The sequence below is a fragment of the Leptothoe sp. PORK10 BA2 genome, from assembly GCF_034932105.1.
In the GTDB taxonomy this organism is placed as follows: domain Bacteria; phylum Cyanobacteriota; class Cyanobacteriia; order Phormidesmidales; family Phormidesmidaceae; genus Leptothoe.
Genome location: NZ_JAYGIG010000130.1, coordinates 1 through 47,403, shown reverse-complemented (window position 1 = coordinate 47,403; position 47,403 = coordinate 1). Strand labels below are relative to the sequence as shown.

Here is a 47,403-nt window from a genome sequence, read left to right as displayed (position 1 = left end):
GCAAGGACACGGATGAGAAAATAGATCCATAACACCACCCAGATTAGATCAGCTTTTGCTGAACCTATTATCGTCTATCGTATATACAACATGCCTTTACGCTGACCCACCTGGCGGAACCAGTGCCCCAATCAAATAGTGGCTAAAAAACAAGCTCCGTTGACTAAAGCAGTGATAGTTGCACCAATAATAATGCCTTTCATCATTGCAAATTGACGTCGGTGTCTGAATCGGAGGATCAGCGGTATGACATACAGCAATTGCCAAAATAGAAAGCCCATGGCACCGACTATCCAAATCCCAAGAAATGTGTAGCCTCCAGCAATCATGCCAATGCCAAAGCCAACAATAAAGATAAGCATAATGGCTATGCAATGCAGTCCCATCAGGAGTGTGAATCCACGGATAATCTGTGTTAGTTCGTCTTGCTGAGGATTGTTTGTCATGATGTTTGATGCATGGTTGTTAGCATTTCATGTCCGGCACTACCTTCTCGGTAGAACAGGTTGTAGGTGTCGAAGGGGATGATTCGTCCATCGGGGTGAACAATGTGGATGCAGGAGCGTTTGACTGAGCGGACATCGAAGTTGTAGGCATCCATAAATTGCACAATCATAATGCGAAAAATGTTCTCATAGGAAAACCCGGTGGGGACGGGTACTAGGGGGAGACAACACAACAGCTGCTGGAGGGAGGCACCGGCTGATTCTGGGGAATGGGCAGTGGAAAACAGATCAAAAATTTTCTGTTTTAGTTCTGGATGTTGCTCATAAAGAACAGAATTGGGCACCATGTCCACAAAGGTGGGGGTGTCAAATAGACCTGTGAGTGGGATTACCTTGTTCTGCACCTTGAGGGCATAGGCCATGGCAAGGGAGTCTGGATGGCAGGGGACGGGCAGAATATCTTGAGGTTTGAAGTGATGGGTTTGTTCTAGAATGGCGCGGCGGACTTCGGTGAGGGTGTAGCGATTTTGCTTGGGTTCAAACCCTCCTATTCTTCCAGCGGCCTGAATGGGCTGAAATGTGACTCCGCGCACACAGCGCTGTTGCAGAGCAAAGTCAATAATTTTGCCAATTTCATGGTCGTTGAGGCCTTTTTTAACCGTGACCACCAGGGTAGTGGAGAGATTTAACTCGTTTAGTCGAGCTAGGGCCTGCTCCCTGGTTGCCCGGAGGTCTACACCCCTCAATTCTCGCAGGGCATCGGCGTCAAAGCTATCAAACTGGAGATAGATCTCAATACCTGGCTTGTATTTGTTGAGTTGTTCACAAAATGCTCGATCTTGGGCAATCTTCATCCCGTTGGTATTGATCATCAAATGTTTGATCGGTCTAGCCTTGACCATATCCATCACGGCAAAAAAGTCTGGATGGATCGTGGGCTCGCCACCGCTGAGCTGCACCACTTGGGGCTCTCCTTCGTTGGCAACAATCACGTCTAGCATCTGTTCGATCTCGCCTAGGGTGCGATGGCGGCGACGTTGATTGCGGCCTCCCATCTCATCGACACCAGAGTCTGCATAGCAAATGGGGCAGGTGAGGTTACATCGATCGGTCAGTTCGATCAGGGTTAAGCAGCTATGTTGTTCGTGATCTGGACAGAGGCCACAGTCGTAGGGACAGCCGTATTTGATCGGGGTGTTGAACTTGAGGGGTAAATCGCCAGGTTTGATAAAGGTTTGGGTCTGGCGATAGTAGTCGATGTCGTCGGCAATTAATATCTCTTCTCGGCCATGGGTAGGACAATGTTTGGCTAAATACACGCCTCCATCTTGAAAGATGATTTTTGCTTCTACCTTAGTTAGGCATTGAGAACAGAGGCTATTGGTGAGGCCATAGAACAGGTAGGGGCGGGTGGGCATAGGATGGTGGGGTTAGGGGGTAATTAAGGACCGGCGCGATAGCTGGCGGCAGGCGTAGAGAAAGCCCAACAGACTGGCAACTTGGACTGCGCTGAGGCCCAACAGGGGGTGGAAGTCGGGTTTGAGAAAATCGATCAGAAAACGAAACCCTAAGTACCCTGCTAGGTACATCTGGAATAGGTCGCCAGCATGATGGGGATATTTTTTACGCCCAGCAAGGGCAATGCCTAAAATCACCAAAAATATAATTTCGTATAGCTGGGTGGGATGGCGTAAAATGCCGTCGCCGAAGTCCACGCCCCAGGGCAGGGTGGTCATGGTGCCGTAGGTGCGATCGCGCAGCCCGGTCAAAAAGCAGCCCATGCGCCCAATGGCAGTGCCCACCAGCAATGGATACACAAATACATCCCCGGTGGACTGGGTTACCCCAATCCAGGATTTGGTCACCTCTACCCCGATCAGGCCCCCCAACAGCGCGCCGACGATGGTTTTTCCCTGGGCGACCAGCCATAGCCACTGCCGCCAGTCGAGCCAGAGCAAATCCATATGCTGTAGTAGGACCAGGGCCTTGGCCCCTAGAACGGCCCCCACCATGCCGCCTGCCACTACAGAACTGCGTTGGGCAACCGACAGGGTATCCGAGCGGAGGTTGCGGCGCAGCAATAGGCGGAAAGCAACGACATACCCCAAAAACTCAAACAAAAAATGGGGATGAATTTTCCAAGCGCCTAACCCGATGTAAACGGGAAACTGTGGTGAAATCATAGGTCGGATCAGCAACGCCCGCATTTTAGCTAGGGGGTTTGTGCGATCGCATCCCTATTCACAGAACTTATTCCAGGAGGTTATCCGATGATCCCAGTTAATGATTGTAACGCGGCTTCAGTTCGCCATTTGGGAAACAAATTTGGCGGCTCGACTAGGGGGCGGTGAATTTGTTGTTGTGCTAGAAGAGATTACTGATTTGCCGGAGGCGGTGTATTGGGCAAGACATAACTGGCGGGGCTAGTACAAGGTCTTTGCCCCCAGTATGCAAGCTAGGCTTCCCAGCAACTGAACATTCGCAGCTGAACATTGCGGGTAAGTTGCGCCAAGACCTGGCTCATTATATGGGCGGATGCTGGGGGAAATGCCGTTGTTGATTTAGAAGATAAACTGGTCTGTCAGCAGGGACTCTACATAAAAATTTCGCTCCAGTATTTGCTGAGTATGCTAAACCTGACTAAAACGTATCAGGGGATATCGATGGGATTTGTCAAATGCTCTATGGCTGCGGTGCGGGAGTTAGGTCTGTTTAGTACCGCCAGTTTGGCCCAAGATCCGGATTTTGCCCAAATTCAGATCCAAACGATTCCGGCAGCTGACTACGATGCTGCCTGGGGGCAGGGCTTTTTAAGTCCGGAGGCCTTTCAGACCCTGGTGTACCAAAGTTTAGTGTCATCAGGAGAGGGGTCAGGGAGGTGAGCAATATTGGGCCAAATAGGGAGAGAAAATTACCCGTGAATAAACATTACATTTTGACGAGTATTTTAACCATGGTTGCCGTGGGGGGATTAGCGTATCCAGTCCATGGACTGGAGCAATCGACCCAGCTATTAGTGCAGGTTAGCGGTCTGAATGAGCTGCAGGGAAAGGTGTGTTTAAGTCTCTTTGATAGCAGTACTGGCTTCCCCAGCAATGGTGATGAAGCGGTGGGAAGCCAATGTGTGTCGGCTATTGAGCCTGTCTCGACTGCCGAGTCTGACGCGGCCACCCAGATTTCCCCTGACTCTTCATCATTGTGGGTGGCCTTTGAGAATCTTGCCCCTGGCAGTTATGCAGTTTCAGTATTCCACGATGCCAACGGCGATGGCGAATTTAATCGCCATCTTTTCGGCATGCCTGCGGAAGGGTTTGGGTTTTCTCGCAATCCTGAGGTGCGGACAGGGCCACCGCAGTTTGGCGATGCTGTGGTTTTGGTGGCTGGGACTGAAACTAAGATTGAGATTGAGCTGAATTACTTTTAAGGGCAGCAACAGCTGAGGATTTGGAATAAAAACACACCAGCAATGTCGTTTCTCAGTACTAGTTATGGGTGACGTTTACGATGCATTTATTTCCTATGGTCGGGCTGACAGTAAGATGTTTGTCGTCCAACTCTGTCGGCAGCTGACCAATGCGGGCTATCGTGTCTGGTGTGACTTTAACGATATTCCCCTGGCCGTTGACTTTCAAATCCAGATCGAGCGGGGGATTGAAAAATCCCATAATTTCCTGTTTGTTATCTCACCCCATGCCGTAAACTCCCCTTACTGCGCCAAGGAGATTGACATTGCCCTGCGCCATCAGAAGCGGATCATTCCTCTACTGCATGTGGAGGAGATTGACCGAGGGACCTGGCAGGGGCGCAATCCCGACGGCACCGATCAACAATGGCACGATTATCAGGCCCAGGGGCTGCATTCCAGCTTTCCCCATATGCACCCCCACATTAGTCAGATTAATTGGGTGTACATGCGGGAGAAACAGGACGATTTTGAGCAGTCCCTGGTGGCACTGGAGCAAATTTTTCAGCGACACCGAGACTATGTGGAACGCCACACCGAGCTATTGAATGGGGCACTGGAGTGGGAGCGAAAACAAAAACAAACTGAGTATTTATTGTTGGGAGAAGCCCGACAGCTAGCCGAGGCATGGCTGCACCAGCGATTTAGGGACGAACAGCCCTCCTGTCTGCCCACGGATTTACACTGCGAGTTCATCACTGAGAGCATCAAAAATGCTCACAACAAGATGACCCAGGTGTTTTTGGCCTATGCCCAAGCCGATACTGAGGTGATGGATCGGATGCGGCGATTGCTGCGACGGCAGGGACTGACGGTATGGAGTAATGAAACGGATATTCCCACGGGGGAAGCCTTTAATCTGGTGGTGAATCGCGGCATTGAGGAGGCCGATACCATGGTGTATCTGTTGTCTCCGGATTCTCTGCGGTCCCGGTACTGCCAGTATGAATTGAACTATGCGATGAAGCTAAAGAAACGGGTGATTCCCATTTTGGTGAAGCCTTTAACTGCAGCGGATGATGATACGCAGTTGAAGTCTCTGCAGTACATTGATTTAACCAATAATGTCCGGGCGGAGGATGGGCGGCTGGATGAAAACGAATTGATTAAGACCCTGAATCAGGATGCGGCCTACTATGCCCATCATAAGGATCTGTTGGTCAAGGCCCTGAAATGGAAACGACAGCAGAAAAATACCAGTGTGCTGTTGCGGGGATATGATTTACGTCAGGCGGAGGCATGGCTAAAAACCGCCCAGGGGCGCTTGTCTCATCCGGCCACGGACTATCACCAGGAATTTATTCAGGCCAGCTTAAGCCATCCCCCACCGGCTTCAATTGATGTGTTTATTTCCTATTCCAGTGCCGATGCGGATATTGCCCGGACATTAAATATGGCGCTGCAGAGTCAGGGAAAAACCACCTGGTTTGATCAAGAAAGTATTGCGGCGGGAACGGCTAACTTTCAGCGGGAGATTTATCAAGGTATTGAGATATCGGATAATTTTTTGTTTATTTTGTCGCCTCGCTCCGTCACTTCGCCCTATTGCAAACAAGAAGTGGACCATGGGGCGCGGTTTAATAAACGGTTTGTGACTATTTTGCATCAGCCTGTCAATACGGCTGACCTGCATCCGGAACTGGCGAAGGTGCAGTGGCTAGACTTTAGCCAGCAGCGGGGGAATTTCACTACCCATTTTAATCATCTGATTCGTATTCTAGATACGGATCGAGACCATGTGCAAAGCCATACTAAATGGCTGCAGCGAACGCTGGAATGGCAGGAGAAAGAACAGAGTCGTGATTTACTGCTGCGGGGGGCGGAAAGTGCGATCGCAACCCAATGGCTCCAGGACAGCCAAAAACATCGGAAAACCCCGATGGTCACCGAGGGGCAACGGGCCTTTATCACCGCTAGCCAGGACGCCCTCGCCGCAGAGGCTCGCCGAGAAAAGCGCCGAACTGTGGTGCTACAATCCCTGCTCGCTAGTGTCAGTGTTTTATTTCTGATGGCGATGGGGGCTGGGGCCGTTGCCCTGCGCAGGGGTAACAGTCTGGCCTTGGATGAGAACGCGGAAAAGGTTAGCCGCAGCCTGATTACTAGCCCCGTAGAGGGGCTGTTGGACTCCCTGAGACTGGTCGGCAAAAGTCGGTCCCGGCTGTGGAAACTGCGGCCTGCCGTCCGTTCCACCCTACGCAACGCCATTGGCATAACGATGGAGAAAAATCGGTTAGAAGGACATGAAGATGCTGTTTGGTCAGCGGTGTATAGCCCCAATGGGCAGATCATCGCCAGTGGAGGATTTGATCAGGTGATTCGTCTGTGGGACTCGGAGGGTAACCCCCTGGGAACGCCCTTTAAGGGCCACACCGATGAGATTTGGTCGGTGGCCTTTAGTCCCGATGGACAGACCCTGGCCAGCGCCAGTTCCGACAGCACCGTGCGGCTCTGGGATCGTCAGGGCAATCAACTGGGTGTTTACGAAGGGCACGGGGGCCATGTTAAGACGGTGACTTTTAGTCCCAATGGGACAATATTGGCCAGTGGCGATGAGGCCGGGGCGATCCGGTTATGGACCCGTGATGGCAAGGCCCGCTTGTTGCAGGCTGGGGGTAAAGCTGTGGTGTGGTCCTTGGCCTTTAGTCCTGACGGTACTCAGATAGTTAGTGGGCGAGAGGATGGGGCGATTCACCTATGGAGTCTCCAGGGGAAACTGCTCAAAACCTTATCAGGGCATAGGGGAGCGGTGATTGCGGTGGCCATCAGTCCCGATGGGCAGCTGATGGCCAGTGGTGGCAGCGATAAGATTATCCGCCTATGGGATCGTCAGGGTAATTTACTATCTGAGCTTGAGGGGCATACGGATAATGTTATGTCCTTAGCGTTTAGTCCCAATAGCCAGTGGCTGATCAGCGGTGGTGATGACAATACGGTCCGGGTGTGGAGTCGTGAGGGGCAGCCGGTGGGTCCGCCCCTGATTGGTCATGAGTACTATGTGTATTCGGTGGCGGTGAGTCCCGATGGGAAAACCATTCTGAGCGGTGGTGAGGATACCACCCTGCGACTGTGGGATATGGAGGATGTTCTGGTGCGCAATGCTTTTCGGCTGCACGATAGTGCTGTCAATAGCATGGCGATCAGTGGTGATGGAGAGATGTTAGTGACAGCCGGTGCGGACAGTACGGTACGGCTGTGGTCTGGAGCTGGAGAGGCGATGGCGGCCCCCTTTAAAGGGCACAGGGATGCGGTGTTATCGGTGGATATGAACCAGGATGGGGAGATCATCGCTAGCGGTAGTGCGGATCATACGGTTCGACTCTGGACTCGTCAGGGGTATGAGATTGAGTCTCTAGACCAGCATCAAGCGGCTGTGAATGCTGTGGCCATTCATCCGACTCAGTCGCTTATGGCCAGTGCCAGTGACGATAACACTATTCGTCTATGGGACTTAAAGGGTAACCCGATTGGATACCCCCTAGAGGGTCATGGGGAGGCGGTGAATACGGTTGTGTTTAGCCCCGATGGCCAGCTGTTGGTGAGTGGCGGTGATGACCGGAAAATTCGTCTGTGGGATTTGCAGGGAAATCCTATGGGAGAGCCCCTAGAAGGGCATACGGATGATATCAATGCCCTGGCCTTTAGCCCCGATGGGGAGATGTTTGTCAGTGCTAGTCGCGATCGCACCCTGCGGCTATGGGATCGGGATGGCAATCAGGTTGGCGATTCCTTCAAGGGACATCTGAGCGATGTGGTGGCGGTTACCTTTAGCCCGGATGGTCAATATATCGTCAGTGCTAGCCGTGATCAGACGCTACAGCTATGGGATTTACAGGGGAGACCCATCGGTAATCCGGTGACGGGTCACAATGCTACGGCCAGTACAGTTTTGTTTAGTGGCGATGGGCAATGGTTGCTCAGTGCCAATAGCGATGGTTTTTTGCGTCGTTGGGAGGGGGGCACGATTGCGGATTGGGTGAATTGGGGATGCGATCGCATCAGAACCCATTCCATTCTGCGCAAACCTGAAGCGGCTGGAGTTGAAAAAGTTTGTCAGTTTTAGGGATTAATGGCACCCTACCAATTGCATACCTGGTGGTTTCTATCCATAGAAACCATTACTCATCAAATATTTTTTATGAACCAACCAGCATCAGACTGGGCCAAAACCATGAGCTCGATGAACTCAGTGTCGTACGTATAAACGAATGCCTAGATATTTTTCCGGATGAACATCTCATCAAATTGGCGGATGTTTTTCCGTGTCAATACGAAGATTATGTAAACTGTTCCCTAAATCACTTAAGTATGTGGATCATAAGCACAATTTTAGATGGTGGCAATATAGAAGAGGCCATCATGAAAGCCATTCAAATGAACGCTCAACGTCCTAGCTACTATCCTCCCCAGGGATTTGTCCTGACCATGCTGGAGCGCATCAGCAAAGCCGTAGAGGTGCAGGGCGCAATTGAAGTACCTGTGATTGAGAGCTGCCACACCTCTTAACTTGGAACGGTCTTCGAATAACCGCAACGGCAGCTCACAGAAAACGGTGCAATCAGTAGATGGTGAACTGAGCTGTCCATTCCTCGCAACCGTAATAACGGCTTTGAGCCAATACTAGTGCCCCACCATCAACACCGATTAACGGGTCTCGATGAAAAGATACCGGCGTTGTCTGCCCGAGGGATGAGTACCGTGATATCAGGCTCAACTTGCAGACTTGTATGACGGGGCGACGATTGCGGTAGCTGTTAACTACGAGTTTATGCAAGAGATATGACCCGCTGGTTCTTTACCGTCCGTCAACGATTTACCCCATCCCAAATCGAAGACTGGCAAAGCTACATCAAGTTCTCCGGCTTCGTCCACATCACCGAAGTTGTCACCCTAGACAGTATCCTTTGCCCCGACCTGATCGATCATCTAATTGACGAAGACTGGTCCCACAATATCCAAGCAGACTACCGTACCACCTGGTTTACCGACCTTGCCTACCTTCGCCAACGGATTAGCCCTACAGACCAAAACCAGCTCCTAGCTATTCTTGAACAACCCACCCACATCCACAAGGTACTCCCCGGATTCAACTTCTGTGGTTTCGACATCCTTGATGACTACGACAGCAATAGCTTGCTAACCAACTTTGACCCATTTTCTGGCATATTCAGTCCCTCAGATGTCAATCAATTTGGACTACTCTCAGACCCGGAACATGCCAATGCTATTGCTGCGCAGCTGCGTTCATCATTGCCAGATGATCCCCATTGTTGCAACTGCCGTGTTTGGCAAATCGCCCGTAATGTAGAATTAAACGCAGGTCCCTAGGATCCTAGGCTAAGCTCTGTCCAGATATCCATCGAGGTCATGACGATGAACAGGAGCCCTATCTGCCTTACAGCTGCTCTGTTGTTTGCTGCCTTTCTCCCCCAGGCAGCCCTAGCTGATGAACAGTGGTCAACGGAGGAATATGATGTTGTCTACCAAGATGAGCGCAATAGAACCGCTATTTGGACCTATGGCGATGGCATCGGTACAATTTTTATTGATGGTTTAGCCGGAGTTTACACCGACCGAGGCTCCTATTCTGGTTACTGGGTACAAGAATCTTCCTCTTTGCCCTGCGACACGTTTAGGGAAGACACCAATGGTGAACCCACCTACTATTGGGGACGATTTGAACTTACCTTTATCGATCCAGATTTTCCCTCCCGTTGGCAAGCAATGATTGGCCTGTGTGACCTTGAACCAACCATCACCCTGACCGGTACCCCCATTACTCCACTGTTTGAGCCCTAGACTGTGGAGCCTTCGGCTTTCAACCCATAATTCCGCACGATCAGGAGGATCCATATGATATCTTCACAAATAAACTCCTGTTCTTTAGTTTGTTTAGTTGAGTAAAGAAACACTAGGGCACCTCTATTAATTGCCTTGACTTCAAAAATATTGAATTCATCGAGGTTCCCATTAGTTTCTCGCAAATTCTATTATGAAAGCCCCCGTCGTTCTTGGCTCGTTGTTAGCTCTAGCTGGAACTGCCGCTATTGCCGAAAGTGCCGATGCTGCCACTTCAGAGGCAGATATTCAAGCAGATCTAGAGCAGGCTGTTTGCGCTAGGGATTGGTACCGTGCCATTGAAGTCTCTGGAACATTAATCACGTCGCCCAAGATTACGCCGGATTACCGTCAGCAATTGCTAGATTTGCGTCATCAGCTTTATACCCGTGCCCAAGGAAGATCCAAGGGTGATGAGATACTCAGTTGTGCAGAGTTTAAAGCTTTCCTTGCCGGTACCGCTCCAGCAACCTACCAAGGTCCAGAACCTCGATTTTCTAGTAAAACGACGGTGCATACCTCAGTCACAACGACGGCTCCATTACCATCACCCTCAGTGACATCCCTAACCAACATTTGGACGGTGGGTGTACGGGTGGAGGGAAATAATATTAAGGGAATTGTATTAAATAATGGTCTAACCCCTGCCAACAACGTTACTTTAACCATTCGTTCCCAGCAAGAGGACTTCTCAGAAGATATTCAAACGGTTGCTATCGATACTGTGCGACCATGGGATGAGGCCGAATTTGTGGCTGCGTTTAATGATGCTCCAGGAAGTTGGATGATTGAAAGTATTGAAGTGAATTAAGGCCTTGGTCGGTAGACCCCATTTATTCTTAGGATAATATGCAGGTTCCAGAAGCTTTGGAAAGTCAGGAGACAGAACGATTCTGTATGCTGTCTCTTACCTTCTGATCGTGCTATCAATGCCAATATGACCAGCACTATATATATTCAACAAATAGCCATAGCGTTCCTAGGGGTGCTCGCTATGTTGGAGGGTTTTAATTTGCCATGAATGGTTTCACATAGTTTGAGGAAATCTTGCTTTGCCATGGCTGTCACTTGTTCAACGCTCCACTCATCCTTTAGCAGTGGTTGTCCGTTGAGCCCCCACACCACACCAGACCAGTTGCCCAGTCGGGCATTGGGGTCTTTGCTGTGCACTTCGTGTTGGGCATCGATATCCAATATGACCAGCGTACCTTGCCTTTGAGGAGAGAATATCTGCTCAGTGCCGCGAATGGTATAGCTATTGCTAGGGTTATGCAACATTAAGATCGGTCTGTAACCCGCAATACCATCACTATGGGGAGGAACAATCGCTCCTTCCATTAGTCGAAAATCAGGCAACGTCTGTAGTTCATAGCTATGGGTATAGTCGCAGACAAGAGGTTTATACAACTGAATTGTGATGCTTTGTAGATGACTCAGTAGGTGATTGGCAGCTAACGGTAGTTTAAGAGTCTCTGTATAGGTAATCATGGTTACTTACTCATAATAGTTTTTGACGCTGTTAATCCGAACTATGATTTCAGCTGAAAAATACTGGTATATAGGGGCTGTAGCAGATTGACCTATCCCCTAAATCAGCAACGGTGTGCTAGCGGTTTGTGTTGCTAGTCCGGTTTTAAGCCATCGTTATAGGTCTGCAGTAATATCAGAACATGATGAGGACGCAGTCTAAATAGACCAGACCCTAAAAGGCTTCTGTTGAATTTGCGATAATGGTTCAGAGCACGTTTTTCGAACAATGTACTCTCAGTAAATCTCTTTAAGTCTTGAATTATTCGCTCTGCTTCTCAACAAAATGCGGAAGCTATAACTTGTCTGATATAGCTTTTATTGAATTCTTAGAGAATCTAAATAGGTGCTAAAAGCCCCTGTCAGCATCCTACAGGGCGTATTACTTTTATAATAAAAGGGAGTTCCTTAGGAAATCTTAAAGTTAACTGGGCAACGCCAAGATTGTCTATCGTTCATCCTAATATTTTTGCTCAAGAAGAATACTTGGTGGGATTTACTTCAGTGTTATACGTATGTCTGGCAAGGTACTTTGGGGCTTGACCTTAGGGCAGTATATTGACTGTCATATTTGTAATTCATATCTCCGTCCATATCTGGCAGCATTCTAAAGGGATTTTAGGAAAAAGCTAAAAAATCTTGTTTTTTATCCATAGCAATTAAAATATCATCCTTGATAAAAGGCACTTCCACACAAAGACTCCGACATAGAGCTATCTCAAAATACCCTTGATTGTGAATTAATAACTCTTTCATGAAGACCTATTGATTTTCTATTCAAGGTTACTGAATCCAGCTTTTTGTCGGATAGAGCCATATAGTGTTGTGCGCATCGTTGAATATACTGCCTACATTAGGTAGGCACCTTGGTAAAACTGAGAATAAAATAGCGCAGTAACCCCACCTGGCTAATCTTCTCAACTGCCGCCACATCTCGAACGGCTTTTGGATAGCCCGCTTGATCAAATAGATCACAAACTACTGGATATGTAGGGAGGGTGTGGCGGGTGATATCTTCCTGTGTTGTCAGTTGGAATCCTGTTTTCTGAGCCAATGTTCGATAGTCTGACACTGTAAAACAACTGTCTGACCGGCCAAATGTTCCAGATATCACAGGCTTTGTAAATGTATTTACGACCTGTTGTAATGTCTTGAAAATGGGTGTCGAAACAAAATCACAAATGCCTAGACGTCCTCCTGGACGTAGAACTCGCTTTGCCTCTTGTAAAAACTCTTCTCGGTTGGGAAAGTGGAAAATACACTCTAACGCCAATACCACATCCATGGACCCATCTGCAAAGGGTAACTGACAGGCATCGCCCTCAACAAATGTAATTTTGTTGTTAGCCAGGGGCTTTATCTCTTGGCGTGCTCGATCTAGCTGGCGTGGGTCAATATTAAGACCTATCATATCCAAATTTTTGAACTGTTCATTGAGGCTGGCAATGGTACCGCCAAAGCCGCAGCCTGCGTCTAGTAATTGTTCATGTTCGTTGACGCTAGCTGCTGCATAGACCCGTTGGCAAAGGTTTTCGGCTGCTACTGCAAAATCCTCCACTGACCCATCTGCCTCAGCAGGGTTGGCCCAATAGCCCCAATGTACATGCCGTCCAAAAGCCTTCTGTACCGCTGGGTTACCCATCCTAAGCTGCTCTAGCAGAATATCGAAGTAGGGCATTGAGATCTGGGCGAGGCGCATGATTCCTTTGTTTAATTTCACGGATCTACTTATCCTATGCGTTAATGGTAACTTGCTTTGCTCTAGACCCGTTCCCGTTAAAAATATGAAGCTAGTGGTAACGTGTTGTTTATGTTGTTTTCTTACAGTCCGGGTGCCATCATGGTTTCTTAATGGAAAATTTTGCCATAATTCAAGACGCCTATTTATGGAGCTAAGCTGGTGAGCCTTGAAAACTCAGACCCCATCGAGCATCAGAACGTCCCCCAAGCCCATCGCGGTCTGCATGATTTTTTGTATAGCTCCACTGATGAACATTCCGTAGAACCGACGGTGGTATCGGCTCCAGCACAAACGGTTGATACCCCTGTGGCTGTTTCAGATTGGTGTGGGCAGTCTCAGCATGCAAAAGTAGCGGGCGTTTATGCGGTGCTCAATAGCGCTCAGCAGACTCAGTTTGTCAGTTATTCCCGGAATGTGGCCCTGTCTTTACGCAGTCATCTTACCCAAAAGGGAGAAGATATCTGTGCCATGGTGACGGTGCAGCCCTTCAAATTTCCTCAGCGGGATGCGATGGAACAGCTGCGGGATGAATGGATTGCTGCATTACCGAGTCCACCCCCTGGAAATGTTGATGGTACCTGGGCCAAAACCATTAAGGATGCGGCCACCCAAGTCATGTCTGCGGCAGAGCGTGACGCCTACGAAGAGAAAAAGCTAAAACTTCGTCGGGCGATGGCCGACGGTTCATTGCAACAGGAAGAGGCAAAAGTTCAGGCAAATCAGCGTCAGGATCTAGCCGCAGCGATGGATGAGGATAACTGGAGTGCTGTGATTCGGGAACAAACCAAAGAGACCCAGGCCTGACATCGAATAACAAGCCTGAAACCGAACATACGGGCTACGTTAAATGGCGACGATCAGTTACTGGTCCGTCGCCATTTTTCCACGTTAATGGGTGACGATTAGTTACTGGTCCGTCGCCATTTTTCCATGCTGGGCCCAATGAATTGTTCGCACCCCAACGCCATGACAATACCCAAGGTATAGGCAATAAAGTCTTCCCAAACAAATGTTGTGCCAATGACCGTTCTGGCTAACTGGGAAGATCCTAGACCCAGGACTTCTACAATCTTGAAATATTGTAAAATCTCCACCAGGAAGGAGAATAGTAACACGCCAATCGCCGTGTTAATCATGGAATATTTGAAGAATGTACGGATAAAGGTATAAATCAGAATAACAACTAGAAAATCACCCATATAGGGCCGAACAAAATCGTCCTTTACAAAGACGCCAATATAAACCTCTATGAGAGACAATAGAACAGTCCAATAAAAGTAATAGGCGTTAAATCTCATGGGTATCTGGTTTGAATAACTCAATGGGTAAATACGATGGGTAGGTTGACGATTCCCGAAGCGACTCCGGTATTTTAGCCACCACTCTGTATACATTGCGTAAATTTGTATTGGGGTGCTTTATGGTCTCTTATGGTGATGGTGTCCAATTGCCATTGTCCCCCCTTACCCATGTCGGCATCTTACTATTCTCTTTGGCTAGTCCCCCAGGCCCCTGACCTCGACTATTTTCAGCATATTATTAACACCCTATCCGAGCGCTTTGGGACCGTTCCTTTTTGTCCCCATGTTACTCTTTACAGCGGTCTCTTGCCACCGACGGTAGACCTCAAGCAATTGTGTGCCATGCTGCCATCGGAGCCGGTGGAGCTGACTGTGGTCAATCTCAGGCATGAATCCCGCTTTGCTAAAACCCTATATATCCAGCTAATCCAGTCCGCTGCATTGTCCCACCTGGTTAACGGTCTAGTCACGGCGATTCCCAACGCCCAGACACCGAAGCTCGATCCCCATGTTAGCTTGCTTTACCACAGCCTGGATGTTGCCACGAAACAAACCCTCGTAGACACTATTACCCTGCCCCGTCCCACCATTCAGTTCAACCAAGTTCAAGTCATGGCCGCGCCCCAGAACTTTGAGACCCAGGAGCACGTCTCACAATTACGCTGTGTCCATTGTCAATTCTTAGCCACACCATGACCGCACCTGCTGCCAAAATCATCGGTTTGCTCCCTGCTGCTGGGTTGGGCAGTCGCATTAGCCCGTTGCCCATGAGTAAGGAGCTTTTTCCCATCGGGTTTCAAGACCTGGCGGATCAAGGTTTGCGGCCTAAGGTTGCCTGTCAGTATTTGTTGGAAGCCATGGGGGAGGCGGGGATACAAGAGACATTTCTGATTTTGCGTCCTGGCAAGTGGGATATTCCCGCCTACTTGGGGGATGGTTCCCAGTTCAATATGCGGCTGGCTTACGTCACGGTGCATGTGCCTTTTGGGGTGCCCTTTAGTTTGAACCAGGCCTATCCATTTGTGAAGGATGCCATTGTGGCCATGGGCTTTCCAGATATTTTGTTTCGTCCGAGGGATGCCTATGGTCAGTTGCTTCACCGATTGCAGACGGGGTCAGCAGATGTGGTGCTGGGGCTATTTCCCACCGATCAGCCGGAAAAGGTGGGGTTGGTGGACTTTGATCACCATGGTGTGGTGTCCGGCATCTATGAGAAGTCTCAGCTCACCCATTTGACTTATATGTGGGCGATTGCGGTGTGGCGGCCCAGTTTTACCGAATTTCTGCATCGGTTTGTTGAGGCTAAGCAGACGGCCTTAATCGGAGATCAGTCTCCTGTGCTTATGCGGGAGATGCCGACCTACCAGGAAACGCCGATTGGGGATGTGATTGGGGGTGCGATCGCAAACAACCTGCGCGTAGAAGCCATCCCCTTCGAAACTGGCCAATACCTAGATATCGGCACCCCCGAAAACCTGATCAATGCCGTCTATCATTACGGCAAGCCCATAGCCTAAACCGATGCCAACGCTCCATTCAGGGTTACACTAGGCCGCATCGCCCGACTTGTTTTCTCCCCATCCGTCAGATAGTAACCACCAATATCTACTGGTTTACCCTGGGCCCCATTCAGCTCCTCCACAATTTTGGCCTCATTGTCCTTTAGATACTGAGCTAGTTTCGCAAACTTAGCCTGCAGTGCCCCATTCTTATTCTGCTCAGCCAGGGCCTGGGCCCAATACATGGCCAAATAAAAATGACTACCGCGATTGTCCAACTCATGGACCTGGCGAGACGGGGATTTCATATTATCCAAATACTGACCATTGGCTTGGTTCAGCGCCTCCGCCAAAATCAAAGCATTCTCGTTGTTAGTCTTCCGACCCATATCTTCTAGGGTGACCGCTAACGCCAGAAACTCCCCCAGGGAATCCCACCGCAAATGTCCCTCATGGACAAACTGTTGCACATGCTTGGGAGCGGAGCCACCCGCACCCGTTTCAAACAATCCGCCACCGGCCAATAAAGGCACAATGGAGAGCATTTTCGCACTGGTACCCAGTTCCAGAATCGGGAAGAGATCCGTGAGATAATCCCGTAGCACATTACCTGTGACAGAGATAACATCTTTACCCATTTTGATCTGTTCACAGGTAAACCGCATGGCATCCCCAGGGGCCAAAATTTTGATATCCAGACCGGCGGTGTTGTGGTTGGGTAAATACTGTTTAACTTTGGCGATCAGGTTAGCATCATGGGCACGATTGGCATCCAACCAGAAAACAGCGGAGCAACCCGTTGTACTAGCGCGACTGACCGCTAGTTTCACCCAATCCTGAATGGGCAGGTCCTTGGTCTGACACATCCGCCAGATATCCCCTTGCTCCACCCGATGCTCCAGCAATATATGGCCAGCAGCATCCACCACACGCACCGTACCGTTGATGGGAATCTCAAAGGTTTTGTCATGGGAGCCATACTCTTCCGCCTTTTGAGCCATCAGCCCCACATTGGCGACATTGCCCATGGTGGTGACATCAAAGGCTCCATTTTCCTGGCAGAATTTAATACATTCCTGGTACATGGTGGCGTAGCACCGGTCGGGAATCATAGCCTTGGTGTCATGGGGCTTACCGTCGGGGCCCCACATTTGGCCAGAGGTGCGAATGGCAGCGGCCATGGAGGCATCAATAATCACATCACTGGGCACATGGAGATTGGTGATGCCTTTATCGGAATCGACCATGGCCAACTTAGGGCGTCTATCGTAGGTGGCTTGTAGATCGGCTTCAATGGCGGTGCGCTGATGGTCGGGCAGGGTTTGGATTTTGGCGTACACATCCCCCAAGCCATTGTTGGGATTCACACCTAACTCAGTAAAGAGAGCCGCATATTTTTCAAAAACGTCCTTAAAGTAAATGGTGACGGCATGGCCAAACAAGATTGGATCGGACACCTTCATCATGGTTGCCTTCACATGGAGTGAAAGCAAAATGTCTTCTTCCTGAGCTCTATTTATCTCTTTTTCGTAAAAATATCTCAGGTCCTTGACATTCATTACAGCGGCGTCAAGGACTTCCCCTGCCAGCACCGCTGTTTTCTCTTTTAACACGGTGGTCGAGCCATCTGGGGTAACTAGCTCAATTTTCACGTTGCCCGCATCCTGGATCACCACCGACTTCTCACTGCCGTAAAAATCACCCTGATCCATATGGGCCACATGGGATTTAGACTTGGCAGTCCACGCCCCCACCCGATGGGGATTCTTCTGGGCGTATTGTTTGACAGCGGCGGCCACCCGTCGGTCAGAGTTACCTTCCCGCAAAACAGGATTAACGGCGCTGCCTAGCACTTTGGCATACCTGGCTTTAATGGTGGCTTCGGCTTCAGTTTTAGGCTCGGCGGGGTAGTCAGGGATGGCATACCCTTTTCCTTGGAGTTCTTTGATGGCGGCCAGCAGCTGGGGTACGGATGCACTGATGTTGGGGAGTTTAATGATATTAGCCGCCGGCGTTTTGGCCAGGTCCCCCAGCTGGGTGAGGGCGTCGGGTACCCGCTGCTCTGCTGTCAGGGAATCTGGAAAATTGGCAATAATGCGCGCGGCTAAGGATATGTCTTGGGTTTCTACAATGACATCAGCTGCGCTGGTAAAGGCTTGAACGATGGGCAAAAAAGAATAGGTGGCTAGAGCTGGCGCTTCGTCAGTCAGCGTGTAGATGATTCTAGCTGTTGGATGGGTCATGTATTGTTTGCCTAAGTTTCAGCCATGCCTAATGCTTTGCTCCAAAAATTTGGAGCAAAGCAAACCAGATTCTACCTCGAAAGAGCAAATCCTAAAGCTCAAAATCTGTCTACATTTCTGGATAAATTCAGACATGAGTTAACCATGGCAGGCTACTCAAATGTCATGCTCCTGTTATGCCCCTATTGTGCCCTAAACTCCAGTGCCAGCGGGGACTGCCATGCGCTGTGGGTGGAGGGAACCTTCCACCTGAGTTGAGCCGTACAGTCGGTTCAGGGCCTGCATGTAGGCATGGGCTGAGGCCACAATAATGTCTGTGTTGGCCGCATGGCCAGAGTAGATGCGCTGGTCATGGCGGAGGCGAATGGTGACTTCCCCAATGGCGTCAATACCTGCGGTGACTGATTGTACGGAATACTCGATCAGGTCATTGGGAATATCAACAACGCGGTTAATAGCTTTATAGATGGCATCCACCGGACCGGTGCCAATGGCGGCATCCATGAGCTCCTCGCCGGCAGGAGTGCGGATGGTGATGGAGGCGGTGGGGCGAGCGTTGCTACCGCAGGAGACTTGGACTAGCTCTAGCCTAAAGTGCTCGACCACCTGCTGGGTCTCGTCATTGACGATGGCTTCTAGGTCGCGATCGCTAATTTCTTTTTTCTTATCCGCCAGGTCTTTGAACCGCAAAAATGCCTTATTCAAATCCTGCTCCGAGAGTTCGTAGCCTAGTTCCTGGAGACGACTGCGGAAAGCATTACGGCCCGAAAGCTTGCCTAAAACGATCAGATTGTCACTCAGACCGATGGTCCGGGCGTCCATGATCTCGTAGGTGAGCTTATTTTTTAGGACCCCGTCCTGGTGGATGCCAGACTCATGGGCAAAGGCATTGGCCCCGACGATGGCCTTGTTGGGCTGCACCAGCATGCCAGTGACGGTGGAGATCAGGCGGGAGGTTTTGTAGATTTCTGTGGTGTTGATATTGGTCAGGGGCGTTTCAGAATCCACTGACCGGCCAAAGAAGGGATTGAAGTACTGGCGGCGCACATGCATGGCCATCACCAGCTCCTCCAGGGCAGCATTCCCCGCCCGTTCACCAATGCCGTTGATGGTACATTCCAGCTGCCGGGCTCCGTTTTTCACCGCTTCGAGGAAGTTGGCAACGGCTAGACCGAGGTCATTGTGACCATGGACAGAAATGACTGTCTGGTCCACATTGGGCACGTTTTCTGAGATGCCCTTGATCAGCCCGCCAAACTCGCTGGGGGTGAGGTAGCCCACGGTGTCGGGGATATTGATGGTGGTGGCTCCGGCTGCGATCGCAACCTCCAACACCTGGTACAAAAACTCCGGCTCTGACCGTCCCGCATCCTCAGGGGAAAACTCAATATCGTCCGTAAAGCCCTTGGCAAAGCGCACCATTTCATCCGTAATGGCCAGCACCTCCTGCCGCGACTTCTTGAGCTTGTACTTCATGTGGATATCAGACGTCGCCAGAAAGGTATGGATGCGACCGTGGGCAGCGGGGGCCACCGCCCGAGCTGCCGCTTCAATATCTTTTTCAGTAGCTCGGGCCAAACCACAGATGATCGGTCCGCCCGGGCCACCAACTTCACGGGCAATGCGCTGCACCGCCTCAAAGTCACCGGGGCTGGCGTAGGGAAACCCCGCTTCAATGATGTCTACACCCAGGCGAGCCAATTGACGAGCCACCGCTAGCTTCTCTTCAACATTCATCGTCGCCCCTGGGGACTGCTCCCCATCGCGCAAAGTCGTGTCAAAAATTAAAACTCGATCAGGCTGTATACTCATCGCAGGTTATGGCTAAAGGCTGTAGTGAATCTTACCAAGTACATTTCATTGTAGTAGTTACCAAGAGAGCTACATAGAAATATTAGGGATTCCGAATATTTAGGGATCCCGGCGGCGTGAACATCTAAGCAGCATCCGATCAATCGCTTCGAGTATGGCATCGGGCTGATCCACCCAGACAAAATGGCTGCTGTTCTGAGCTGGCAAACTGAGACTTTGGGACGAGAGTCTCATCAGCGCTTGGTGCATCTTCATCCAGAGGTTATCGGCGGTTGCCAAGGGCAGGGGTTTGAGCCATGGTTTTGGGGTAAAAAAGTGTCGTGCTTTGATATTAATCACGGGCAGCGATCCTAAATCATTGGCCTGACTCAGCTGATCATGGCTGGTGTTCAGGCTGATGATTTCGCGGGCCATGGTAAACCAATGCTTGGGCCGGACAAATGACCGAAGAACAGGGGCTAACTGGGCCTGGCTGTAATGTCTGAGTTGGGGACTGATCACCTGGAACAGCCCTAACTGTTGAAGAATGCGAATAAACCCTAGGGCTGAGCCCACCACGGATAGGAAAAAGCCTGCGGTAAAGATGAGTTTCATCAGCTGCAGACTGGCCGGTAGGCGGCCCATGCTGTCTTCATGCAGACCGTCCGTGAGAATCAGACCTGCCACTTTGTCAGGGAAGGTGTGGGCATAGAGTCGCATGTTGTAGCTGCCCAGGGAATTACCCACCAAAACATAGGGGGGCTGAATTCCGGCCTGCTGCATCAATGTCTCAAATTCCTGGATCATCTCGCCGCTGTTGCGGGGACTGGGGCTATGGGAACTCCAGCCATACCCGGCTCGATCGTAGATGCAGACATCGGCAAATTCTGCAATTTCATCAATCAGCAGATAGCCTTCTACGCCCCCGAGGCTATGGTCCAAAATTACCGTCGGTTGGTTTGCTTGTGGTCGGCCCCGGCGATACAGGTGCAGTTTACAGTCCCCAATGTCGTAAATTTTCCCTGGTGGTGGGGTCTGATCTTCTTGGCGACAGCACCAAATTTGGTAAGCCGTAGTGCAGATGAGGATGAGATTACGTAGCCACATAGATTAGGGAGAACTGCTAGCATCAGACCGTCACTACTTTACCTAAGGGCTGCATGCTAACGCCAAATCTTATTTCCCGGCAGGGTGAAATTGTGGAGGTGTTTTTACGCCACGGCTGGGATTATATGCGGCGGTTGCTGGTGGGTCAGGCTCCGGAAGAACCGAATATTCCACCGCCTGCGGTGTTGCGGAATGTTTTGACGGACCTGGGGCCAGTGTATATCAAGTTTGGCCAGTTGCTCAGCACTCGACCTGACCTGTTGCCACCAGCTTATATCGAAGCCCTGAGCGCGTTGCAGTCGACGGTGCCGCCGGTGGATGCGGTGACGATCCAGCGGTTTTTGAGGCAGCATTTAGACCCGGATGAAGTGTTTGCCGAGGTGGATTATGATGCGATCGCATCTGGCTCCATCGGCCAAGTCCACCGCGCTATCCTCAAAACCGGTCAACCCGTCGCCCTCAAGATCCAGCGCCCTGGCATCGAAGTCCAGGTGCGGCGAGATATGGCCCTTATCAAAGATATCGCCAAGCTAGTCTCAAACACCCAGTTTGGCCAACGATACAACGTGGTCGCCTTGGCCGAAGAATTTAGCACTGCCCTTACCGCCGAACTGGACTTTACCACCGAGGCCACCTACACCGATCAGCTGCGGCAAAACCTGGCCAATAGCCATTGGTTTGCCACCGATCAGCTCACCATTCCCGAAATCATTTGGCCCCTGAGCACCCCTAAAGTCCTGGTGATGCAGTGGTTAGATGGCCAGCCGATTCTGTCCGCCGCCCTGGGGGACCAAGCGGCCCCCATCGAAAAACGCAATGCCCTCAGCAGTCTGCTGTTTCGCGCCTTCTTTCAGCAATATTTCATCGATGGCTTTTTTCACGCCGATCCCCATCCAGGCAATATCTTCTATCTCAAGGATGGTCGAGTGGCCCTGCTGGACTGCGGCATGATGGGGCGATTAGCCCCCCAAACCCGCACTACCCTAACGGAGATGGTCCTAGCCATCGTCAGTTCCGATGCCCAACGCTGCGCCCAGCTCACCCTGCAGCTAGCAGAACCGCTCCAAACCGTAGACCTGGCCAAACTGGAACACGACTATAGTCGTCTGCTATCCCGTTACTATGGCCTGGCCCTGAAAAATTTCAACACCGCCGCTGCCTTTGCCGAGATTTTAGAAGCCGGTACCCGTAACCATTTGCGCTGGCCCGCCAATATTGGCCTATTCGCCAAGTCCCTGGTCAACCTGGAAGGGGTGGCCCGGCAGTTTAACCCCCAAATCAATCTAATTGCCGAAATTCGTCCACTGATGGTGGACCTGTTTCGCCAGCAACTCATTGGCGATGATCCCCTCCAGACCCTGCTGCGGACGGGGCTAGAATTTCGCAATCTTTCCCTCTCAGCTCCCCGACAGTTTGGGTTTCTCCTAGATCGTCTCAGTGAGGAAACCTTAACCTGGAACGTTAACATCAAAGACCTAGGCAGCCTGCAGCAGAGTATCGAACGGGCCGCCAACCGCCGCTCCTTTAGTACTGTGGTCGCCGCCTTGATTATTGGCGCGGCGATTATTTCCAGTAACCAAACCAATGCCCAACTGCAATGGTTGAGCACCAGCCTATTTGCGGCGGCCACCCTGCTGGGCATTTGGTTGATCATCAGCATCCTCCGTTCGGGCCGCTGGCGTTAGGAGCCTTGGGAGTGCATGGGTAGATATGGAGATGACAAGATAGGGTAAACCCATTATTTTATTTACATCAAAGAAGATTGTAAAAAGATAATTTGTCACCACAAGAAAGGGTATCTCAGGCTACAGTATTGATAACGGTTCATTCACAGGGAAGTGAAAGATCCCGAATTACTTCCCACATTCAAGATTTATCTCTGACTATCTTGGCTTAAGATTTTCTTTAGACCTATTCTAAGTTTGGGAATAGATAGATATACAGCCATTTCCTTAGGGGCTGTTTTAAAAGGTTCGTTCCAGGTATCAGATGGACCTAAAGCTCTGAATCTATATCCTCCAAACCCTCATTCCATCGTTCCAACCTTGATCGGCCCGATGTGCTTGAATTCAGGCAACAAGGCTTTTTATATAACCGCTTAGCGACTTTTTCCACTTTCCTGATTGTTTTTTATCCCATCCACCCGTGACCGTTCTCATTTTTGACTTTGACGGTACGATCGCTGACACATTGGCAACGATCGTCAATATTACCAACCGCTTAGCCGCCCAATATGGCTATCCCCAGACAACGCCAGAACGGTTGAAGTACCTGCGTACCCTCAGCACTGGAGAGCTGTTGGCCCAGTCCAATGTGCCCCTATTTCAGGTGCCGTTTTTGGTGCGGCGGGTGCGGCAGGAACTGCGGCGCGACATGGATTCAATTCAGCCGTTTCAGCATTTGGCGGATGTTTTGCAAGCTTTTGCCGCTGATGGTCACAAAATTTTGATCGCCAGTTCCAATGCGCCCTCGACCATCAATCCGTTTCTCAAACGCCATGGTCTGAGTCAGGTGTTTCGCCATGTCTATGGCAATATCGGTTTGCTGGGCAAGGCCCGCAGCCTTAGGCGCATCATGCGCCACCATCGGCTACTGTCTGAGGAAATTTTGTATATTGGTGATGAAACTCGGGATATAGAAGCCGCCCGCTGTCAGGGGGTAGCGGTGGCTGCGGTGAGTTGGGGATTTAGCGATCGCACCGCCCTCGAAGCCCAGGGACCCACATTTCTAGTAGATACCCCCGAAGATCTCTATCGAGCTGTGGCAGAATTTCACCGGAGTCAGTGGCGCTCGTCGATGGTTATGGGGTCCAAGCGGGGTGAGACAGCAGAAACTCCATCATACGTACACCACGGAGCTGATTAGACAGGGGTAAATGCCCCACGGGAGCCGAGACATCCCAAACAAACTCCCCCGGATAGCGGGTCCAAATATTACCTGACTTCCAGGCCAGCTTTTCCCATAGACGGTCCCAATTTTGGTTCAGACTGAGCCACAGTTCCCGCTGTTTAGAGAACCCAAACCGATCCTCTGAATACACCCGCCAAAGTTGATCAATGGTGAGTAAATCCTTAGCTGGAAAGCTATCCACCTCAGTAAAATAAACCCACTTACGCTGCATCGCCGCCGGTCCGGCGAGTTCACACAGCTTTTGCAACGTAATGCGGTCCGCTGCTTCAAATTCTTGGGCGATCAGCAATCCCTGCAAGGGTTGGTAGTCCACACCACAATCGGAGCTGACGGGCACAATGCCGTTGGGAAACGCCTCAGCTAAGAAGGTTTGGGCGGCAACCGATTCGCTAGTGCTGAGGAGTTGGCAGGTTTTACCCGCAGCGACGGATACCTCACCATTGGCTGTGTGCTTAAGAAAATTAATCAGCACAGCAATGCCAGACTCCCCCATGCTGGCTAATTCTGTAGCAGCGTTAAGCTGACGCTTTAGGGTCTGGGAAAGCAGTTGTTCGGCCAGCTTAGACGTTTGATCGGAATCTCGGGGAGTAGCGGTGGGGGAGTCAGCAGATACGTTACTCATAGTGACGTTAACAAAACCAGTGTCTGGCGTTGCTTAAACATGGTTGTAGTGAGCGGCCAGCTCTCAGGCTACCGCACAATGTCTGAGCAACACAAGATAACGTGGGCTACTTAATTGCGCCAGTACTTATTCCCCTGGTTAGTTCAGTAGACTCACGTTACTTAGACTCTCCCTTCTTGGCATCTTCCGCACTAATGGGCCGATAGCCATGTTCAAAGGCATAGCGAATTAACTGGGAGCGATTTTCCAAGGATAATTTGCTTAAAATATTACTCAGGTGGGTTTGAACGGTTCTCGGGCTAATAAATAGGTGCTCGCCAATTTGTTTGTTGGTAAAGCCCTGGATAACTTCCCAAAACACCTTTTCTTCGGCGGGGGTGAGGGGAAGGGGTTCTGGTGGAGCGGGCTTGGCCACTTCTGAAGCTGGCATTGTTTGAACCATGCGAATAATTTCCGCATGCATACGTCGAGAGCGTTCGAGCTGGGCATCAATTTTCGCAATCAGCTCCTTGGGGTGAAATGGCTTCACGATGTAGTCGTCAGCACCCTTAGAATGTCCTTGAATACGGTCATCTAACTCACCCCGTCCCGATAGAAAAATAAAGGGTACTAGCTGACCCGAGCGAATTTCTCGGAGCTTAGTGCAAAACTCGTAGCCATCCATCTCAGGCATCATTACGTCCGAGACCACCAAGTCGGGCTGGTTCTGTTCAAACTGAGCTAACCCTTCAGTCCCAGAGGAGGCGTGGCTAACCTGAAAACCTCGTTCCCTCAGATAGCGAGTTAACGCTGTCCGCAATGTGATGTCGTCATCGACAATAAGGATTTTTTTCATCCTAATTTCAGCTGCCTCAAAATATTCGTTAAATCCTTACACTGAATTCTCACGGATGTAAGCTGGCCTGGGTTGATTGTACCAAGCCTACAACTACAAGTCTGTATCGGCTTAGCTATCCTCCACTAGGATACCAATCTAACCAAATGGGGGATTTTCCCATGAGTTCAGTTCCCGTTGACCTTGGACTCTCTACCCAGGCAGGACGCTTTAGCTTGAATGCATACCCATGCATCGTAAAGTGTAGGTCCGTGGGGTTGAAATTTTGGTTTGTTTGTGGGAAGTACGGAGGACAGCGTATTTTAGTTGTGCCTGATGGCTGAAATATCTTCTAGGGTCTCATTCAGGGGCTCAATTCAGATCTGCTTAAGTACACTTTCTAAACCGTTCCTGATAGATCAGGCCTGATGGATCAGGATTAAGATTTTCTAAGCATTGTGCAAGACTGATCGACCCAGGTTTAAGTATTGTGATGGTTTGTGGATTGGCCACTGTGCCCAATAACGTTATTGTTCCGTTATTACGGGTTGGCTGATACAGTGTCGACACCCATAGGAAACTTGGGTATAAAGCAGGGTATGGCTTGGTTGGCGTGTCATACAGGAGTCTGATGCCGTTGGCGAAGCATATATCAGAAGGAGCAACATGGCTGAGTCTGGAAGTCAGGGCAAAAATAACCCACTACTGCAATCGCTGGATGACGATTTTCAGGCGTTGCAGCGGCATTTTGCCGATCAGCTGACCCAGGATATTGATTATTTAAAGACGGAAAAGCAGCGCTTGATCGGTGACCTGGAGGCGCTCCGGGTAGAGTATGACGAGCTTTATCTGGATTATCAGTCCCTGAAAAGTGAGTTGGATGTCACCCTGTCTAAGCAGCAGTTGGCCCAGCAAAATGCCTGGGCTAAGCGCTTGGCCCAGGTACTGGCCCACAATCTGCGGGAAGACCTCCATGCCTATGTGACTAATTCGGTGGATTTGCCCAACCCTACCCAAGACTGGCTCCATTCCTTAGATGACACCCTCAACCGCAGTGTCAAATCCCTCCAGCACGATCTCAGCAGCTATCAAAGCGCGATTGCCCAGCAGCTGACTCGGATGCAAACCATGGAACAACAGGGGGAGGTGATTTTAGAGAGCCTAGTGGCCCGACTGAGTAGTCAGCTGGGGGATCAGTTGGCCCCAGCCCCCAACGGTAGTGCCCCCCTGCCCCCTGCCTTGGACAATCGTCCCTTGCTGGATGGCAGTTCGGTGGTGGGTGGCCGCACCTATGTGGAGCAGCCACGGCCCGACCAGGTGGTGGGAACTACCCGCCGAGTGGTACCGCCCTATGAGGGGAACACCTTGCAACCGGCCTTGGGGGCGATGCAGTTAAGTAAGACGGCTAAGCCCAGATCTGCCGGTCGCGATCGCACCCCAGGACGGGCCCTGAAAAAAGGCATGGTGCTCTGTGGAATTGCCACCCTTGGGTTGAGTGCCATTCCCTTCCTGGTGGGGGGGCTGAGCCTAGGGACTAATCTGTTTGGGGAGACTTTGTTGGGGGGGGCACTGGCTGGTCTCCCCGGGTTCAACTTCTTTGATGCCAATACCCTGCTGTTGCTGCAGCTAGTGGTCTTAATTCCGGTTTTAGCCGTGCTGGCCCCCTCGCTGTACCCCTCCGTATGGCGAGATGTGGGTCAGACCTTGCGCGCTCCAACGCGATGGTTTCCCCTGGTGGGTGGGGCGGTCTTTTACTTTTTTGCCCAAGTTTTACTATTTCAGGCCGTTGGTAACCTCGGCCCGGCTGCTGCTGCCCCCCTGATGTTTGCCTATCCGCTACTGGCGGTACCTCTCATGTGGTGGCTCAGGGGCGATCGGCCTAACCTGTTGCGGGGGGTGGTGATGCTGGCCATTGCCATGGGGGTGGTGTTAATTCTCCGCCCCCTAGCCATTGCCACCGCTAGCGCAGCGCTGCTATCGGCGGTAGCCTTTGCCCTCTATGTGGTGATCAATAGCCTCAGCCGTCAGAGCCATCCCATCGTTACGGGGATCATTCAGTACGGCATAATGGCGATCCTCAGTGGCCTTATCCTATTGATTCGCCCCTTTGTGGTCACCCAACAAGTGCTGACGAGTCAGTTTGTCGGAGTGGGGCTGGGGCTAGGCCTGCTAGCGGCCGTCAGCCAATTTTTCCACTACAGCGGGTTGCGCCTGGTGGGAGGCCTACGCACCGCCCTGATAGCAGCGGCAACACCGCTGGTTACGGCGCTGCTGGCCGTATTTCTATTGACTAATCAGCCCACCATTCAGATGATTCAATGGCCCGGCATTATCCTGATTACCCTGGGGGGAATGACGTTAGCCCTAGATCGCCTCAGTCGGCAGAAGACTGCTTAGTATTTCCTTAGCTCTCCTAAGATTTCCTCAGAGCCTCAGCAAACTATAGGGCTTTAACAACCCATATAAGAAATAATAAAAAACGGAGAGGGAGGGATTCGAACCCTCGAATGAGTCACCCCATTACAGCATTTCCAGTGCTGCGCCTTCGACCACTCGGCCACCTCTCCAAGGTTATTTTGGCTAAAAAGTTAAACCTTGATAGCCAAAATATACTATCAGAAAGTGGTGCGTATTTCATGGGCCCATGCATTCAGTGGGACTGATTACATTCCATGGGACTGATTGCATTCCATGGCACTATGGCAGGACACCGCTGCTTTTTTCAATTTGGTTCCATGACCCAAACCCATACAATTCATATTCACCATCGTCAAAAGGATTGTCACTACACAGCTCGGGTGCCTGACGATCGCTACATTCTACAAACGGCAGAAAACCAAGGGGCCGATTTACCCTTTGCCTGTCGCAACGGAGCCTGCACCACCTGCGCGGTGCGGATTATTTCTGGAGAAGTGGACCAGCCTGAAGCGATGGGGCTATCGCTAGAACTGCGGGAGCAAGGCTATGCCCTACTATGTGTCAGCTATCCTCGCACCGATTTAGAAGTGGAAACCCAGGACGAGGATGAAGTCTACGAACAGCAGTTTGGTCGCTACTTTGGCAAAGGGAAAGTACGATTTGGGTTGCCGTTGGATGAAGATTAACCCATGAGCACGATGTCTCCCAAGCCCATATCTGAGCCTACATCTGAAGATTTACAGCGGTTTCTAGACGTCGCCACCGAGGCTGCCCTCGCTGGCGGAGCGGTTTTGCAAAAGTATTGGGGAAATTTATCGTCGATTCAGGAAAAAGGTCGGTCTGGGGATCTGGTGACCGAGGCAGATCGGGGAGCTGAGGTGGAAGTCCTGGCGGTGCTGAAGCGTCATTTTCCTGACCATGCCATTTTGGCGGAGGAATCGGGTCAGTTGGGACAGCTGGATAGTCTGTTGCTGTGGGCGGTTGACCCCTTAGACGGCACGACCAACTATGCCCATCAATATCCCCTGTGTGCTGTTTCCATTGGCTTGCTGGTGACCGGGTTGCCCACCGTTGGCGTGGTGTACAACCCAATTTTGGGCGATCTCTATCGGGCGGCCAAGGGGCTGGGGGCCACCCACAATCGTCGGCCCATGCAGGTATCGACGACAGCAAAACTGGCGGATAGTCTCCTAGTTACCGGATTTGCCTATGATCGTCGAGAAACTATAGACAATAACTATGCTGAATTTTGTCACCTGACCCATCTCACCCAGGGCGTACGTCGGGGAGGCTCCGCCTCCATTGATTTGGCCCATGTCGCCGCCGGTTGTTTAGATGGCTACTGGGAGCGGGGCCTTTCCCCTTGGGATTTGGCCGCAGGGGTAGTGCTGGTGGAAGAAGCCGGTGGACAGATCAGTGCCTACGATGGCAGCCCGTTTGACATTTATTCTGGCAGGCTGGTGGCTACCAATGGCGCTCTGCATCAGCCCATTATTCGGGAATTGGGTCAGGTGCGTCCCCTTCCCCAATTCAAGCCTGGATAATCTTGTCTAACTAAATTTATGGGTCATATATATCTGGTTTAAGACACAATCTGGGTATATTTGGCGTCACCTCAGTTACAGGTATTAGATGCCAATACGGATAAACTAAGATAAGTTTTCACAATCACACGTGTTTCCCCCCAATAAGTAGATGCAGGTTAATCGAGGGTTATTCAAGCTGGACCTAGTGGACCACCATGCCATTTTAGGGGTGCCCCTAGATGCTGATGCGAAGCAGGTCAGGAAGCGCTATCTGAAGATTGCGCGGAAGCTACATCCTGATAGTTTGCGCACTGCTAGTGATGAGCAAAAGCAGCAGGCCAGTGAATTGTTATCCAAGCTGGTGAACCCGGCCTACGAAGTTTTAAGCCAGGAAAAAGCTTCGGTGGAGCATAAGGTTAGCCTGCGGCTCAAGGGAGAGCAGCTGCAAAAACAGCCTGCCCTCCTAGCGCTATCTACGGAGCAATCTAAGAAAGTTGCCAATAGCAATAACATCGATTACGAATATGCCAATGCCCTGAAGCAACTCATTTTGGAGCAGTATGAGTCCCTGGATACGGTGCTGGAAGCCATTGGTGAAATTAGTGAGCTGAATGCCGTTTATGTCATGCGTCAAGGCGGGGCTCCGGCTCCGGCGGAGAATAAATCGGCCTCGACCCCAGCAGCCCAGGGGACGGCGGCCACGGCTGATAACTCCACAGTTCGAATGAAGTCCGCCAGTGAACGGCGGGAGGAATTAATTAACAGCTTCATCAATCGGGCCAAGGAGTTTGAGTATAAGGGGAATTTTTCCCGGGCCATTGTGGAGCTCCGGGAGGCGGTGAAGGCCCATCCTCAAAATCCCATCTGTCATGCCGAGCTGGGACGCATGTATATGCGGAGTAATCAGCTTAAAATGGCCGGTATTCATACCAAGCGCGCCCTGGAAATAGACCCCAAGAACCAAACCGCCGCTGATGTAAAAAAGAAGCTGGATGCCCATGCCAAACACCTGGGTAAAAATCCGCCCGACTCTAACACCCCTCCTGCTACGGGCGTTAGAGGGGTGCCGAAAAAGCCTGGCGGTGGCCTATTTGGTGGCCTGTTTGGTGGCAAAAAAGGTAAGTAGTTTGGATCCCTAGTCGCTCATCACCATCAGGCTTTAAGCTGGTATAGCAACTGCAGCCAGTACAGTCATGACCTATCAACCCCCCACGGGTGGACGCGATCTTTTCCCAGTAGATGTGGCGCAGAAGCGTTGGATTGAGGATCGCGTTGAGACCGTTTTCCAGCGTTGGAGCTACCAACGGATTATTACTTCCACCGTCGAAAGCATGGATACGCTGATGGCGGGCGGTGCGATTCGACAGTCTGAAGTGATTGAACTCAATGGCCGAGGTGAACGTTTGGGGTTGCGCCCTGAGCTGACGGCGTCTATTGCTCGGGCGGCGGTGACCCGCATTAGCCACTATCCCCAGCGGCTTTATTACCATGCCAATGTCTTTCGGCGGTCGTCTACGGGCAGTCAGGGCGGACAGCAGGAGTCTTACCAGGCTGGTGTGGAACTACTGGGGGCCAGTGGGTCCCTGGCGGATGCTGAGGTCTTATTGATCATGGCGGACTGCCTGCAGGCCCTAGGGGTGCAGGACTGGCATCTGCTGTTGAGTGAGTCGAGTCTGACGGGGTCTTTGCTGGCTCCATTTCCCGCTGCTGTGCGGGAGCAGGTGAAGGTTGCGATCGCAACCCTAGATCGGGTCATCCTCGAAACCCTACCCCTGTCGGATACGCTGCGCACCCTGGCCCTGACCATCATGGACCTGCGGGGAGAGCCCCGGTCCATCCTGACTCAGGTTAGCCAACTGGACCTGAATGAGCAGCAGCGGCAGATTGTGGGGGATCTGAAAAACCTGATTGATTTGTTGGAGAGCACATTTACCGAGAATTCGCCCAAACTAGTGCTCGATCTCAGCCTGATGCAAACCTTTGAATACTATACGGGCGTGGTGTTTGAAGCGGTCGTCCGCACCGAGCACACCTGTGAAGTGGTGGGGCAAGGGGGGCGCTACGATAACCTCCTCAGCCTATTCCATCCTGAGCACACATCCTACCCAGGGGTGGGCTTTGTGCTAAACGGCGAAACCCTCCAACAGATTTTGCAGCCCCAACTCCCCGCCGTGGTGGCCGAGAGCGATTGGCTAGTGGTGCCCACTGGGCCAGCGGCAGCGGCAGCAGCCATTGCCCATGCCCAAACCCTGCGCCAAGCCGCCACCCTAACCCGGGTGGAGCTGAGTTTGCAAATGTCTTTATCCGAAGCAACCCTGCGACAGTTTGCCAACGAACGCAAAATTGCCAATATTGCTTGGGTGTCAGAGCAAGGGGATGTGCGGGTAGAGAGTCTGGAGGCATCCGATCCTTAGGTTGTTGCCGTACCTAGGACCCCCGATCGCCCTTTAAGATAAACAAATGTAACTATTTTTCCGTTTATTTTTGGGTTCTTACCTTGATAAATATACGGTTTGATAAATATTTAACTCCGAGGAAATCCGTGTCCCATTCGATTGTTACCGATGTTTGTGAAGGCGTGGCTGATTGTGTCGATGCCTGCCCTGTGGCCTGTATTCACGAGGGTCCCAAGAAAAATAAGAAGGGTACTGACTGGTACTGGATTGACTTTGATGTGTGCATCGACTGCGGTATCTGTCTGCAAGTTTGTCCAGTAGAAGGCGCAATATTACCTGAAGAAAAACCTGATTTACAGAAAACACCGGTTTAATTGAGTTAATGTAGGCTCAGTTTAAAAAATCCAGTGTTCGTTATGCGGAAACCACCGCCTAATGGTTGTTTTACTGGATTTAGTACTTGCGTCCTATCGGGACCTATGCTAAAAATACCTGGAAGTATTGATTTCTCTTGCTATGAACAAAGGTGAATTGCTAGATACGGTGGCTGAAAAGGCCGGTGTTTCCAAGAAAGTTGCAGATGCTGTAGTGTCTGCAACCATTGAGTCCATTATGGAGGCTGTTTCCAGTGGCGATAAGGTCACTCTAGTGGGGTTCGGTAGCTTTGAACCTCGCGATCGCAAACAGCGGGAAGGTCGCAATCCCAAGACTGGTGAGACCATGACTATCCCCGCAACGACCGTACCTGCATTCTCTGCAGGTAAGGCCTTTAAAGAGAAAGTTGCTGCTTAAGGATTGGCACTCAAATAGAGGCTTTGAGGTTTCGACTAGAGGTCTCGGTTGATGGAAGTGATGAACATACGAGTGTGGGTTACTCACTTCCATCGATTGCTTTATTCGAGCCCTTGGGCCACAGCATAGAATTCGTTGCCTTCAGGTCAAGCCCTAGGCTTTTACCAAGGCTTTAATAACTACGGTGTAACTGTATTTAAGAGCAGTTATACCGTTTTTTATTTTTATCTAAAGCTGGGTTTGTTTTCTACGTATAGACGGGCAGCAATAAAGCTGCTGCTGCCCCGGACAATCTGATCACAAAATTTAGACAACCGATCAAACCACACTCGGTTTTCGGGTGTTTGTAACAGTTTGCAAAATTCACGGAGGTCAGTAGCTGTCGTTCTTTGGCTAGATACATCTCACTGCCAATAATGTTTTGGATGAGATAAAAGCTCCCCAACGTCTGCAGAAATCCCTGACTAACGGCAAATATCGGACCTAGCAATTCTGTATCGCTAATTTTACCTCGCCTTAAATAAGCAATGTCTGCCCATACTTGTTTGATGTAAGCGAAAAAGTACGTTTCCTCAGTGTAGAGCTTGAGTGGGTTCAGATATTCTGAATTAATGGTGGTCGACCGCTGTCGTTTAGAAACGAAAGTCTTGAATCCTACTTCAACTAGGATGACTGCCCCGGAAGTCATGGTGGCAAGGGTACCAACTCAAAGCGGAACGTTTTCCCAAGGATAGTATTCAGAAGTCAGGAGCCATGGCCTTACTGGCTTCTGGCTTCTGGCCCCGGATTCCCCACCTAGTCAGGATTTTCCGGCTTAAGTTGATACCCCGGTTTAGGCAAAACTCTAATGAATATTAAAGGGTATGGGTGACCTGTTGGGAGACGAATGGGACAAACACCAGGGCGCTTAAGGACAGCATGTAGGCCCATTTGCCTCCTTTGCTTGTCCTAGGAACCTGTTCCACCCTGTCCTGTCATAATGACAATAGTGTGATGTTAGAAAAACATCCGATAAAAAAGAACAAAGCAAAAAGAACAGAGTCACAGCCCCCTGCAAACCCTCTCAGATAATATTTAGATGCGATGGATTGCCACCCTTGTAACAACACCGATAGTGGCTGGCTTAGTCATCGCCCTACGATTTACCGGTGCGCTGCAGTTACTAGAATGGGCGATCTACGATCAATATTTTCAACTACGCTCGACAGAATCCATTGACGATCGCATTGTGCTGGTCACCATTGATGAATCCGACATCAGTGGCCTGGGTCAGTGGCCCCTGTCCGATGCCACCTTGGCCCAGTTGGTGCGCAACCTCAATCAGCACCAGCCCGCCGTTATCGGCTTAGATCTATACCGCGATCTGCCAGTGGAGCCCGGCCATCAAGACTGGGTTGAGGTGATGGCCTCCACCCCCAATCTGATTGGGGTAGAAAAAGCGATTGGCCGGACCGTGGCTCCCCCGGCTGAGTTAGAGCGCCGGGGGCAGGTGGCCTTGACCGATCTGCTGGTGGATGCCGATGGCAAGTTTCGCCGGGGATTGTTGTCCCATCCCAATGGGGATGAGCAGCTCCGTCTGGGGCTGGGGGCTGAGCTGGCCGTGCGTTACTTGGCTATTCACGAGGTGCCCCAGGAGGTGATCGACGCAGATCAGAAAATCTATCGTCTGGGTCAGGCAATTTTGAAGCCCTTACGGGACAACGATGGGGGTTATATTCGGACAAATGCGGGTGGGTACCAAATCCTGATTAACTTTCGGGGCCATGCCCAACAATTTCCCAGCGTATCGGTGACGGATGTTTTAAAAAATCGTCTAGAGCCAGAGTTAATTCGCGATCGCATAGTAATTGTGGGCGGCATGGCCACCAGCCTCAATGATCTGTTCTATACGCCCTACAGTAGTAGTCTGATCAAGACCCCCGAGTCAACGGCGGGCATGGTAATCCATGCCAACCTAGCCAGTGCCCTGGTCAGTGCTGCCCTGGATGGACGGGCGGTGTTAAAGGTGTGGGCTGAACCAGTGGAATCAGCATGGATACTACTTTGGTCAGGGTTAGGAGCCCTAGGCTATTGGCAGCTGCTAGAAGCAAAGCGCTATGGCAAGAGGATGCTCACCCGCCTCGTGGTGGGAATTGTGTCCGTGGTCTTGCCAGGCGCTGTGCTGATGGTGGGCAGCTACCTCGCGTTTTTAGGCGGCTGGTGGATTCCCGCAGTGCCTGCATTTTTGGCGTTAATCGGTTCAACCGGTGCCATGACAGTCCACGAAATTCTGAAACTGCAGCAATACCGCACAGAATTAGCCCAGCAAAATCTCAAACTGGAAAAAGATAAAATTCAAGCTGAAGCAGCATCCCATGCTAAAAGTCAGTTTCTAGCCAAGATGAGCCATGAATTTCGCACACCGCTCAATGCAATCTTAGGCTTTACTCAGCTGATGGCCCAGGATCCAGCCTTAACTGGAGAACAAAAAAAGTCTTTAGACATTATTGACTTGAGTGGAGAACACCTGTTGAATTTAATTAACGATATCCTCGAGATGTCTCAAATAGAGGAAAATCGGATTGTCTTACATGAGACCACCGTAGATCTATACAGTCTCCTGGATACGTTGCAGGCCATGGTAGAGGCGAAGGCCATTGCCAAGGGGCTGCAGCTCAAGTTCGAACGCAGCCCTCAGGTGCCCCAGTTTGTCACCCTAGATGAATGCAAACTGCGCCAGGTGTTAATTAACCTGTTGGATAATGCGATTAAATTTACCCCAAGGGGCATTGTTGTTCTCCGACTCTCAGAGAGGTTGAGGGACCAGGATAAGATTACGCTTCACTTTGAGATAGAAGATACAGGACCTGGTATTGCTGAGGATGAAGTCGCCACACTATTTGAAAGTTTTACCCAGGGCCAGGTCAGTCGGAGCTGTTTTGATGGGGTGGGCCTGGGGTTACCCATTAGTCAACAGCTAGTTAAGTTGATGGGGGGAGAAATCACCACTAAGCCTGCTTTAACCCAGGGCACCACATTTCAGTTTGATCTCCCAGCTAGTTTGGAACTCTCACCCCAACCCCATCAGCCCCTCGCAACACAGGTGAAAGAGTTGGTCGCTAACCAGGGGGATTTCCGCATCTTGATCGTTGACGATGAACCCATCAGCCGCAAGCTACTGCACAAACTTTTAACCTCCCTCGGTTTTCAAATTCGAGAAGCCGCCAATGGCCAGGAAGCCGTTGAGCTTTGGGAAAGCTGGCGGCCCCACTTTATTTGGATGGATGTGCAAATGCCAGTCATGAATGGTTGGGAAGCCACCCGCCAAATTCGACAGAAAAGCCAAGAAACCGATACAGTCTCCCCCACCATTGTGGCGATCACCGCCAATGCATTTGCAGAAGATCGGGAACTGAGCCTAGGGGCTGGCTGCGATGATTTTGTGAGCAAACCATTCCGGCGAGATGAGCTGCTAGACAAACTATCCCACTATTTAGGGGCTCACTATCAGTGATTTTGGTTGTCCACCCCTCAGGCACACTCCATCAGGGATTGCTTTTAAGGGAGTTGAGGAATGTGCTGACCACCTCTAACCAGGAGGTTTGGGCCATTAAAACACAACGGGTTAGCAGGCCCATGTCTAGGGGGCTCAGTCACCAAAGTCGCACTCGGCAGGAGTCGCCAAACCCAGTGCGAATCAGCTGAAACTGCTGCCAAGTGATGTTGGCATGGATCATGCCCTGGTCGAGGGATGGGGGACGGGAAGTGAGGTTTCGATTATGGCCGCACTTATTTTGGTGATGGGGGTCAGGATGAGGCGACTAGTTCGGCGGCTTTGACGGCTGGGGTATCGGGTTCACTGGGTTCGTAGAGATACTCAAACCAGTTACCAAAGGGATCACGACCATAGAAGGAGGCCGTACCATCGCGGTGTTCATGAATCTCCGTCAGTTTAATATCCTGTTGGCTGAGTTCAGCATAGGCTTGATCAATCGCAGCCCGGTCGTCAAACACAAAGCCAAAGTGAGGTCCCGCCTGTTCATAGGCTGGGCTCAACAAGGCCAAACCATCGTTCCCAGCTTTTAAATAGGCCCAGTCACTGTCCTGCCACACCAGATTCATGCCCAAAGATTGATAAAAACTGGCCGCTGCCGCAATATCTGGTACACAAATAGCCACATGTCCCAACCGTTTCAGTTCCATGGTTCGCATCCTCAATAGCGATCGGTGTCTTCCAATAGCTTTTATTGTAAAGCCCTCATCATATGTAAAGCCCTCCTATACAGACAGCCCTTGCAGGGCAATTTGGCCATTACAATGGGGTCAATTATTTGATTGGTACCGACTACGGTTTTCCCTAAATGTCTCAATCAAATCATCAATTACTATAAGGACACAACAAAAAAGTCACAGCAAAAAAAAGGACTAAAACGTCATGGATACAGCATTTGATAGCGATAAGCGAAAAATTTTATCCGCTCTTTCCCACGGGTCTATATTCTTTAGTCAGCTTTTATTTTCAGCTGGCCTACCCGCTGCCCTGTGGATTATTTCCGATGATCCGGTAGTCAAGGAAAGTTCTAAGGAGGCCTTGAACTTTCACCTTAATATCTGGATCTACAGCTTCATTATCGGTATTTTGTGCTGGCTACTGATCGGCTGGCTGTTTGTGGTTCCCCTGCTAATTTTCCAATGGGTAATGCCAGTTTTCGCAATTGTGTCTAGTTTTCGCAATACGGAGAGTGCCTTTAAATACCCCTTTATCTTGAGATTTCTTTAGAAAATTCGAGTTTTTAGGGCTAGGACTATTGCTTGGAAAACTATTCAACGCTTAAGTTCTGACTTCTGAATCAGGGTTAATACGTAGGTGACGTTAGCATTTGATAACCCTGAAAGACTTGACTAATCTCCTGATGTGGCTATTGCCAGAATGAATAGAAGAATAAGCAGTCCAAGATACAGACGGGCTGCTTTTTTCGTTATGTTGCTGATCCTCGGGATGGGCAATTGCTTTTTCGTCATTGCATTCGGCAAAACTCCGTGAAGAAACATCGTTGGCTTAATTTGACTGAGTATGCGCTGCTTTTGGGCGCTGGTGCGGGGACGGTGGCCTCGGTCGCTACCCAGCAGATACTATTGGCGACTGCGCCCCTGTCATTGTTGGCAGCATTGGGGCTGATCAATCGACGCCAGTTGGAGACTAAGCTGGCCCAAAGTCAGTCGGTGATGTTATCGGTCAACGGTAAGCTGGATGAACGGCTGCGGGTGATGAAAGAGCGGCTGGACGATCTGCCGACCCACGAGCAGATGACGGCGGTGCGGCAGTCGATCATGGCCCAAAATCAGCAGGATATTCTCAGCCTGACCCAGGTTTTTGAATATACGCGTAAAACATTGACGGACAAGATTGAGCAGCCGCAGGACATTCCAGAATTGCAGGAACTGCGTCAACATTTGACCACAATGCAGGAGCAGCATAGTCGGTTAAGTATTGAGTTGAAGGATGTGCGATCGCGCTGTCAGCAATTCCAGCAATTAGATACCAGCCGTCTGGCAACGACGGAGGCATCGCTGACTAAGCTCCAGGCGGAACTGATGCAGCTGCGGGTCCATGTGGATGTGTTTGGCGCTGATACCAAGAATAACCATGCCGGACTCAGTGATAAGTTCCAATACTTAGAGCAACGGGTACAGCAACTCACCACCGAAGAGCGTCAATCTCTCCTGCGGGGCGAGGTGCAGGAGCTGGTCAAAACCGTTTCAGACATGGTGCCTCGGGATGAGTTCTTGTCCCTATCCACCAGTCTGAAGGCTCGGGTCGTCTCCCAGGAATCTATCCTCCAATTGATTCAGTCCTTTGATCCGGCAGAGTTAGATCAGGTACAGCAGCGCCTAAACCTAATAGAGGATCAGCTGAGACATGTGACTGAGTCTGTCCTAGATGCGGTAACTGAAACCCTAGAACCTCTAAATCAGGGCAGAGCCAGCATGGAGCAGCTACAACACCGTTTAGATGCTACGGACCAGCAAATGAGCAGGATGACCGATGTGGTGCTGGAGACCGTGGTTGAAACCCTCAAACCCCTGCAAACCTCCATGACTAACGCCACTGATAGCCAGTGGCTGTTGGACTTTGACAATATTGAAGGAAAGTCCAATAGCCGCCAGGCATTGGAACAGCTGTTGGTCCAGGCGCGTCAACAGGTGATGCTGGTGTGGCCCTGGGCAGACAGTGTAGACCTAGACGCAGACCTGCTGGCACAATTTCGCCAGGTGCTAGAACGGAACTGTCGTCTACACATTGGCTGGTGTCATCAGGGAGACAATCGTGAGCATCCTTTGCTACGTAGCATTAGCCAGCGGTGGAGTGAAAATAGCGTCCGACATCACCAGCTCAAGCATGCCCTCAAACAGCTATTGCCTCTAAAGCAGGACTATCCCACCTTGTTCTCCTTTAAAGTTTTGGGCACCACCGAGAACTTTGCGGTGTGTGACTCCAGCTGTGCCCTGATTGGCATGCAAACCCTCTCCACCCAGACCAGTTTGTTTCCAACGGTACAGCTAAAACTACGCACTACCGACCCAGCAGTGATTCGTCCTCTGATTCAGCGGTTTGAGAATCCCATCATTGACACTGAGGATGCGGCCTCCTATTTCAACCGAGGGATTACCCGCCATGACATGCAAACCTATGGTGGGGCGGTGGATGACTTTACCCAGGTAATTGCCATTCGGCCCAGTGCGGCGGCCTATAACTGCCGGGGGGTGGCCCGGGTTGAGATGGGTAACCGAGCTGAAGCGCTCCAGGATTTTGGCCAGGCCATTCGCTTGGATGCCCATTTGTTTGCTGCCCGGTGTAATCGGGGGGTGCTGAGAATAGAGGTGCGGGACTATAGTGGTGCCCGTAGCGATCTCGAAGCGGCGTTGGAGCTGCGTCCCCAGAGTGCAATTCCCTATTTTTATTTGGGACAAGCGCTGCAATCCTCAGGGAACCTGAGACAGGCCATTGGACAATTTGGGTTGGCGATTGAACGGCAGCCCGATCTGGCACTGCCCTATTGCTATCGCGGGGCGGTTTACCAAAAGCAGGGTAATCTGCACCAGGCCATAGCAGATTTGGAAACGGCAGCCCGGTTACTGCGCATCAGTGGGGATGGGAATAACCTCGACCATGTGATGCGCAAGTTGACAATACTGGAGCAGGAAGTACAGGTAGGGGCTCCGGTCATGTGTTGAGCAGATCCAGCAGGAAAAGCAGGAGGAAATAATTTTCTTCTCTTCTCTTTTGCTCTATAGTCTGAACAGTGATGGCCTGAGCGGCCTAAGCAGCAACAGCTTGGGCGAATCGTCCCATGAGGCCAATTTCACTACAGACTTCGTAGAATTTTACGTCCGGCGGCGCGATAAAGAGTCCAGATAATTCCCTCACAATGGCTTGGTAGGTAGGGCTTTGGTAGGCGTCCATGTTGTCTACGTTGTCCCATAGGATAACGGCAATGCCGCGATCGGTGCCGGGTTCTTGGAACAGGTAGGCTCCTTTGAATCCGTCGTTATAGGTGGCTACGGCCTGCTCATAAAGGTGGCGGGCTTGGGAAAAGCGACCGGGCTTAAATTCGCCAATGGCAATATAGGCCTGCTTATGTTTAAGAAAATCAGTAAAGTCAGTCATGGTGCTCTCGTGTTTCGTCAGGGAGTAACTTCCCAGTTTGTAACAAGGATTGCCAAATATCACTCTTTTGTCATGTTGGTTTGTGATTCTTAGGGTTGAGTTACAGGGATCAGGAACGTTGGGGCGTGGAAAAACAATATCCAGATGGGTGCATAGGTGTACCCCGAAGCTTACGTGCTGAGTGATGTCAGGGATAATCTACTAGGCTAATCTACTATGTGTTGCCGACTGGTTTGTGGCGAGAGAGCTAGGGCTTGTTAGAAGTTAAGTTTATGGTTTTAGCTAGTATGGTTTTAGCTAGGAAAATAATATTCAGTGAGGCTGTTTAGGAACGTAGCTTAGACTGTTGGGGGGGAGTTTAAAGATGTTGCTTGGAGTCCCTCCGAACTCCCCAAATCCCCCTGGCTAGGTCTGGGATCACCCTAAGACCCAACGTATTGGGTGATCCCAAGTGGCATTAAGTTTGGGGTTACGGCGAGGCCGGTGATCAGGATTCTGGATCGATTTTCGCGAAAATTTAGCCCATCCAGACCAAGTCATGAATTTGTTTCTTAGCGGTTCTTTAGGGTTTAAAGTCTAGGTCATGAGTTTGAGAGTCTCAAACCTATTGCTCCAGCTTGAGGAGGGCCTTGTCAATCTGCTGATAGAGGGCAGGTTTATCGCTGGAATTATCCAAAACCTGGTGGGCTTGGGCGATTTTCTCGGTGAGGGGGAGCTGGTTAAGAATTCTGGCTTGGGCTTCGGCTGGGGAGAGATGGTTGCGGGCGAGCAGGCGCTGTTGTTGTTGCTCAGGGCGACAGCTGACTACCCAAATTTCGCTAACTAGGTGGGTGAGGTTGGCTTCGAATAATAGGGGAATGGCATAGACCAAGGTTTGGCTGGGGGGATAGTTGTGACTGACTTGGGTAAATTGCTGGCGAACAAAGGGATGGATCTGCTGTTCCACCCATTGTTTTTCCGTTGGGTCATTAAAGATTATGGTGCCTAGCTGGGGGCGGTTAAGGGTGCCGTCAGGAAGCAGAATGGTGCTGCCGTAGCGCTGGCTGAGGGTAGCTAGAATGGGCGATCCGGCGGCGACAGCTGCACGGGCGTAGACGTCGGCGTCGAGGATTGGAAGCTGATGGGTGGTGGCTAAATAGTCTGAGACGGTGGTTTTGCCGGTGGCAATGCCGCCCGTGAGGCCGATGATGCGCTGGGTCATGGCTTGCTGGGTCATGGCTTGCTGGGTCATGGTTATGCTTTAGCCCACTGCACCAGGGCATCGGTGAGGCCGTCTAGGGTGTAGATGGTGGCTTCAATGTCCACTCGACCTAGGGTGTCATGGCAGGTTTGGGTGGTTTGGGGGCCGATGGATGCGATCGCAACCCCCGTCAAAACCTCTCGCCACGACTCCCCAAACTGCCCGGCCATCAGCTGCTCAAAATGACGTACCGTTTTCGAACTGGCAAAGGTCACCGCATCCACCCGTTCCTGTTGCAAAGCCGCGATGGCCCCGGCAGGCATTACGGCCGGACAGCCCGACTCATAGGCAGCCACTTCTGTTATGGTGGCACCCTGGGCCGAAAACTCTTTTACCAACACATCCCGTCCACCGGTTTCCACCCGTGGGAATAGCACCTGTAGGCCTGACAGGGCCACAGGAAAACTCTCCACCAGGGCGTCCGCCACATAGTTGTCAGGCACAAAATCAGCCCTTAATCCTCGTTCGGCCAGGATTTTGGCCGTCTTTTTACCCACCACGGCTAGTTTGATCTGGGCCAGCTGACGCAGGTCAAACCCCTGATCTAGCAGCCGATCCAGAAAGAAATTGACCGCATTTGCCGACGTCAGCACCAACCAGTCAAATCGCTGTAAATTTGCCAATGCCTGATCCAGGTCTGCCCAGCTGGAGGGGGGCCGAATTTCCAAGGCAGGCAAATCAATGACCGTCGCTCCCTGGTGGTTGAGTAGGGTGGTAAAGGCACTGGCCTGCCCCGTGGCACGGGTGACGAGAATGGTTTTGTTAGCTAAGGGCTGGACGCCAGTCATACTTGCGGTAGGAGGCTGTAAAAACTCTCGCAAGCGTACCACTTCACCGATGACTATAATGCAGGGCGATAACCTCTCGCCCTTAGTTATCTGGGCCATAGTGAGCAGCGTCCCTTGCCACAGCCGCTGTTGAGGTTGACTGGCCCATTGGATCACCGCCACGGTTGTGTCTTCATGTTTTCCGTGGGACTGGAGCTGATAGCAAATCTCCCCCAGGTGCTGTCCCCCCATCAGCATGACCAGAGTTTCTAGGTTGGCCAGGGTAGCCCAGTCTAGGTTGTGGAGATTGTGGGCGGTATATACGCCAAAGCCGTGGCTCAGGGCTGGGTCGGTCAGGGGGATGGCACTGAGTAGGGGAGCCGCCAGGGCTGAGGACAGTCCTGGAATCACTTCAAAGTCACAGTCAGCGGCCTTCAATGCCTGAATTTCCACCGCCGCCCGACCAAAGATAAACGGATCGCCGCTTTTGAGCCGCACCACCTGTTGTCCCTGCTGGCAGTGGGTGACCAGCAGCTGGTTGATTTCATTTTGGGGGGTACTAGGCTGTCCACCTCGCTTTCCCACCGGAATGATTTCACAGGTGGGCGGCAGCAGGGACAATAAGCGCAGGTCTACCAGGGCGTCATAAATTAAACAATCGGCTTGGTGCAGCAGCCGTTGCCCCTGCACGGTGAGGTAGTCGATATTGCCGGGACCTGCTCCCAGGAGATAGACTTTGCCACTTTTTGTCATTCACCGATCAAATATATAAACCTTGTCCACGTCCAGAACTGTAGTTTTTCTGGTGAGGAAACTCAAGGTTTCAACAGCCATGGGTTATTTATTAACAGCCCCTTACTGCAAAAATAAGCCGTTAAAAATCATAGTTTGGATCCGTCACGTTCCAAACAAATCGACGTAGTCCTTCATCTTCATTTGCACATCTCAATGTCGTCGTCATGTAGTCGTAGATATCTGTCGATATCTATAGCCATCAATATTTAAATCAACCCCAGAGGCTATACTGATCGCCCAGAATCACCATTAAAAATTACTATTACAACGGCAAGCTCGACCCATGATTACCCTATACCACACGCCCCTATCCATTAACTCGCGCCGGGTATGGGTGACGCTAATTGAAAAAGGTTTGGAGTTTGAACTCAAAGCATTGGATCTTACCGGGGACCAGTTTGAGCCAGACTTTCTCGCCTTAAACCCGTTTCACCATATTCCTGTTCTGGTGGATGGCGATTACACCATAATTGAATCCTTTGCCATGTTGGATTATCTGGAGGCCAAATACCCCAGTCCAGCCCTAATGCCCACCCAGCCAGAGGCCGTGGCGCGGGTGCGCATGGTACAGATGGTCACCCTGAATGAAATGCTCCCGGCCACCCTGCCCCTGACTATGAAACATCTGTTTGGCAAGGACGATCCAGAGGCTGTTGCCCAAGCCTATGAAAAGACCGCTGTGGTATTGAAGTTTTGGGCGCAGCAGTTGGGGGACAATACGTTCTTTGGGGGACAGCAGCTATCCCTGGCCGATATCGTCAGCGGCACCCTAGCCGCCTGGCTTCCCGAAATGGGACTATCTTTGGCAGACTATCCCACCCTGGCCGTCTGGCGGCAGCGACTAATGGAACGATCCGCCTGGCAACAAACCCACGTGAGTCAAGCCCAGCTTGAGGACTTTAAACTGCGGATGCGGCAGCGGATGATGGGGAAGTAGCGGTGGCCATGGCGGGTTGTCCCATGCCTTGAACGGTGAGAACAGAACAAGGAGCGTGGTGCATGGCATAGTTGCTGACACTGCCCAGTAACAGTTCGCTAAAGCCACTGCGACCCCGGCGACCCATTACGATCAAGTCGGCACGCCAATCGGTGGCGACATCGCACAGTGCAGGTCCAGGTGCTCCCTCGGGACAGGTATATGTGGCGGCGATACCCTGGCGACGGGCAAAGTCGGCTTGCGATCGCACCCAATGTTCAATCTCCTGACAATTTTGTTGCCACCTTGCCAGCTGGCTTTGATATAGCTCAGCGGTCCAGGTGCCCCGCCCCATCTCCATACCCAGATAAAACGGCTCGCCATAGTTCATCTCCATGGGAGGCGCCACCATCACCAAGTGGAGCTGGCCCGCTGGCTTAGCCAAGGCAATCGCCTCTTCCAGGACTCGACAACTACTGTTACTTCGATCCAAGGCCACTAAAATTCGTTGAAACATGGCGGCTATTCTCCAATGGTTGAACAACTAAACAAGATTAACTAAATGGGCCAGATTTTGTGGACGAGATTTTATAAACGACTAGGGGCTTAGACAGGTGGACCCTTGCTCTTATTATCGGATCAAAAATACTAAAGGACGCCCAAAAACACCATAGTCACTAAAAAACTCAATCTATCAATTGAGAAATATTAAGGGGCTTTGGCTCCGGTATCAAACGAGGGAAATTCAGGTACAGGATTCAGCCACCTAACCCCTAGCATTTAGGTTAGAAATGCTAAGGGTACTGAATGGTCAAATCAGAAAAAATTAAGTCTAATTAAGTCCATGTAGGCCATTTTTTTTCGCCAAGATTACCTATTTACAACCTATTTAGATTGCCTGGGGATCAATCTATTTCAGCCGGTATATTGACTGGAGAATAAGGCTGTGGGCCTTGGTTTAGTTGCGATCGCGCTAACGAAGTAATGTAAACAATGCTTTCAAGTCATTACTACTATTCGTTGGAGTTTTGAGTTTAGATCTAGAATAAAACCAGACAAAGAACAGCAAAGAGACATCGTGATGCCTCAAGTTGCAGGCTGACTACAGTTGGATCTCCAAGGCCAATTAGTAACCCCCTGTATTGTCTAGAGGGTATCAACATTTCTCACCCCCAGTTAATACACATCATGGAGGTTCGAAGCCATGTTTATTCATCGTTGGTTAACGGATAGTTTCAATTATATTTTTGAGGCTGCTGCTCGAATTTTTGGCCCCGATGACGATGCCTATCCCGCCGTTGGTATTCAGCCTTATGAAGGTGAAGTCTATTCTTCTAGCTGGTACTAATTAATTAATCCAACCTATCAGTTGTTATTGGGCTCATTGCATCAAGTCCATTAGTAATCGATATGCTCCTCTTAAGCTCTGGTGAAATACCAGAGCTTTTTTGTTGTTTTGAACAGGGTCTCAGCCATAGGACTGAGACCCTAGTTCCAGCCATAAGTCTCGCCCAGTTTCCCCGTCGCCGCACCCATCCACCATTCGCGTTACGATGTGACCTACAGTAAAAACCGTTAGGCATTAGCGGCCACTTATGACCGGAGTAACTCTGAATGACGCTTCCCTTGCCCCTGCGACCATCCAGGCATTCGCCCAAAGTAAATCCTAGCCCTACCATCACCTTGGATGCTCAGCATCTAAAAAAGTCCTACGGTCGTGGCAAGGGGAGGTTTGAAGCAGTGCGAGATGTGTCGCTACGCATCGGTGCAGGAGAAGTGCTCGCGTTTCTCGGGCCAAACGGGGCTGGCAAAACCACCACCATTAAAATGATTGGCGGCTTGGTGCGTCCCGATGGGGGGCAGGTGAGCATCGATGGTCTGGACCCCCATCGTCAATCCATGGCCCTCAAACGGGTGGGGGCAGTTTTAGAGGGCAACCGCAACCTTTACTGGCGGCTAACACCCTTGGAGAATATTGAGTATTTTGGTGGGTTGCGCCAGGTGCCACGACGGGTGGCGCGGCAGCGGGGGGAGCAACTGCTGGAGCAGTTTGGTCTGAGCGACAAACACAAAACTCCGGTGCAAAAATTGTCGCGGGGGATGCAGCAAAAACTGGCCATCGCCGTCGCCCTAGTGCATCAGCCAACCCTACTACTTCTGGATGAACCCACCTTGGGTCTGGATGTGGAAGCGAGTGAAACTGTTAAAACCCTGGTGCGCGACATTGCAGCAGCAGGCTGCGCGATTTTGTTAACCACTCACCAGCTCGATGTGGCAGAGGAGCTGTCGGATCGGGTGGCCATTATCCGTCAGGGTCAGATCATTGCAGAACAGTCTACCCATGAGCTAATTCAACAGTTTTCGGGCAGTGCCTATCGCATAGACTGTGGACAGTCCATTGATCCTCAGCGAGCTGGGAAGATTATGGACCTGGGCGGTACTGTGGTGGATAACCAGGTGCACTTCTCCAGCGATGCACTCTATGAATTGCTAGATATTCTGCGGCCCCTTCCCATCAAAGAGATTCGCCAAGACAGAGCTGACCTAACCGATGTTTTTCTGTCGTTGATTCGAGATGGCGATCAAGCCCCCATCCGAGATCTAAAGCAGGAGAGTTAATGCCGTACCCAATGTCCAGACCAATACCTAATTACTGCCTGGGAGGGGCCACGGAGTGGGGTAACCTTTGAGGTTTACCCGTCACTGGAACTTGAAAGCTACTTTTGACCGACCCTTAGCGTAACTAACTTGTGGGTCAAAATGGGTAGGCCTGAGGATTCAGCAATGGCCCTTGGGCTTAAGCTCCATTACCCGTCATCATAAAGAAACGGCTCATTATATCTAGCTCTTGCATGCTCAACCTGCTCATCGGCGAAATCAAACGTACCTGGATTCAATTTATCCGGTATCCATCCGAAATCATTGGCGGCGTTGTCATCATCACCACCGTTTTCTACGGTCTGTTTGTCAGTGCTCAATACATGGCCGGATCCGCCTTGAACTTTGGCGATCGCCTAGATTCAGTCGTCGTCGGCTACGTACTGTGGACCCTAGCCCTGTACATCGTTAATGACATTGCCTTCAATATCCAGGCCGAAGCCCAGACCGGCACCCTAGAGCAACTTTTTCTCTCCCCTTTTCCTGCCCCAAAAATCTTTTTTGCCCGGGCCGTGGCCAGCCTAGCTCTACGGATGACCATAATTATCCTAATTTTGTTTATCCTCATGGGCATTACCGGTAGCCAGCTCTCATTTCCCCTAGGGCTGATTTTTCCGCTGTTGACCTTGTTGATGGGGGCCTATGGTTTGGCCTTTATCATGGGGTCCTGTGCCCTAGTCTTCAAACGGGTACAACAGATTTTGCCCATCTTGCAGTTTGCCCTGCTGTTTCTCTTGGCAGCCCCCACAGAAGAATGGAGCGGTCGGGCTCGACTGATTGCTAACTTTCTGCCGATGTTGCCCAGCACAGGTCTGTTGAGAGGTAAAGATTCAGGGGGGTCAGTCTCCTTCAGGGATCAATGAAGGTGCAGGAGAACCATGTCGAGAGGCTTTTAACGCATCGGTCAGGAAGTCAAAGATCGAGCGTTTCTGAGCCTTTAAGCTGGTA

At 50.9% G+C, this 47,403-nt stretch carries 45 protein-coding genes and 1 tRNA gene; 28 read left to right on the top strand and 18 right to left on the bottom strand.

The features are described 5' to 3' along the window. Positions 1-131 precede the first annotated feature (131 nt). The 3 genes from VB741_RS21060 to VB741_RS21050 are packed head-to-tail and all read right to left on the bottom strand — an operon-like array spanning position 132 to position 2,629. Positions 132-446, bottom strand: coding sequence for a hypothetical protein (locus VB741_RS21060; RefSeq protein WP_323367174.1), 315 nt, complete (start codon positions 444-446; stop codon positions 132-134). Beyond that, positions 443-1,864, bottom strand: a complete 1,422-nt coding sequence (locus VB741_RS21055; RefSeq protein ID WP_323367173.1) for a radical SAM protein — start codon at positions 1,862-1,864, stop codon at positions 443-445. Before VB741_RS21055 ends, VB741_RS21060 begins: the two co-directional genes overlap by 4 nt. A 12-nt stretch (positions 1,865-1,876) precedes the next feature. Beyond that, a complete protein-coding gene (locus VB741_RS21050) occupies positions 1,877-2,629 on the bottom strand; it encodes a prolipoprotein diacylglyceryl transferase (RefSeq protein WP_323367172.1) in 753 nt (250 codons plus the stop codon). Between the two features lie 100 nt (positions 2,630-2,729). Here VB741_RS21050 and VB741_RS21045 point away from each other — a divergent pair, with 100 nt between their 5' ends. The 9 genes from VB741_RS21045 to VB741_RS21010 all read left to right on the top strand — a co-directional run bounded on the left by VB741_RS21045 (position 2,730) and on the right by VB741_RS21010 (position 10,555). Then, positions 2,730-2,873, top strand: a complete 144-nt coding sequence (locus VB741_RS21045) for a hypothetical protein (protein ID WP_323367171.1) — start codon at positions 2,730-2,732, stop codon at positions 2,871-2,873. Positions 2,874-3,109: 236 nt separating this feature from the next. Beyond that, positions 3,110-3,328 (top strand): hypothetical protein, encoded by a 219-nt coding sequence (locus tag VB741_RS21040; RefSeq protein ID WP_323367170.1) that lies wholly within the window; start codon positions 3,110-3,112, stop codon positions 3,326-3,328. A 35-nt stretch (positions 3,329-3,363) separates the two neighbouring features. Next, positions 3,364-3,870: a DUF2141 domain-containing protein gene (locus VB741_RS21035; RefSeq protein WP_323367169.1), complete on the top strand. Its 507-nt coding sequence runs from the start codon at positions 3,364-3,366 to the stop codon at positions 3,868-3,870. Between the two features lie 64 nt (positions 3,871-3,934). Beyond that, positions 3,935-7,969 (top strand): toll/interleukin-1 receptor domain-containing protein, encoded by a 4,035-nt coding sequence (locus VB741_RS21030; protein ID WP_323367168.1) that lies wholly within the window; start codon positions 3,935-3,937, stop codon positions 7,967-7,969. A gap of 245 nt (positions 7,970-8,214) precedes the next feature. Further along, positions 8,215-8,412 (top strand): hypothetical protein, encoded by a 198-nt coding sequence (locus VB741_RS21025; RefSeq protein WP_323367167.1) that lies wholly within the window; start codon positions 8,215-8,217, stop codon positions 8,410-8,412. A 117-nt stretch (positions 8,413-8,529) separates the two neighbouring features. Continuing rightward, positions 8,530-8,637 (top strand): hypothetical protein, encoded by a 108-nt coding sequence (locus VB741_RS26495; RefSeq protein WP_442786419.1) that lies wholly within the window; start codon positions 8,530-8,532, stop codon positions 8,635-8,637. A gap of 48 nt (positions 8,638-8,685) precedes the next feature. Further along, positions 8,686-9,234 (top strand): hypothetical protein, encoded by a 549-nt coding sequence (locus tag VB741_RS21020; protein ID WP_323367166.1) that lies wholly within the window; start codon positions 8,686-8,688, stop codon positions 9,232-9,234. A 45-nt stretch (positions 9,235-9,279) separates the two neighbouring features. Then, complete coding sequence (locus tag VB741_RS21015) at positions 9,280-9,705, top strand: hypothetical protein (RefSeq protein WP_323367165.1); 426 nt, start codon at positions 9,280-9,282, stop codon at positions 9,703-9,705. 193 nt (positions 9,706-9,898) lie between these two features. Next, positions 9,899-10,555, top strand: a complete 657-nt coding sequence (locus VB741_RS21010; RefSeq protein ID WP_323367164.1) for a hypothetical protein — start codon at positions 9,899-9,901, stop codon at positions 10,553-10,555. 146 nt (positions 10,556-10,701) lie between these two features. Here the strand turns inward: VB741_RS21010 and VB741_RS21005 are convergent, their stop codons facing one another. Together VB741_RS21005 and VB741_RS21000 are read right to left on the bottom strand one after the other, a co-directional pair. Further along, a complete protein-coding gene (locus tag VB741_RS21005; protein WP_323367163.1) occupies positions 10,702-11,232 on the bottom strand; it encodes a hypothetical protein in 531 nt (176 codons plus the stop codon). Positions 11,233-12,124: 892 nt separating this feature from the next. After that, entirely contained in the window at positions 12,125-12,991 is an 867-nt protein-coding gene (locus tag VB741_RS21000; RefSeq protein ID WP_323367162.1) for a class I SAM-dependent methyltransferase, read from the bottom strand. A 180-nt stretch (positions 12,992-13,171) separates the two neighbouring features. On the opposite strand from VB741_RS21000, the gene VB741_RS20995 reads away from it, so the two are divergent. Continuing rightward, the gene (locus VB741_RS20995; protein ID WP_323367161.1) at positions 13,172-13,816 is read left to right on the top strand and encodes a GIY-YIG nuclease family protein; all 645 of its coding nucleotides are present in this window, start codon (positions 13,172-13,174) and stop codon (positions 13,814-13,816) included. 98 nt (positions 13,817-13,914) lie between these two features. On the opposite strand, the gene VB741_RS20990 is transcribed toward VB741_RS20995, so the two are convergent. Then, a complete protein-coding gene (locus tag VB741_RS20990; protein ID WP_323367160.1) occupies positions 13,915-14,310 on the bottom strand; it encodes a ribosomal maturation YjgA family protein in 396 nt (131 codons plus the stop codon). Between the two features lie 171 nt (positions 14,311-14,481). Here VB741_RS20990 and VB741_RS20985 point away from each other — a divergent pair, with 171 nt between their 5' ends. Both VB741_RS20985 and VB741_RS20980 read left to right on the top strand, forming a co-directional pair. Next, on the top strand, positions 14,482-15,009 hold the full coding sequence (locus VB741_RS20985) for a hypothetical protein (RefSeq protein WP_323367159.1): 528 nt from the start codon (positions 14,482-14,484) through the stop codon (positions 15,007-15,009). Further along, positions 15,006-15,830: a nucleotidyltransferase family protein gene (locus VB741_RS20980; RefSeq protein ID WP_323367158.1), complete on the top strand. Its 825-nt coding sequence runs from the start codon at positions 15,006-15,008 to the stop codon at positions 15,828-15,830. Before VB741_RS20985 ends, VB741_RS20980 begins: the two co-directional genes overlap by 4 nt. Here VB741_RS20980 and VB741_RS20975 read toward each other — a convergent pair. The 3 genes from VB741_RS20975 to VB741_RS20965 form a co-directional block, all read right to left on the bottom strand. Next, positions 15,827-18,055 (bottom strand): NADP-dependent isocitrate dehydrogenase, encoded by a 2,229-nt coding sequence (locus VB741_RS20975; RefSeq protein WP_323367157.1) that lies wholly within the window; start codon positions 18,053-18,055, stop codon positions 15,827-15,829. The two genes, VB741_RS20980 and VB741_RS20975, sit on opposite strands and share 4 nt — an antisense overlap. Before the next feature lie 192 nt (positions 18,056-18,247). Continuing rightward, the gene (locus tag VB741_RS20970) at positions 18,248-19,867 is read right to left on the bottom strand and encodes a 2-isopropylmalate synthase (RefSeq protein WP_323367156.1); all 1,620 of its coding nucleotides are present in this window, start codon (positions 19,865-19,867) and stop codon (positions 18,248-18,250) included. A gap of 99 nt (positions 19,868-19,966) precedes the next feature. Beyond that, positions 19,967-20,953: an alpha/beta fold hydrolase gene (locus tag VB741_RS20965; protein ID WP_323367155.1), complete on the bottom strand. Its 987-nt coding sequence runs from the start codon at positions 20,951-20,953 to the stop codon at positions 19,967-19,969. Between the two features lie 53 nt (positions 20,954-21,006). On the opposite strand from VB741_RS20965, the gene VB741_RS20960 reads away from it, so the two are divergent. Together VB741_RS20960 and VB741_RS20955 are read left to right on the top strand one after the other, a co-directional pair. After that, positions 21,007-22,638, top strand: coding sequence for an ABC1 kinase family protein (locus VB741_RS20960; RefSeq protein WP_323367154.1), 1,632 nt, complete (start codon positions 21,007-21,009; stop codon positions 22,636-22,638). 460 nt (positions 22,639-23,098) lie between these two features. Then, positions 23,099-23,818 (top strand): HAD hydrolase-like protein, encoded by a 720-nt coding sequence (locus VB741_RS20955; protein WP_323367153.1) that lies wholly within the window; start codon positions 23,099-23,101, stop codon positions 23,816-23,818. Here the strand turns inward: VB741_RS20955 and VB741_RS20950 are convergent. After that, positions 23,754-24,485 carry a GUN4 N-terminal ARM-like repeat domain-containing protein gene (locus tag VB741_RS20950; RefSeq protein WP_323367152.1) on the bottom strand — a complete coding sequence of 244 codons (732 nt, stop codon included), beginning with the start codon at positions 24,483-24,485 and terminating at the stop codon, positions 23,754-23,756. The two genes, VB741_RS20955 and VB741_RS20950, sit on opposite strands and share 65 nt — an antisense overlap. A gap of 157 nt (positions 24,486-24,642) precedes the next feature. Then, positions 24,643-25,320 (bottom strand): response regulator transcription factor, encoded by a 678-nt coding sequence (locus VB741_RS20945; protein ID WP_323367151.1) that lies wholly within the window; start codon positions 25,318-25,320, stop codon positions 24,643-24,645. 645 nt (positions 25,321-25,965) lie between these two features. Between VB741_RS20945 and VB741_RS20940 the strand changes: the two genes are divergently transcribed. Next, on the top strand, positions 25,966-27,696 hold the full coding sequence (locus VB741_RS20940; RefSeq protein ID WP_323367150.1) for a DMT family transporter: 1,731 nt from the start codon (positions 25,966-25,968) through the stop codon (positions 27,694-27,696). Between the two features lie 83 nt (positions 27,697-27,779). Here VB741_RS20940 and VB741_RS20935 read toward each other — a convergent pair. Further along, positions 27,780-27,866 (bottom strand) — tRNA-Ser (locus VB741_RS20935). 168 nt (positions 27,867-28,034) lie between these two features. Here VB741_RS20935 and VB741_RS20930 point away from each other — a divergent pair. From VB741_RS20930 to VB741_RS20905, 6 genes are all read left to right on the top strand, one after another. Then, on the top strand, positions 28,035-28,403 hold the full coding sequence (locus VB741_RS20930; protein ID WP_326522199.1) for a 2Fe-2S iron-sulfur cluster-binding protein: 369 nt from the start codon (positions 28,035-28,037) through the stop codon (positions 28,401-28,403). Positions 28,404-28,406: 3 nt separating this feature from the next. Next, a complete protein-coding gene (locus VB741_RS20925) occupies positions 28,407-29,261 on the top strand; it encodes an inositol monophosphatase family protein (protein ID WP_323367148.1) in 855 nt (284 codons plus the stop codon). A 151-nt stretch (positions 29,262-29,412) separates the two neighbouring features. Beyond that, positions 29,413-30,369, top strand: coding sequence for a J domain-containing protein (locus VB741_RS20920; RefSeq protein WP_323367147.1), 957 nt, complete (start codon positions 29,413-29,415; stop codon positions 30,367-30,369). Positions 30,370-30,436: 67 nt separating this feature from the next. Then, entirely contained in the window at positions 30,437-31,657 is a 1,221-nt protein-coding gene (locus VB741_RS20915; RefSeq protein WP_323367146.1) for an ATP phosphoribosyltransferase regulatory subunit, read from the top strand. 128 nt (positions 31,658-31,785) lie between these two features. Beyond that, positions 31,786-32,013, top strand: coding sequence for an indolepyruvate ferredoxin oxidoreductase subunit alpha (locus VB741_RS20910; RefSeq protein ID WP_323367145.1), 228 nt, complete (start codon positions 31,786-31,788; stop codon positions 32,011-32,013). Between the two features lie 130 nt (positions 32,014-32,143). Then, the gene (locus tag VB741_RS20905) at positions 32,144-32,431 is read left to right on the top strand and encodes an HU family DNA-binding protein (protein WP_322745011.1); all 288 of its coding nucleotides are present in this window, start codon (positions 32,144-32,146) and stop codon (positions 32,429-32,431) included. Positions 32,432-32,678: 247 nt separating this feature from the next. Here VB741_RS20905 and VB741_RS20900 read toward each other — a convergent pair whose 3' ends face one another. Further along, a complete protein-coding gene (locus VB741_RS20900) occupies positions 32,679-33,119 on the bottom strand; it encodes a hypothetical protein (RefSeq protein ID WP_323367144.1) in 441 nt (146 codons plus the stop codon). Between the two features lie 390 nt (positions 33,120-33,509). On the opposite strand from VB741_RS20900, the gene VB741_RS20895 reads away from it, so the two are divergent. Next, positions 33,510-35,924 carry a CHASE2 domain-containing protein gene (locus tag VB741_RS20895; protein ID WP_323367143.1) on the top strand — a complete coding sequence of 805 codons (2,415 nt, stop codon included), beginning with the start codon at positions 33,510-33,512 and terminating at the stop codon, positions 35,922-35,924. A 293-nt stretch (positions 35,925-36,217) separates the two neighbouring features. Here the strand turns inward: VB741_RS20895 and VB741_RS20890 are convergent, their stop codons facing one another. Further along, positions 36,218-36,613, bottom strand: coding sequence for a VOC family protein (locus tag VB741_RS20890; RefSeq protein ID WP_323367142.1), 396 nt, complete (start codon positions 36,611-36,613; stop codon positions 36,218-36,220). Positions 36,614-36,845: 232 nt separating this feature from the next. Between VB741_RS20890 and VB741_RS20885 the strand changes: the two genes are divergently transcribed. Further along, the gene (locus VB741_RS20885; protein WP_323367141.1) at positions 36,846-37,190 is read left to right on the top strand and encodes a DUF4870 domain-containing protein; all 345 of its coding nucleotides are present in this window, start codon (positions 36,846-36,848) and stop codon (positions 37,188-37,190) included. A gap of 260 nt (positions 37,191-37,450) precedes the next feature. Further along, on the top strand, positions 37,451-39,646 hold the full coding sequence (locus VB741_RS20880; RefSeq protein WP_323367140.1) for a hypothetical protein: 2,196 nt from the start codon (positions 37,451-37,453) through the stop codon (positions 39,644-39,646). Positions 39,647-39,731: 85 nt separating this feature from the next. Here VB741_RS20880 and VB741_RS20875 read toward each other — a convergent pair whose 3' ends face one another. The 3 genes from VB741_RS20875 to cobA form a co-directional block, all read right to left on the bottom strand. Beyond that, entirely contained in the window at positions 39,732-40,079 is a 348-nt protein-coding gene (locus tag VB741_RS20875) for a putative quinol monooxygenase (RefSeq protein WP_323367139.1), read from the bottom strand. Between the two features lie 604 nt (positions 40,080-40,683). Continuing rightward, positions 40,684-41,280 carry a dephospho-CoA kinase gene (gene coaE / locus VB741_RS20870; protein ID WP_442786420.1) on the bottom strand — a complete coding sequence of 199 codons (597 nt, stop codon included), beginning with the start codon at positions 41,278-41,280 and terminating at the stop codon, positions 40,684-40,686. A gap of 32 nt (positions 41,281-41,312) precedes the next feature. Beyond that, on the bottom strand, positions 41,313-42,839 hold the full coding sequence (cobA, locus tag VB741_RS20865) for a uroporphyrinogen-III C-methyltransferase (protein ID WP_323367137.1): 1,527 nt from the start codon (positions 42,837-42,839) through the stop codon (positions 41,313-41,315). Between the two features lie 325 nt (positions 42,840-43,164). On the opposite strand from cobA, the gene VB741_RS20860 reads away from it, so the two are divergent. Continuing rightward, positions 43,165-43,818 carry a glutathione S-transferase family protein gene (locus VB741_RS20860; RefSeq protein ID WP_323367136.1) on the top strand — a complete coding sequence of 218 codons (654 nt, stop codon included), beginning with the start codon at positions 43,165-43,167 and terminating at the stop codon, positions 43,816-43,818. Here VB741_RS20860 and VB741_RS20855 read toward each other — a convergent pair. Next, positions 43,781-44,314: a universal stress protein gene (locus VB741_RS20855; RefSeq protein ID WP_323367135.1), complete on the bottom strand. Its 534-nt coding sequence runs from the start codon at positions 44,312-44,314 to the stop codon at positions 43,781-43,783. The two genes, VB741_RS20860 and VB741_RS20855, sit on opposite strands and share 38 nt — an antisense overlap. 687 nt (positions 44,315-45,001) lie before the next feature. Here VB741_RS20855 and VB741_RS20850 point away from each other — a divergent pair. From VB741_RS20850 to VB741_RS20840, 3 genes are all read left to right on the top strand, one after another. Next, positions 45,002-45,145 (top strand): hypothetical protein, encoded by a 144-nt coding sequence (locus tag VB741_RS20850; RefSeq protein ID WP_323367134.1) that lies wholly within the window; start codon positions 45,002-45,004, stop codon positions 45,143-45,145. Positions 45,146-45,411: 266 nt separating this feature from the next. Continuing rightward, positions 45,412-46,416, top strand: a complete 1,005-nt coding sequence (locus VB741_RS20845; RefSeq protein ID WP_323367133.1) for an ABC transporter ATP-binding protein — start codon at positions 45,412-45,414, stop codon at positions 46,414-46,416. Positions 46,417-46,649: 233 nt separating this feature from the next. Beyond that, a complete protein-coding gene (locus VB741_RS20840; RefSeq protein WP_323367132.1) occupies positions 46,650-47,318 on the top strand; it encodes an ABC transporter permease in 669 nt (222 codons plus the stop codon). The last annotated feature ends 85 nt before the right edge of the window (positions 47,319-47,403 follow it).

Coding starts and splice junctions, on each gene's coding strand:
- VB741_RS20840 (WP_323367132.1), top strand. CDS start 46,650: ATGCTCAACCTGCTCATCGGCGAAATCAAACGTACCTGGATTCAATTT.
- VB741_RS20925 (WP_323367148.1), top strand. CDS start 28,407: ATGAGCACGATGTCTCCCAAGCCCATATCTGAGCCTACATCTGAAGAT.
- VB741_RS20950 (WP_323367152.1), bottom strand. CDS start 24,485: ATGAGTAACGTATCTGCTGACTCCCCCACCGCTACTCCCCGAGATTCC.
- VB741_RS21025 (WP_323367167.1), top strand. CDS start 8,215: ATGTGGATCATAAGCACAATTTTAGATGGTGGCAATATAGAAGAGGCC.
- VB741_RS21010 (WP_323367164.1), top strand. CDS start 9,899: ATGAAAGCCCCCGTCGTTCTTGGCTCGTTGTTAGCTCTAGCTGGAACT.
- VB741_RS20915 (WP_323367146.1), top strand. CDS start 30,437: ATGACCTATCAACCCCCCACGGGTGGACGCGATCTTTTCCCAGTAGAT.
- VB741_RS20975 (WP_323367157.1), bottom strand. CDS start 18,055: ATGACCCATCCAACAGCTAGAATCATCTACACGCTGACTGACGAAGCG.
- VB741_RS20895 (WP_323367143.1), top strand. CDS start 33,510: ATGCGATGGATTGCCACCCTTGTAACAACACCGATAGTGGCTGGCTTA.
- VB741_RS20980 (WP_323367158.1), top strand. CDS start 15,006: ATGACCGCACCTGCTGCCAAAATCATCGGTTTGCTCCCTGCTGCTGGG.
- coaE (WP_442786420.1), bottom strand. CDS start 41,280: ATGACCCAGCGCATCATCGGCCTCACGGGCGGCATTGCCACCGGCAAA.
- cobA (WP_323367137.1), bottom strand. CDS start 42,839: ATGACAAAAAGTGGCAAAGTCTATCTCCTGGGAGCAGGTCCCGGCAAT.
- VB741_RS21060 (WP_323367174.1), bottom strand. CDS start 446: ATGACAAACAATCCTCAGCAAGACGAACTAACACAGATTATCCGTGGA.
- VB741_RS20885 (WP_323367141.1), top strand. CDS start 36,846: ATGGATACAGCATTTGATAGCGATAAGCGAAAAATTTTATCCGCTCTT.
- VB741_RS20845 (WP_323367133.1), top strand. CDS start 45,412: ATGACGCTTCCCTTGCCCCTGCGACCATCCAGGCATTCGCCCAAAGTA.
- VB741_RS21040 (WP_323367170.1), top strand. CDS start 3,110: ATGGGATTTGTCAAATGCTCTATGGCTGCGGTGCGGGAGTTAGGTCTG.
- VB741_RS20945 (WP_323367151.1), bottom strand. CDS start 25,320: ATGAAAAAAATCCTTATTGTCGATGACGACATCACATTGCGGACAGCG.
- VB741_RS21015 (WP_323367165.1), top strand. CDS start 9,280: ATGAACAGGAGCCCTATCTGCCTTACAGCTGCTCTGTTGTTTGCTGCC.
- VB741_RS20930 (WP_326522199.1), top strand. CDS start 28,035: ATGACCCAAACCCATACAATTCATATTCACCATCGTCAAAAGGATTGT.
- VB741_RS20900 (WP_323367144.1), bottom strand. CDS start 33,119: ATGACTTCCGGGGCAGTCATCCTAGTTGAAGTAGGATTCAAGACTTTC.
- VB741_RS21020 (WP_323367166.1), top strand. CDS start 8,686: ATGACCCGCTGGTTCTTTACCGTCCGTCAACGATTTACCCCATCCCAA.
- VB741_RS20970 (WP_323367156.1), bottom strand. CDS start 19,867: ATGAGTATACAGCCTGATCGAGTTTTAATTTTTGACACGACTTTGCGC.
- VB741_RS20965 (WP_323367155.1), bottom strand. CDS start 20,953: ATGTGGCTACGTAATCTCATCCTCATCTGCACTACGGCTTACCAAATT.
- VB741_RS20860 (WP_323367136.1), top strand. CDS start 43,165: ATGATTACCCTATACCACACGCCCCTATCCATTAACTCGCGCCGGGTA.
- VB741_RS20985 (WP_323367159.1), top strand. CDS start 14,482: ATGTCGGCATCTTACTATTCTCTTTGGCTAGTCCCCCAGGCCCCTGAC.
- VB741_RS20890 (WP_323367142.1), bottom strand. CDS start 36,613: ATGGAACTGAAACGGTTGGGACATGTGGCTATTTGTGTACCAGATATT.
- VB741_RS20990 (WP_323367160.1), bottom strand. CDS start 14,310: ATGAGATTTAACGCCTATTACTTTTATTGGACTGTTCTATTGTCTCTC.
- VB741_RS20940 (WP_323367150.1), top strand. CDS start 25,966: ATGGCTGAGTCTGGAAGTCAGGGCAAAAATAACCCACTACTGCAATCG.
- VB741_RS20960 (WP_323367154.1), top strand. CDS start 21,007: ATGCTAACGCCAAATCTTATTTCCCGGCAGGGTGAAATTGTGGAGGTG.
- VB741_RS20875 (WP_323367139.1), bottom strand. CDS start 40,079: ATGACTGACTTTACTGATTTTCTTAAACATAAGCAGGCCTATATTGCC.
- VB741_RS20850 (WP_323367134.1), top strand. CDS start 45,002: ATGTTTATTCATCGTTGGTTAACGGATAGTTTCAATTATATTTTTGAG.
- VB741_RS20920 (WP_323367147.1), top strand. CDS start 29,413: ATGCAGGTTAATCGAGGGTTATTCAAGCTGGACCTAGTGGACCACCAT.
- VB741_RS21045 (WP_323367171.1), top strand. CDS start 2,730: ATGATTGTAACGCGGCTTCAGTTCGCCATTTGGGAAACAAATTTGGCG.
- VB741_RS21050 (WP_323367172.1), bottom strand. CDS start 2,629: ATGATTTCACCACAGTTTCCCGTTTACATCGGGTTAGGCGCTTGGAAA.
- VB741_RS21030 (WP_323367168.1), top strand. CDS start 3,935: ATGGGTGACGTTTACGATGCATTTATTTCCTATGGTCGGGCTGACAGT.
- VB741_RS21055 (WP_323367173.1), bottom strand. CDS start 1,864: ATGCCCACCCGCCCCTACCTGTTCTATGGCCTCACCAATAGCCTCTGT.
- VB741_RS20855 (WP_323367135.1), bottom strand. CDS start 44,314: ATGTTTCAACGAATTTTAGTGGCCTTGGATCGAAGTAACAGTAGTTGT.
- VB741_RS21005 (WP_323367163.1), bottom strand. CDS start 11,232: ATGATTACCTATACAGAGACTCTTAAACTACCGTTAGCTGCCAATCAC.